Origin of the sequence: Modestobacter caceresii (assembly GCF_000761485.1) — a bacterium.
Classification (GTDB): Bacteria; Actinomycetota; Actinomycetes; order Mycobacteriales; family Geodermatophilaceae; genus Modestobacter; species Modestobacter caceresii.
In genome coordinates this window covers 65,173-121,474 of record NZ_JPMX01000075.1, presented here as the reverse complement: position 1 = coordinate 121,474, position 56,302 = coordinate 65,173, and the positions used below count along the sequence as shown (strand labels likewise).

General features: G+C 75.0%; 51 protein-coding genes and 1 riboswitch (2 of these 52 running past the window's edge). Of the genes, 26 read left to right on the top strand and 25 right to left on the bottom strand.

Going from position 1 to position 56,302, the window contains the following annotated elements; genetic code table 11:
• From IN07_RS15620 to IN07_RS26730, 5 genes are all read right to left on the bottom strand, one after another.
• A protein-coding gene (locus tag IN07_RS15620; protein ID WP_036337085.1) for a DUF4011 domain-containing protein crosses the window boundary here: on the bottom strand, window positions 1-5,442 show its 5' portion. 576 nt of this gene lie to the left of the window's left edge; 5,442 of the gene's 6,018 nt are visible here — the first part of the coding sequence; it begins with the start codon at window positions 5,440-5,442; its stop codon lies off the left edge, out of view.
• A 136-nt stretch (window positions 5,443-5,578) separates the two neighbouring features.
• Window positions 5,579-5,818, bottom strand: coding sequence for a hypothetical protein (locus tag IN07_RS15615; RefSeq protein ID WP_036337084.1), 240 nt, complete (start codon window positions 5,816-5,818; stop codon window positions 5,579-5,581).
• Between the two features lie 220 nt (window positions 5,819-6,038).
• Window positions 6,039-6,710, bottom strand: coding sequence for a hypothetical protein (locus IN07_RS15610; RefSeq protein ID WP_156119217.1), 672 nt, complete (start codon window positions 6,708-6,710; stop codon window positions 6,039-6,041).
• Between the two features lie 151 nt (window positions 6,711-6,861).
• Window positions 6,862-7,677 (bottom strand): DUF2382 domain-containing protein, encoded by an 816-nt coding sequence (locus tag IN07_RS15605; RefSeq protein WP_036337083.1) that lies wholly within the window; start codon window positions 7,675-7,677, stop codon window positions 6,862-6,864.
• 145 nt (window positions 7,678-7,822) lie between these two features.
• Window positions 7,823-8,644 (bottom strand): TetR/AcrR family transcriptional regulator, encoded by an 822-nt coding sequence (locus IN07_RS26730; protein WP_081975460.1) that lies wholly within the window; start codon window positions 8,642-8,644, stop codon window positions 7,823-7,825.
• Between the two features lie 212 nt (window positions 8,645-8,856).
• Between IN07_RS26730 and IN07_RS15595 the strand changes: the two genes are divergently transcribed.
• Together IN07_RS15595 and IN07_RS15590 are read left to right on the top strand one after the other, a co-directional pair.
• A complete protein-coding gene (locus tag IN07_RS15595) occupies window positions 8,857-9,795 on the top strand; it encodes a hypothetical protein (RefSeq protein WP_036337081.1) in 939 nt (312 codons plus the stop codon).
• 149 nt (window positions 9,796-9,944) lie between these two features.
• Entirely contained in the window at window positions 9,945-10,403 is a 459-nt protein-coding gene (locus IN07_RS15590; RefSeq protein WP_036337270.1) for a hypothetical protein, read from the top strand.
• A gap of 4 nt (window positions 10,404-10,407) precedes the next feature.
• On the opposite strand, the gene IN07_RS15585 is transcribed toward IN07_RS15590, so the two are convergent.
• Entirely contained in the window at window positions 10,408-11,385 is a 978-nt protein-coding gene (locus tag IN07_RS15585) for a phosphotriesterase family protein (protein ID WP_036337078.1), read from the bottom strand.
• A 25-nt stretch (window positions 11,386-11,410) separates the two neighbouring features.
• Window positions 11,411-11,782 carry a PaaI family thioesterase gene (locus IN07_RS15580; RefSeq protein WP_036337077.1) on the bottom strand — a complete coding sequence of 124 codons (372 nt, stop codon included), beginning with the start codon at window positions 11,780-11,782 and terminating at the stop codon, window positions 11,411-11,413.
• 96 nt (window positions 11,783-11,878) lie between these two features.
• Between IN07_RS15580 and larA the strand changes: the two genes are divergently transcribed.
• On the top strand, window positions 11,879-13,150 hold the full coding sequence (gene larA, locus IN07_RS15575) for a nickel-dependent lactate racemase (protein WP_036337076.1): 1,272 nt from the start codon (window positions 11,879-11,881) through the stop codon (window positions 13,148-13,150).
• Between the two features lie 21 nt (window positions 13,151-13,171).
• On the opposite strand, the gene IN07_RS15570 is transcribed toward larA, so the two are convergent.
• From IN07_RS15570 to IN07_RS15560, 3 genes are read right to left on the bottom strand one after another with little or no spacing between them, the layout of a single operon-like run.
• Window positions 13,172-13,459 (bottom strand): UBP-type zinc finger domain-containing protein, encoded by a 288-nt coding sequence (locus IN07_RS15570; protein ID WP_036337075.1) that lies wholly within the window; start codon window positions 13,457-13,459, stop codon window positions 13,172-13,174.
• Window positions 13,460-13,465: 6 nt separating this feature from the next.
• The gene (locus tag IN07_RS15565) at window positions 13,466-14,902 is read right to left on the bottom strand and encodes an ATP-binding protein (protein ID WP_036337074.1); all 1,437 of its coding nucleotides are present in this window, start codon (window positions 14,900-14,902) and stop codon (window positions 13,466-13,468) included.
• A gap of 1 nt (window position 14,903) precedes the next feature.
• Window positions 14,904-16,565 (bottom strand): FAD-dependent oxidoreductase, encoded by a 1,662-nt coding sequence (locus IN07_RS15560; RefSeq protein ID WP_036337073.1) that lies wholly within the window; start codon window positions 16,563-16,565, stop codon window positions 14,904-14,906.
• A gap of 188 nt (window positions 16,566-16,753) precedes the next feature.
• Here IN07_RS15560 and IN07_RS15555 point away from each other — a divergent pair, with 188 nt between their 5' ends.
• A complete protein-coding gene (locus IN07_RS15555; protein ID WP_036337072.1) occupies window positions 16,754-17,446 on the top strand; it encodes a maleylpyruvate isomerase family mycothiol-dependent enzyme in 693 nt (230 codons plus the stop codon).
• A 13-nt stretch (window positions 17,447-17,459) separates the two neighbouring features.
• On the opposite strand, the gene IN07_RS15550 is transcribed toward IN07_RS15555, so the two are convergent.
• The 3 genes from IN07_RS15550 to IN07_RS15540 all read right to left on the bottom strand — a co-directional run bounded on the left by IN07_RS15550 (window position 17,460) and on the right by IN07_RS15540 (window position 20,097).
• Window positions 17,460-18,713 (bottom strand): MFS transporter, encoded by a 1,254-nt coding sequence (locus IN07_RS15550; RefSeq protein ID WP_036337070.1) that lies wholly within the window; start codon window positions 18,711-18,713, stop codon window positions 17,460-17,462.
• Between the two features lie 44 nt (window positions 18,714-18,757).
• Window positions 18,758-19,768 (bottom strand): alcohol dehydrogenase catalytic domain-containing protein, encoded by a 1,011-nt coding sequence (locus tag IN07_RS15545; protein ID WP_036337069.1) that lies wholly within the window; start codon window positions 19,766-19,768, stop codon window positions 18,758-18,760.
• Window positions 19,759-19,868: riboswitch (TPP riboswitch) on the bottom strand. (Overlaps the previous gene by 10 nt.)
• A 4-nt stretch (window positions 19,869-19,872) precedes the next feature.
• The gene (locus IN07_RS15540) at window positions 19,873-20,097 is read right to left on the bottom strand and encodes a hypothetical protein (RefSeq protein ID WP_036337068.1); all 225 of its coding nucleotides are present in this window, start codon (window positions 20,095-20,097) and stop codon (window positions 19,873-19,875) included.
• 158 nt (window positions 20,098-20,255) lie between these two features.
• On the opposite strand from IN07_RS15540, the gene IN07_RS15535 reads away from it, so the two are divergent.
• The 3 genes from IN07_RS15535 to IN07_RS15525 all read left to right on the top strand — a co-directional run bounded on the left by IN07_RS15535 (window position 20,256) and on the right by IN07_RS15525 (window position 23,485).
• Complete coding sequence (locus IN07_RS15535; protein ID WP_036337067.1) at window positions 20,256-21,041, top strand: SDR family NAD(P)-dependent oxidoreductase; 786 nt, start codon at window positions 20,256-20,258, stop codon at window positions 21,039-21,041.
• 126 nt (window positions 21,042-21,167) lie between these two features.
• Window positions 21,168-22,385: an acetyl-CoA C-acetyltransferase gene (locus IN07_RS15530; protein ID WP_036337066.1), complete on the top strand. Its 1,218-nt coding sequence runs from the start codon at window positions 21,168-21,170 to the stop codon at window positions 22,383-22,385.
• 80 nt (window positions 22,386-22,465) lie between these two features.
• Window positions 22,466-23,485, top strand: a complete 1,020-nt coding sequence (locus IN07_RS15525; RefSeq protein WP_036337065.1) for an iron-siderophore ABC transporter substrate-binding protein — start codon at window positions 22,466-22,468, stop codon at window positions 23,483-23,485.
• Here IN07_RS15525 and IN07_RS15520 read toward each other — a convergent pair.
• A complete protein-coding gene (locus tag IN07_RS15520; RefSeq protein ID WP_052091326.1) occupies window positions 23,437-24,531 on the bottom strand; it encodes a LacI family DNA-binding transcriptional regulator in 1,095 nt (364 codons plus the stop codon). The genes IN07_RS15525 and IN07_RS15520 overlap by 49 nt on opposite strands.
• Before the next feature lie 411 nt (window positions 24,532-24,942).
• Between IN07_RS15520 and IN07_RS15515 the strand changes: the two genes are divergently transcribed.
• From IN07_RS15515 to IN07_RS15465, 11 genes are all read left to right on the top strand, one after another.
• Complete coding sequence (locus IN07_RS15515; protein ID WP_231558408.1) at window positions 24,943-26,709, top strand: PHA/PHB synthase family protein; 1,767 nt, start codon at window positions 24,943-24,945, stop codon at window positions 26,707-26,709.
• Complete coding sequence (phaZ, locus tag IN07_RS15510; RefSeq protein WP_036337064.1) at window positions 26,706-27,539, top strand: poly(3-hydroxyalkanoate) depolymerase; 834 nt, start codon at window positions 26,706-26,708, stop codon at window positions 27,537-27,539. Before IN07_RS15515 ends, phaZ begins: the two co-directional genes overlap by 4 nt.
• A gap of 104 nt (window positions 27,540-27,643) precedes the next feature.
• The gene (locus tag IN07_RS15505; RefSeq protein ID WP_052091325.1) at window positions 27,644-31,105 is read left to right on the top strand and encodes a TM0106 family RecB-like putative nuclease; all 3,462 of its coding nucleotides are present in this window, start codon (window positions 27,644-27,646) and stop codon (window positions 31,103-31,105) included.
• Between the two features lie 50 nt (window positions 31,106-31,155).
• Window positions 31,156-31,551, top strand: coding sequence for a very short patch repair endonuclease (locus IN07_RS15500; RefSeq protein WP_036337063.1), 396 nt, complete (start codon window positions 31,156-31,158; stop codon window positions 31,549-31,551).
• 112 nt (window positions 31,552-31,663) lie between these two features.
• Window positions 31,664-32,665, top strand: coding sequence for a siderophore-interacting protein (locus IN07_RS15495; protein WP_036337062.1), 1,002 nt, complete (start codon window positions 31,664-31,666; stop codon window positions 32,663-32,665).
• A 20-nt stretch (window positions 32,666-32,685) separates the two neighbouring features.
• Window positions 32,686-32,832, top strand: a complete 147-nt coding sequence (locus tag IN07_RS25340; protein ID WP_036337061.1) for a hypothetical protein — start codon at window positions 32,686-32,688, stop codon at window positions 32,830-32,832.
• Window positions 32,829-33,242: a hypothetical protein gene (locus tag IN07_RS15485; RefSeq protein WP_036337059.1), complete on the top strand. Its 414-nt coding sequence runs from the start codon at window positions 32,829-32,831 to the stop codon at window positions 33,240-33,242. The genes IN07_RS25340 and IN07_RS15485 overlap by 4 nt, the downstream gene beginning before the upstream one ends.
• A gap of 115 nt (window positions 33,243-33,357) precedes the next feature.
• Window positions 33,358-34,572: a hypothetical protein gene (locus IN07_RS15480; protein WP_052091324.1), complete on the top strand. Its 1,215-nt coding sequence runs from the start codon at window positions 33,358-33,360 to the stop codon at window positions 34,570-34,572.
• 101 nt (window positions 34,573-34,673) lie between these two features.
• A complete protein-coding gene (locus tag IN07_RS15475; RefSeq protein ID WP_036337058.1) occupies window positions 34,674-35,912 on the top strand; it encodes a sensor histidine kinase in 1,239 nt (412 codons plus the stop codon).
• Window positions 35,909-36,556 (top strand): response regulator, encoded by a 648-nt coding sequence (locus IN07_RS15470; protein ID WP_036337263.1) that lies wholly within the window; start codon window positions 35,909-35,911, stop codon window positions 36,554-36,556. Before IN07_RS15475 ends, IN07_RS15470 begins: the two co-directional genes overlap by 4 nt.
• 32 nt (window positions 36,557-36,588) lie before the next feature.
• On the top strand, window positions 36,589-37,191 hold the full coding sequence (locus tag IN07_RS15465) for a TIGR03086 family metal-binding protein (RefSeq protein ID WP_052091322.1): 603 nt from the start codon (window positions 36,589-36,591) through the stop codon (window positions 37,189-37,191).
• Between the two features lie 4 nt (window positions 37,192-37,195).
• Here IN07_RS15465 and IN07_RS15460 read toward each other — a convergent pair whose 3' ends face one another.
• On the bottom strand, window positions 37,196-38,155 hold the full coding sequence (locus tag IN07_RS15460) for a hypothetical protein (protein ID WP_036337057.1): 960 nt from the start codon (window positions 38,153-38,155) through the stop codon (window positions 37,196-37,198).
• A gap of 218 nt (window positions 38,156-38,373) precedes the next feature.
• Here IN07_RS15460 and IN07_RS15455 point away from each other — a divergent pair, with 218 nt between their 5' ends.
• The 4 genes from IN07_RS15455 to eutC all read left to right on the top strand — a co-directional run bounded on the left by IN07_RS15455 (window position 38,374) and on the right by eutC (window position 43,525).
• Window positions 38,374-39,768: an MFS transporter gene (locus tag IN07_RS15455; RefSeq protein ID WP_231558407.1), complete on the top strand. Its 1,395-nt coding sequence runs from the start codon at window positions 38,374-38,376 to the stop codon at window positions 39,766-39,768.
• Window positions 39,769-39,882: 114 nt separating this feature from the next.
• Window positions 39,883-41,346, top strand: a complete 1,464-nt coding sequence (eat, locus tag IN07_RS15450; protein WP_052091321.1) for an ethanolamine permease — start codon at window positions 39,883-39,885, stop codon at window positions 41,344-41,346.
• Window positions 41,343-42,755 (top strand): ethanolamine ammonia-lyase subunit EutB, encoded by a 1,413-nt coding sequence (locus IN07_RS15445; protein WP_036337056.1) that lies wholly within the window; start codon window positions 41,343-41,345, stop codon window positions 42,753-42,755. The genes eat and IN07_RS15445 overlap by 4 nt, the downstream gene beginning before the upstream one ends.
• Window positions 42,752-43,525, top strand: coding sequence for an ethanolamine ammonia-lyase subunit EutC (gene eutC / locus IN07_RS15440; RefSeq protein ID WP_052091320.1), 774 nt, complete (start codon window positions 42,752-42,754; stop codon window positions 43,523-43,525). The genes IN07_RS15445 and eutC overlap by 4 nt, the downstream gene beginning before the upstream one ends.
• A 54-nt stretch (window positions 43,526-43,579) precedes the next feature.
• Here the strand turns inward: eutC and IN07_RS15435 are convergent, their stop codons facing one another.
• Window positions 43,580-43,849: a hypothetical protein gene (locus IN07_RS15435; protein ID WP_036337054.1), complete on the bottom strand. Its 270-nt coding sequence runs from the start codon at window positions 43,847-43,849 to the stop codon at window positions 43,580-43,582.
• 19 nt (window positions 43,850-43,868) lie between these two features.
• On the opposite strand from IN07_RS15435, the gene IN07_RS15430 reads away from it, so the two are divergent.
• Window positions 43,869-44,543, top strand: coding sequence for a hypothetical protein (locus tag IN07_RS15430; protein ID WP_231558406.1), 675 nt, complete (start codon window positions 43,869-43,871; stop codon window positions 44,541-44,543).
• A gap of 77 nt (window positions 44,544-44,620) precedes the next feature.
• Here IN07_RS15430 and IN07_RS15425 read toward each other — a convergent pair whose 3' ends face one another.
• The 5 genes from IN07_RS15425 to IN07_RS15405 form a co-directional block, all read right to left on the bottom strand.
• The gene (locus tag IN07_RS15425; protein WP_036337053.1) at window positions 44,621-45,256 is read right to left on the bottom strand and encodes a LysE family translocator; all 636 of its coding nucleotides are present in this window, start codon (window positions 45,254-45,256) and stop codon (window positions 44,621-44,623) included.
• A 78-nt stretch (window positions 45,257-45,334) separates the two neighbouring features.
• On the bottom strand, window positions 45,335-45,712 hold the full coding sequence (locus IN07_RS15420; protein WP_036337052.1) for a DUF1801 domain-containing protein: 378 nt from the start codon (window positions 45,710-45,712) through the stop codon (window positions 45,335-45,337).
• Between the two features lie 81 nt (window positions 45,713-45,793).
• The gene (gene cydC, locus IN07_RS15415; protein WP_231558405.1) at window positions 45,794-49,153 is read right to left on the bottom strand and encodes a thiol reductant ABC exporter subunit CydC; all 3,360 of its coding nucleotides are present in this window, start codon (window positions 49,151-49,153) and stop codon (window positions 45,794-45,796) included.
• Window positions 49,154-49,230: 77 nt separating this feature from the next.
• Complete coding sequence (cydB, locus tag IN07_RS15410) at window positions 49,231-50,259, bottom strand: cytochrome d ubiquinol oxidase subunit II (protein WP_036337051.1); 1,029 nt, start codon at window positions 50,257-50,259, stop codon at window positions 49,231-49,233.
• Window positions 50,260-50,287: 28 nt separating this feature from the next.
• Window positions 50,288-51,853: a cytochrome ubiquinol oxidase subunit I gene (locus tag IN07_RS15405; protein ID WP_036337050.1), complete on the bottom strand. Its 1,566-nt coding sequence runs from the start codon at window positions 51,851-51,853 to the stop codon at window positions 50,288-50,290.
• A gap of 138 nt (window positions 51,854-51,991) precedes the next feature.
• Here IN07_RS15405 and IN07_RS15400 point away from each other — a divergent pair, with 138 nt between their 5' ends.
• Genes IN07_RS15400 through IN07_RS15390 form a run of 3 tightly spaced genes read left to right on the top strand, consistent with a single transcriptional unit; the run spans window position 51,992 to window position 54,319 of the window.
• On the top strand, window positions 51,992-52,369 hold the full coding sequence (locus IN07_RS15400) for a BlaI/MecI/CopY family transcriptional regulator (RefSeq protein WP_036337048.1): 378 nt from the start codon (window positions 51,992-51,994) through the stop codon (window positions 52,367-52,369).
• Between the two features lie 2 nt (window positions 52,370-52,371).
• A complete protein-coding gene (locus IN07_RS15395) occupies window positions 52,372-53,322 on the top strand; it encodes a M56 family metallopeptidase (protein WP_036337047.1) in 951 nt (316 codons plus the stop codon).
• Between the two features lie 58 nt (window positions 53,323-53,380).
• Complete coding sequence (locus IN07_RS15390; protein ID WP_036337046.1) at window positions 53,381-54,319, top strand: quinone oxidoreductase family protein; 939 nt, start codon at window positions 53,381-53,383, stop codon at window positions 54,317-54,319.
• Window positions 54,320-54,430: 111 nt separating this feature from the next.
• On the opposite strand, the gene IN07_RS15385 is transcribed toward IN07_RS15390, so the two are convergent.
• The 4 genes from IN07_RS15385 to IN07_RS15370 all read right to left on the bottom strand — a co-directional run.
• Entirely contained in the window at window positions 54,431-54,943 is a 513-nt protein-coding gene (locus IN07_RS15385) for a hypothetical protein (RefSeq protein WP_036337045.1), read from the bottom strand.
• A gap of 75 nt (window positions 54,944-55,018) precedes the next feature.
• Window positions 55,019-55,402: a helix-turn-helix domain-containing protein gene (locus tag IN07_RS15380; RefSeq protein ID WP_052091318.1), complete on the bottom strand. Its 384-nt coding sequence runs from the start codon at window positions 55,400-55,402 to the stop codon at window positions 55,019-55,021.
• Between the two features lie 93 nt (window positions 55,403-55,495).
• Window positions 55,496-55,978, bottom strand: coding sequence for an Hsp20/alpha crystallin family protein (locus IN07_RS15375; protein ID WP_036337251.1), 483 nt, complete (start codon window positions 55,976-55,978; stop codon window positions 55,496-55,498).
• A 160-nt stretch (window positions 55,979-56,138) separates the two neighbouring features.
• Window positions 56,139-56,302: the end of a type I glutamate--ammonia ligase gene (locus IN07_RS15370; RefSeq protein WP_036337044.1), read on the bottom strand. Its footprint extends 1,231 nt past the window's final position; 164 of the gene's 1,395 nt are visible here — the last part of the coding sequence; its start codon lies off the right edge, out of view; it ends in the stop codon at window positions 56,139-56,141.

The following is a 56,302-nucleotide window of genomic DNA, read 5'->3' as shown; positions in this document are numbered from 1 at the left end:
GGGCGCCTTCGGCGACGTCCCGGCGGCGCGCTTCGGCGGGGCCGGTGCGGGCGTCGCCGCTGGCTGCGGGGCGACCGGCTCCGGGACGGCGGCCGGCTCGGCGACGGCGACCGGCTCGGGGTCCGTCTCGGCCACGACGGGCTCGACCACGACGGGGTCGGGGTCGGGCTCGGGGGCCGGCGTGACCCGGGCCGCGAGCGGGCGGAGCGGGATGACGTCGGCCAGCGGGCCGTCGTAGGGCGGCTCCTCGACCTCGACCCGGACCTGGGGCTCGACGGCTGCCGGGGCGGGGGACGCCGCCTCCACCACCGCCTCGAGCGCGGTCAGCACGGCCTCGCGGTCGGCCAGCCAGCTCGGCAGCCACACCCGCTCCACCGCCGGCCAGCGCAGCTCCCGGAGCACCTCGACCGGGAGGCCGTCGCGGTCCCCGACCGTCTGGCGCCCCGCCCAGGCCGGGCCGTCGAGCAGCACGGCCAGCACCGGGGCGTCCGGCGCCGACTCGCGGGCGACGGTCAGGTCGAGGCGGAAGCCCGACAGGCCGACGTCGGTGCGCACCACCAGTCCCCGGGCGCGCAGCGCGGCGGCCACGTCGTCGCGGTGCCGGTCGAGCGACGTCCCGGTGCGGGGGAGTGCATCGGTGCCGCGGGCGGCGAGGTCGAGGTAGGCGCGCAGGTGCTCGACCCCCGTCGACGTGGTCTGGTCGGCGTCCAGCTGCTCGGGGGCGAAGGAGCTGACGACGACGACCTGCCGGCGGGCGCGGGTGACGGCCACGTTCAGCCGCCGCTCCCCGCCGCTGCGGCTCAGCAGCCCGAGGTCCAGGGGCAGCCGGCCGCGCGCGTCGGCGCTGAAGACGGTGGAGAGGAAGACGACGTCCCGCTCGTCACCCTGCACGTTGTCCAGGTCCTTGACGAAGAGCCCCTCGCCGTCGCTGCGGTCCAGCGCGTCGACCACCCGCTGGTCACCGGAGTCGCGCAGCAGCTCCTCGATCAGCGTCCGCTGTGGCGCGGTCGAGGCGACCACCCCGATCGACGGCACCGCCGGGGCGGCCGAGGAGAACCGGCGCACGACCTCGGCGACGACCGCGCGGGCCTCCACCGGGTTGGTGCGCAGGCCGGGGCCGGAGCGCACGAAGGTGCCCTCGACCTGAACCAGGGAGACCCCGTGGCCGTCCGGGGCAGCAGCGGCCGGCCCGTGCGCCGGCGCCGGGAAGGAGGAGAGCCGGCCGCCGTAGTACCGGGCGTTGCTGAAGGCGATCAGCGACTCGTCCTGGCTGCGGTAGTGCCAGGTCAGCCGCTGCTGGGGCACCCGTGCCTGCACGCACTCGGTGAGGATGCTCGCCTCGGTGGGGATCGCGTCGGTGTCGGCGTCGTCGTCGAGGCCGGCGGTCAGCGGGGGCAGCTGCGCACTGTCCCCGACCACCACCGCGGACCGGGCCCGGCCCAGGGCGCCGACGGCGTCGGCCACCCGGAGCTGCGAGGCCTCGTCGAACACGACCAGGTCGAACTGGTCGGCGACCGCGGGGAGGAACCGGGCCACCGACTCCGGCGTGGCCAGCACGCAGGGCAGGACGGCGGTGATCAGGTCACCGTGGGTGGCGAGCAGGCCGCGCACCCCCAACCGCTGCTCGGCCAGCTCGCGCAGCAGGGCACTGACCTGATCGCTGCTGGCGGCGTCGAACGGCCGGGCGGCCAGCACCGCGGCCGGCACGGCGTCGACCAGGTGGGACCGCACAGCGCGGGACGCTGCGCCGAAACGGGCGAGGGTGCGCTCGTGCAGCCCGGCGTCGAACGTGTCCAGCCCGGTGGCCTGCTGCCGCTCGAGGACCGAGGCCTCGGCCAGCCCCCGGTCGAAGGCACGCACCGCGTCGTCGGCGGGCACCGCGCCGTGCAGCAGCTGCAGCCGCGCCTCGGTGAGCCCAGCCAGCCGCAGCGGTTCGAGGGTGTCCAGCAGGCTGACCCACCGGCGCAGGGACATCGGGTGCACGTACTCGACGCCGCGCTCCGGCCGGGTCATCGTCCAGCGCAGCACCAGCCCGTCCTCGCCGCTCCACGCGCCCAGCTGCGCCGAGCTGCTGGCGCAGACCGTCAGCAGCTGGCGGAGCGCGTCGCGTAGCCGGGCCACGGTGCGGGCCCCGAAGGCGTCGGTCACCGGGCCGGCGGTGAGGAACCTGCGTACGGCAGCGGGGAACCCGGCGCTGCCGTCGACCGTGGCGGCGGCGCGGCGCAGCCAGCGCACCTCGGCGTCGAAGACCGACCGGCCCGGTTCGGTGAAGGGGTTCCACCCGGGCGGCACCTGCAGCCCCGGGATGCCGGCGGCGCGCGAGGCCAGGGCCCGGACGGCGGTCTGCACCCGCCGCAGCTCGGCGGTCAGCTCGGGGACGTCGCCGGGCTTGATCGAGGCGCCCGGACGCAGCGCCGGGGTGAGCTGGTCCCGGACGGCGGCCAGCTTGCCGCGCCGCGCCACCCAGCTCGCCGCGGCGGCCTCCTGGGCCTGGACGAACAGGTCGGCCAGCGGCAGGTCGAGGGCGGCCGGGGTGAGCGCCTCCAGACCGGGGTGCGGCGCGGCGGCCAGCGCGGCGATCTCGCCGAGCAGGTCGTCGGTGGCCGCCGTCCAGCGTGGGGAGCGCACCTCGTCGAGCACGGCCAGCCCGATCCGGGGGCCGCCGAGCAGGTGCACCAGGGCGTCCAGGTCCTCCGGGGTGCGGACGGCCCGCAGGACCGCGGCCAGCCCACCCTCGCCCGGCAGCTCCCGGATGGCGGCGTCGACGGCGACCGCGGCCTGCTGCACCTCGGTGATGTCGAGTTCGATGGTGTCGATGAAGGCCCACGCGTGCCCGGCCGACGGGCGGGCCAGGCCGGCGATGTCCGGCAGCAGCGCCAGCGCGCGGTGCACCTCGGTGACCACCTCGGCGGTGGCCCGAGCGGCGAAGCGGGCGGTCACCGGCAGCGGGTCGACGTCGGCGGCCGCGGCCAGCACGGCGGTGCGGGCGGAGTAGAGCGACAGGCCCGCAGGGTTGTCCGCGTGCAGCCGTTCCGCGTAGTGCTGCAGGCTGCGCCGGGCCGACCGCAGCTCCTCGGCGTCGGCCGCCAGGCCCTGGGCGTCGACGTCGACCGTGTGCTCCAGCGCGGCACGGATCTGGGCCCGGACGACGGCCGGTCGGCTGCCCTTGTCGTGCAGGTCGAGGGCGAACGGGCCCATGCCGACCGCGTCGAGACGGCGGGCGACGACGTCCAGCGCGGCGCGCTTCCCGGCGACGAACAGGACCCGCTTGCCCTCGGCGACGGCCCGGGTGAGCAGGTTGGTGATGGTCTGGGACTTGCCGGTGCCGGGCGCGCCCTCGAGCACGAACGTCCGCCCGGCGGTGGCCTCGGCGATCGCGTGCAGCTGGGCGGCGTCCGCGGGCGCCGGGCACTGCGCGGCGAGCTCGTCCAGGTCGACCGGGTCGGCGGGGGCGGGCGCCGGGTCGACGAAGGCCTCGGTCGGGGCGTGCACCAGGTGGGCGACCAGCGGGTTGGACACGAACTCGGCCCAGTGCTCGTCGAGGTCACGCCACAGCCGGTACGCCGCGACCGGCAGGACGGCCAGGTCCGCGGTCGCCTCGATCCGGTGGGGGAGCGAGGCGGCGGCCAGCGCCGCACGCAGCGCCTCCACCGCCGTGGCCGGGTCGATGTCGGCGCCGTCGTCGGCCAGGGCGCTCAGCCCGGGCACGGTGAGCCCGTGCACCCGGCGGAGCTGCTCCAGCAGGCAGCCGTTCGGCAGGCTGTTCCCGGCCTCGTCGACCGTCAGCCGGTACCCGCCGCCGTGGGCGGGTGGGGTGAGCAGGACGGGGACGAGCACCAGCGGTGACCGCAGCGGGCGGCCGTCGAGCTCCCAGACCAGGCTGCCCAGGGCGAGGTACAGGCCGTTGGCGCCGGTCTGCTCACCCACCGTGCGCACCCGGTGGGCGAGGCCGCGCAGCCGGGACGGGTAGTCGGCGTGCAGGACGTCGACGTGCACCGAGCGACGCTCGGTGAGCTGCTGCAGCAGCTGCTGGGATGGCAGGTCGCCGGCGGTCCGCACCCCGGGGTCGGCCTGCACGCCGGCGACCCGGTCACTGGGCAGGAGGGTCAGCGTGGCCCCGCCGCTGACCAGTTCCGCCAGCGTCGCCAGCGCGTCCTGCGGCACGGTGAGCGGCAGCCCGGAGCCCTCGGTGGAGTCGATCAGCCGGTTGCGCGGGCTGAGGTCGAGCAGGTCGTCCTGCCACTGCTGGACCCGGGCCGGGGGAGGCGGGCGGTGGTCGGCCCCGGGCGCCGTCGGGTCGTCGGGGAGGGCCGGGTCGTCGGGGAGGGTCGGGGCCTGGCCCGCGGTCGGGTGCGGCTCGACCACCTGGACCGAGCCGTCCGCCGAGCGGGTGTGGACGGGCAGCGGGCGGACGCCGTCGAGGCGGGCGCGGTGGACGTCGGTGACACCGAGGACCCGGGAGAGGTCACCGGACAACCAGGCGGTGTAGGCCGGGCCGTGCAGGTCGGGCGTGGTGTTGCCGCGGTCGGTGAGCAGGGTGGTCTCGACCAGGCCGATCACGCGCTGGTCGACGAGGTCCACCAGTGCTGCCACATCGGTGGTCGCAGCCGTCTCGGCGCTGCGCTCCTCCCGCCAGTAGCCCAGGAAGGCGTGCCCCTCGACCACCCACAGCAGCGGGCGGAGGCCGACGTGCTCCAGGGCGGCGGCGAGGGTGAGGACGGTGTCCAGGCAGGTGCCGGCCCGACCGTCGAGGACCTCACCGGGGTCGCGGACGTGCTGCCCGGACCCGGTCCAGTCGGCCGGCGGCTGACCGTGCCGGACCTCGCGGCGGCGCACCGCCCAGGTGATCGCCTCGACCACCTCGTCGACCCGTTCGGGCCCGTCGGCGTAGCCGGTCATGCTGCTGCTGTCGGTGCCCTCCTGGAGGAGGGTGGCGGCGTCGGCGACCAGCGCGGTGATCGCCGGGTGCTGCGGCTGCACGTGGGCGGCGAGCACCTCCAGGGCCAGCGGCAGGGGTGTGGCCAGCCACTGGGCGGCGGCCAGCACCGTCACCGGCACCCGATGCTCGGCCAGCACCTGGCCTGCGGCCGCCAGCTCCACCTGCACCCAGCCCGGACGGCGCTCCCCGCCCTGCCGGAGGGTGGCGGGGTCCAGGGTGAGGCCGACGTCGTCGATCACCGTGGTGCGGCCGGCCTCGAGGTCGACCAGCCGCTCGACGGCGGGGGCGAGCTCGCCCTGGGCGTCCTGCACGGACAGCCGGAGCGCCGCCCCGCGGACGGTCGACGTGCTGCCGGCGAGGGTGAGCCGGGAGACGACCGGCACGGCGAGGGCGGCGAGCGCGTAGCTGACCACCGGGCTGACCCTGAGCTCGACCGAGACCGACGGCGAGGACGCCGCCGCCGGGCCCTCGGAGCTCACCTGGAGGTCGGCCGCGTTGCGCATGGAGTCTGTGTACCTGGTCGGACGGACCGTTCCGCTCAGGCGAGCCGCTCGTGGGACGGGTGTGACAGCCGATGTCCGGTGAGGTCTCGGTGCGCCGATCAGCTCGCCGGCGGTGGTGGCGCCGCGGCCCGCTCGGTCAGAGCCGGGCGAGGGTGTCGCAGTCGGCGCAGAGGGCGTCGTAGAGCTCGGCCTGCGGGGGCCACGGCACCGCTTCGTCCCGGGCCACGTAGGCGCCGCAGAGAGCGGTACGGCCGCGTGCCCCGCTGAGCCCGAGGGTGGCGTGCGCCGGTCCGATGAGCCGCGCCGTCTGGCCGGCCGGGTCGTTCAGCGAGCCGACCATCATCACGGCCCGGGCCGTGCGGTAGGGGAAGGCCATGGCGCCACGATGTGAGACGCCGGCGGCTGCGACGCGCGCAACACGCAGGCCGTGTCCGGGGTGTCACCTCACCAGCCCCAGCCACCCCGGCAGGCGCCCCGTGGCCCGGCTGGACCGACCCCGGACACAGCAGTACCGCCACCGTTGGCCCTCCCCCGGGCCAACGGTGGCGGTACTGGGACTGCTGTGCGTGCGGACCAGCGGGCTGGTCCGCAGTCGGTCAGGCGGCGAAGCCGGCCCGGTCGACCTTGCGGTGGTAGCGCTCACCGAGCTTGCCGCCGAGCACGGCGCCCAGCAGCGTGACCAGCAGGACGGCGACCAGGGCGATGATGCCGGCGGTCGTGAGGGTGCCCTCGTCGATCGGGATGCGCGGCAGGTTCAGGTCGGAGAGCACGTTGAACTCCGAGCCGAGGACCGCGCCGGCGATGGCCAGGGCGAGGACGACCAGCAGGCCGACCACCCACACCGCGATGCCCTGGCGCACACCGTCGAAGCGGGCCATCCGGCCGGCGACGTAGCCACCGGCCAGGTAGGCCAGGAAGAGGACGACGAGCAGCGCGATGCCGCCGCCGATCCCGATGCCGCTGGCGTTGGACGCGGCCTCGTCGACGGAGGGGACGCCCTCGGTCAGCCCGATGGCGACCCCGGCGGCGGAGATCGCCGCGATGAGCAGGACGGCCAGGCCGTTGGCGGACAGCCAGCCGAAGAAGGCGGCACCCCACTTGATGCCACCGAAGCGGTCGTGCTGGCGGTCGACGGCGTCGTGGACGGTGCCCCGGCTGGCGCGTGCGCCGGTGCCGGGGTCCACGTCGTTGTTGCGGAAGCTGGTGGTCTTGTCGCCGACCGAGGTGCTGCGATCGGACGGGTCGGAGGGGGTGGTGCTGCCGGTCATGGTCGCTCCAGGGAAGAAGACGTCACGGTCGGCGGGCGAGCAGCCGCACGCCGACCGTGACGGGTACAGGGCGACCGGTGGGCGGGGCTGGCCGACGCGGTCGCGGGGTGGTGCGGGGTCGGCCCGCTGTGTGGCGGGCCGACCCGGTGGATCAGCGGCGGTCGGTGTCCCGGACGCCGTCGACGTCGCTCTCGATCTGCTCCTTGCGGACCGTGTCGGTCACCGTCTCCTGCTCGGTGACCGTCTCGGTGTCCAGGCGCACGCGCTCGACGGGGACGGTCTCCTTGGCGACGACCGGACGCTCGGCGTGCAGCACGACCTCGTGCTCCTCCTCGGAGATCGCCGGGCCGGCCAGCGCCTCGTCGCGGTTGGCGTCGGTGATCGGCTCGCGCTCGAGCCGGACCTCCTCGTGGGAGACCGGGACGGTGGTCGTCACGTCCTCGGTGACGACGTACTTGCGCAGGCGGGCCCGGCCGGCCTCGACCTGCTGGGTGCCGACCCGGATCTGCTCCTCGGAGCGGGTCATCGCGTCGTCGGTCGTCGGGCCGGACGTGTCGTGGCCGACGGTGCCGTGCCGGTTGGCGTCGGTCCCGACGGTGTCGGTCCGGGTGGTGTCGGTCCGGGTGGTGTCGACCCGGGCGGTCTCGGTGCCGACGCCGACGCCGTAGTAGCGGTAGAGCTCGGTCTCCTCCTCGGGGCTGAGGTGACCCTGGTCGGCGTCCACCCGGGGGGCGTCCTTGACCTTGGACTTCTGGTAGGGGACGCGGAGGGTGCCGTCCGCGACCGTGGCGTCGGTCAGCGGGACGAAGGTCTCCGAGGTGCCGAACATGCCGGTGCTGACGGTGGCCCACTCGGGGCTGCCGGTCTGGTCGTCCAGGTAGACCTGGCCGACCTTGCCGAGCTTGTCGCCGTCGGCATCCACGGCGTTGCTGCCGATGATGCTGGTGATGTCCTGCTGCGTGATCACGGGCGTTCCCTTCGGAGGATCTGGTGGACCGGTGTGCACCGTCTCGGGACGGCCGGTCGTCAGACACCTCTGTGCCCGCTCGTTTACGGCGTAAACGCCATCCTCGTCGGACTCTCCGACCCAGCGGGGGCCGGGCCGGGCGCGATCAGAGGTCGCCGACGTCGCCGCCGGAGTTCTTCGCCTCGTGCAGCAGCCGGTCCAGCCGGTCCAGCAGGTTCTCCAACGACTCCTCGAACTCCGCCGCCGACTTGTCCTGACCGAGCAGCGGCTCGGTCCGCGCCAGGTTCGGGTACTCGGCGAAGTCGGTCTCCTTCTGGGCCTGCGGGTCGCCCTCGGGCTGGTCCAGCAGGCTCACCTGCGCACCGATCTGGGTGACCTCGAGCAGCAGGTGGCCGAGCAGGAAGCTGGAGTAGGCGCGGTACGCGGCGACGGCGGCCTGGTCGGGGAAGCCGCCGTCGTGCAGCGTGCCGAGGAAGGACTCGACCAGGCGCAGGCTGCGCAGCGGTGGGCGCACCCAGGGCGCAGCCGGCGGACGGCTGGCGACCAGCGGGAAGACCGCCGGGTGGGCGAGGGCGATCCGGCGCATCCCGTGCGCCAGCCGGACCAGGTAGTCCTGCCAGCCGGAGTGGTCACCGATGTAGACGTCGTCGCCGTCCTCGTCGTCCCAGAGCGTCTCCACGACACGGTCGACGACCCCGTCGAGCAGGTCCTCCCGGCCGGGCACGTACCGGTACAACGCCATCGCCTCGACGCCCAGCGTGGAGCCCAGCCGGCGCATGGTGAGGGCGGCCAGGCCCTCCTCGTCGATGAAGTCGACGGCGGCCTGCAGGATCTTGTCCCGGTCCAGGCCGGCTGGACGGGTCAGTTCGCTGGCCGCCTCGGGGCCCTCCTGCACGGCCACCAGGTCGGGGTCGCGCACGTCGTCACTCGTCTGGTCACGCGTCTGGTCACGCGTCTGGTCACTCATCGTCGCCACCGTTCACCTCCTCGTGTCCCCCCACTGTCCACGCCCTCGCCCGTGCGCGGCACGGCTCTCCTGGCGGCTGCCCAGTGCGAGGGAGCTGCGCACGCCCGGATGTGACGACGGTCATCGCCAGCCGACCGCTTGCTGTTGTTGGCACCCGGGTCACGCTGGGCATGCAGCAGGGGTCCGGTCACACCCAACCCGTTGGAGTCCCCATGACCGACACCACCCCCCTCCTCACCCAGCTCCGCGCCCTGTTGGCGCTCACCCACACCGAGGAGCAGATCGCTCGGATCCGGGTCGCCCAGGCGCGCACCGACGCCGTCCGCCGGGAGCTGGAGCAGAACGCCCAGCACGCGGCCGAGCGCAGCACCGCCATCGCCGACCAGCTGCGCGAGCTCGGCGGGGTGACCGACGTCGTCACGCCCGTGCTCGGCCGGCTCGGCGCCCTGGTCAAGGGCACGCTGGAGCAGGCGGAGCCGATCGACGAGGCGCTGCTGCAGGACCTCCAGCTGGAGCACCAGCTCCTGGACCGCGCCACCTACCTCAGGGTGCTGGCCGACACCGCCGGGCAGGCGGAGGTGAAGGCGCTCGCCGAGCGGCTGATCAGGGCGCACTCGGCCACCGTCGAGTGGCTCACCGTCGTCCTCGCCGAGCAGGCCCTCGGTGGCCCCGCGGCGCTGGTGGCCACTCCGTTCCAGCGGGTGGCCGGTGGCGCCACCAAGCTGGCGAACCTGCCGGTCCGGTTCGCGGCCAACACGGTCAACCGGGCCGTGGACACCGCGCAGCACGCCGGTGAGCAGGCCGGTGCCCTCACCGGCGCCGTGCGGGAGACCCTCGCCGTGGGCCGGCTCGCCTCGCTCCGCCGGGCCGAGCGCATCGCCGAGCGGGAGGGCGACAGTGCCGCGGCCGAGGCGGTCGCCGCCACCCGCCGCGAGCTCGGGGACCTCACCGCCGACGAGCTGCCGATCACCGGCTACGACTCGATGTCGACCGCGCAGATCGCCACCGCGGTGGAGGAGCTCGACGACCCGCAGGAGATCGACGCGGTCATCCGCTACGAGGAGGCGCACAAGGCGCGCTCCAGCGTGGTGAGCGCGGTGCAGACCCGGCTGGCCGCCCTGGCCAAGGAGGCCGTCGGGATCCCGGACTGAGCGCCCCGGCTCCGGGCCGCCGTGCGGCGGGTCGGAGCCGGGCACGTGCCGCGTCCGGCCGACCACCGTGTGCGAGGCCACTCGGCCGTGCACGAGACGCTGGTCACGATCGGGTTACAGCGTGCTGGCTTCGGGAAATGCTCTTCCTCATGACCACTGTGCCTGAGGTCGCCACCACCCCCGAGGTGCTGGAGAGCGAGTTCTCGCTCGTGACCGCCGTGACCCGGCTGGACTTCCTGAGCCGGCGCGACAACGTCGCCGTCGACGGCCCCAACGACCGTGCGGACGACGACGACGACTGGGCCAGCTTCAAGGCCCTCGGCACCTCGCTGGACGTCGACGAGGCCCTCGAGCTGCTCGCCCTCGGTGAGGTCGTCGCCCGCAAGGCCCACGCCCACCGCCAGCTCGGCATCCGAGCGGCGCTGCGCGGCGGCGCCGACTGGCAGCAGATCGGGCGGGCGCTCGGCATCTCGCCGCGGGCCGCCTGGGAGCGGCACGTCAGCTGGCTGGACGGCCAGGCGGCAGCGCGCCGCGACGGGGACGTCGACGCGCTGGATGCCGACACCGTCGCCGCGGCCCGCCAGCTCGCCGGCCGCCGGCCCGCCTGACCCGCTACTCGAAGTACCGCCGGGGCACCTGGACCAGCATCTGGTCCAGGTGCCCTTCGCTCGCTCCGCGCTCCCGCAGCATCGGCAGCACGTCCTGCGGCACGTGGGTGAAGTTCCAGTTCGGCATCGCCTGGGTCATCGCGGTGCGCGCCTCCCCGGGGAACCAGTCGATGTAGCAGCTGGCGTCCTGGCTGAGCACCATCCGGTCGGCGTACCCCTGCTCGGCCAGCGCGACGATGGTGTCCACCCGCGCGCTGGTCGGGTTGTAGAGGTCCAGGCCGAACCGGTCCATGCCCAGGATGCAGCCGGCGTCGGCCAGCTCCTTGAGGTGGTCGAGGTCGTTGCTGTCGCCGGCGTGGCCGATGACCACCTTGGTCAGGTCGGCGCCCTCCTCGCGGAGCACCTGGACCGCCAGCCGGCCGGTCTGTGCGGCGGCCGAGGTGTGCACGGTGATCGGCACCCCGGTCTCCCGGTGGGTGGCTGCGACGGCCCGCAGGGTGCGCTCGACGCCCGGGGTGAGCCCCTTGGCCTCCACGGCGCACTTGAGGAAGGCGGCGTGCACGCCGGTGTCGGCGATGCCGGCGCGGACGTCCCGGGTGAAGTCGTCGACCATCGGGTCGGTGGGTGTCTCGATGAGGGTGCCCGGCCCGCGATGCGCGTACTGGAACGGGATCTCGTCGTAGGTGTACAGCCCGGTGGCCACGATGATGTTCAGCTCGGTCTGCGCCGCCACCCGCTGCACCCGCGGCAGGTAGCGGCCCAGCCCCCACACCGTCGGGTCGACGATCGTGTCGATCCCCAGCGCCTTGAGCTCGTTGAGCTTGGTGACGGCGTCGGCGACCCGCTCCTCCTCGTCCCACCAGTCGCCGGTGCCGTAGTTCTGCTGGTGCTCGGTGGACAGCACGAACACGTGCTCGTGCATGAGGGTGCGGCCGAGGTCGGCGGTGTCGATCGGGCCGCGGACGGTGTGCACGGTGGGCATGCGAGCTCCCTTGCTCGGGGTCAGGTCACCGGTGCAGCACCGCGAACGTGGCGACGGCGTGCACCAGGCTGCGGCCATCCTGCTCGACGTCGGCCTCGCACACCGTCAGGTGCTCGCCCTGCTTGCTGACCCGGCCGGTGACCTGGAGGGTGCCGGGACCGCCGGGCCGCAGGTAGGTGACGGTCAGCTGGCTGGTGGCCGGGACGTCGTCCTCCCCGGTGCGGCTGCGCACGGCGTGGCCCATGGCGGTGTCGACGAGGGTGGCCAGCACCCCACCGTGGAGCGTGCCCGCCTCGTTCAGGTGCTGGTCGGTGACGTCCAGCTGCAGCTGCGCCGTCCCGTCCTCCGCCGTTCGGCCGTACACGCCCAGGGTCTCCACGAAGCTCGTGTCGCTCATCCACCGCAGCTACCCGGGGCGGTCGACGGCACACGGTCGCCCGGTGGGATGCGCGGTCTGGTGGTCTGATGGGGCACCCGGCTCCTGGAGGACGACGTGCAGCAGGTGACGCTCGCCTACGGGCGCGGAGGGCTCCCCGTCGAGCTCCCGGACGACGCGGCGGTGATCACCCCCGTGCAGCACCCGGCCGCCCCGGACGTCGCCGCCGAGCTGCGCCGGGCGTTGCGCGAGCCGGTGAGCGGGTTGCCGCTGCGGGATCGGGTGCGGCCGGGGCAGACGGTGGCGATCTCCGCCTGCGACGGCACCCGCGCCCAGCCCCGGCACCTGATGATCCCGGCGGTGCTCGAGGAGCTCGACGGCGTCGTGCGTCTGGAGGACGTCGTCGTCCTGGTCGCCACCGGCACGCACCGGGCCAACACCGAGGCGGAGCTGCGGGCGATGTTCGGCGACGAGGTCGTGGACACCGTCCGGATCGTCAACCACGACTCCCGGGCGAGCGACACGCACCGCTGGATGGGCACCTTCGGCGACGGGGTGCCGGTCTGGCTCAACGAGCAGTGGGTGGACGCCGACGTCCGGATCACCACCGGCTTCGTCGAGCCGCACTTCTTCGCCGGCTTCTCCGGTGGGCCCAAGATGGTCGCCCCGGGCCTGGCCGCGCTGGACACGGTGCTGGTGCTGCACGACGCGAAGCGGATCGGCGACCCGCGGGCGACGTGGGGCGTCACCCAGGGCAACCCGGTGCACGACGACGTCCGGGCGATCACCGCGGGCACCGACGTGACGTACTCCTTCGACGTCGTGCTCAACACCCGGCAGGAGGTCATCGCCGCGTTCGGCGGGGACACGCTGGAGATGCACGCGGTGGCGATCGAGCGGGCCCGCGAGGTGGCGATGGCACCGGTGGACGCGCCGTTCGACGTCGTCGTCACCACCGGTTCGGGCTTCCCGCTGGACCAGAACCTCTACCAGTCGGTGAAGGGCATGTCGGCGGCCGCGCAGGTCACCCGGCCCGACGGGCTGATCGTCTGCGCCGCCGCCTGCGAGGACGGCTTCCCCGACCACGGCTCCTACCGCGAGGTGCTCACCTCAGCGGCGTCACCGGAGGCGCTGCTGGAGCTGATCTCCGCCCGCGAGCAGACCGTGCCCGACCAGTGGCAGGTGCAGATCCAGGCGCGGATCCAGTCGGCGCACCGGGTCGTGATGCACACCGACCACCTCACCGACGCCCAGCTGGCCGAGGCCCACCTGGGGCAGACGACCGACATCGCGGCCACCGTCGCCGAGGCGGTCGCGGCGGCGGGCCCCGGCGCGCGGGTCTGCGCGCTGCCGGAGGGCCCGCAGACGATCCCCTATGTGAAGGGCTGACGGTCCGCCCCCGGCCCGGTGTCAGCGCTGGGGGAGGAGGAGGGCCTGGTCGGGGTAGCACCAGGCCCAGTGCTCGCGCGGCTCGGCGGAGGCGACCACCGGGTGCCCGGTCGCGGTCGCGTGCGCGGTGGCGTGCCGGTGCGGTGAGGAGTCGCAGCAGGCCACGTGGTCACAGCTCAGGCAACGCCGCAGGTGCACCCACTGCCCGCCGTCCCGGAGGCAGTCCGCGCACGCCTCGGCCGGGCCGGGTGCGGCCGGCAGCCCCTCGGCATGCCGACAGACGGCCTCCCCGTCCACCCGCCAGGACATGGCCGGTCAGTGCGTCCGGCTCAGCGGCAGCCGGACGCAGAACGTCGTCCCCTCCGGACCGGTCGTGTACGTCAGCGACCCGCCGTGCCGCCGCTCGATGATCCGCCTCGCGTTGTCCAGTCCCAGCCCGCTCCCGTCGCCGGCCCGCTTGGTGGTCACGAACGGCTCGAACAGGTCCTGGCGCACCGCCTCCGGCACCCCCGGGCCGTCGTCGGTGACCTCCACGAACACCGCGTGCTGGTCGGCCCGGGTGCGCAGGGTCAGCACCCCGGACCCGTCCATCGCGTCGGCGGCGTTGTCGATCAGGTTGGTCCAGACCTGGTTCAGCTCGGCCGGGTAGCCGGGCACCGGCGGCAGGTCGGCGGCGTAGTCACGGTGCACCTCGATGCCGGTGAGCTTGCGGGCCAGCATCACCAGCGTGCTCTCCAGCCCGGGCTTGACGTCGACGTCGGAGTGCCGGGCCTGGTCCAGGTGCGAGTACTGCTTCACCGCGCCGACGAGGGAGGAGATCCGGGTGGTGGCCTCCTCGATCTCGTCTATCAGCGCCTCGGTCTCCAGGGTGTAGCGCAGCCAGCCGAACGCGGCGTCCCACTCCAGTCCGGAGTCGACCTGCTCCACGACGTCGTCCACCCACTGCGCGTCCATGCCGGAGCCGGCGAACACCGGTGCGAGCTCCAGCGCCTGCTCGACGCCGATCTCCTCCAGCCGGTCGGCGATCGCGTCCTCGAGGTCGCTCTCCTGGAGCGCGGTCAGATCGGCGTGCGGCTTGAGCGCCCGCTCGACGGACATCTCCTGCGTCTTGATCAGCCGGCCGACCAGCTCGGGGGAGAGCCCGGCCTCCGACAGCAGGCCGAGCTTCCGGCGCATGCCGGCGACCCGGGAGCGCAGCTGCTCGGTGGCTCGCACCGCGGCCGCTGCCGGGTTGTTCAGCTCGTGGGCGAGGTTGGCCGACAGCGTCCCCAGCTGCACCAGGTGCTCGCGCTGGCGCATCGTCGACTCGGTCATCCGGATGCCCTCGTACAGGCCGTCGAGCAGGTGTACCGCCATGGGGCACAGCCGGTGCACCAGCGCGGCGAAGTCCTCGGCCGGCAACCGCAGGAACCGGCTGGGCCGGGTGGTCCGCAGCGTGGTCTGGAAGTTCGGGTCGCGGCTCTGGGTGAACGCGCGGACCGCGCCGGCGTAGGCGCCGCGGTGCGTCGTGTCGTTGAGGACGACGTCCTCCCCGTCGGTGTGCTTGGACAGCAGCAGCCCACCCTCCAGCAGCACGTACAGCGCGTCGGAGGGCTGTCCCTCGGCGAAGACGACGACGTCGGCGTCGTACACCCGCACGTCGCTGTGCTCGGCCACCCAGCGCTGGTCGGCGTCCTCCAGCTCGGCGAACAGGAACAGGCTGCGCACCTCGGCGAGGTCGACCCCCGAGGAGGGCCCGTGGCTCGCGGTCATCTCAGTTCGCCTCCAGGTAGCGGTGCACGAGCGTGACGGCCATCGCGCCCTCGCCGACGGCGGAGGCGACCCGCTTCACCGACTCGGCGCGGACGTCGCCGGCCACGAACACGCCGGGCACGGAGCACTCCAGGTGGTACGGCGCCCGGGTCAGCGGCCAGTCCCGCGGCGGGCGGCCCGCCTCGTCCAGCAGCGCCGGCCCGGTGCGCAGGAAGCCGCGGTCGTCGCGCAGGAACGCCTCGCCCAGCCACTCGGTGGGCGGCGAGGCGCCGATGAACACGAAGAGCCGGGACGCCGGGACGACCTCGGTGGCACCGGTACGGGAGTCGGCGAGCACGAGTCGCTCGAGGTGGTCGGCGCCCTCCACGGCCCGCACCTGGGTGCAGGTGCGCACCTCGATCAGCGGGTCGGCCTCGATCCGGGCGACCAGGTACTCGGACATGCTCTGCCGGATGTCGGTGCCCCGGCAGAGCACCACCACCTTGCTGGCGAAGCGGGCGAAGTGCAGCGCGGCCTGGCCGGCGGAGTTGGCCGCGCCGACGACGAAGACCTCCTCGCCGGCGCAGTCGGCGGCCTCGTGCGCGACGGCGCCGTAGTAGACGCCGCGGCCGGTGAGGTCGGCGGCGCCGTCGGCCGGCAGCAGCCGCCAGGAGACGCCGGTGGCCAGCACGACGGCGTGCGCGGCGACCTGGCTGCCGTCGGCGAAGAGCAGCGCCCGGCCATCGCCCTTGGGTGCGATCTGCACGACCTCGGCGGCGGTGAGGAGTTCGACGCCGAACCGCACGGCCTGGTCGCGGGCCCGCTGGGCGAGCTCGCTGCCCGACACCCCGAGCGGGAACCCGAGGTAGTTCTCGATCCGGCTGCTCTGGCCGGCCTGCCCGCCGGTGGCCGTGCGCTCGACGAGCAGGGTGCGCAGCCCCTCGCTGGCCGCGTACACCGCCGCGCCCAGCCCGGCCGGTCCGCCGCCCACCACCACGACGTCGTAGAACGGGCTGCCGGCGGTCGTGGCCAGCCCGACCTGCTGGGCGACCTGCTGGAGGGTGGGCCGGCGGAGCACGGTTCCCTCGGGGAAGAGCAGGGCCGGCAGCGTCGCGTCGTCCGCCAGGTCGGCGGCGGTGCGGATGCCGGCGGCGTCCTCGCCCTGGAGGTGCCGGTAGGGCACCTGGTTGCGGGCCAGGAACTCCTTGAGCTGCTGGGTCTCCGCCGACCACTGGTGGCCCAGCAGCGTGATGCCCTCGAACGGCGCCCGGGCGGTGCGCGACCAGGCCTCGAGCAGCTCGTCGAGCACCGGGTAGAGCAGCTCCTCCGGCGGGTCCCAGGGCTTGAGCAGGTAGTGGTCCAGGTCGACGTCGTTGATCGCCCGGATCGCCGCGTCGGTGTCGGCGTAGGCGGTGAGCAGGACCCGCTTGGCCGTCGGCGCCAGGTCCATCGCCTGCTCCAGGAACTCCACGCCGGTCATCCCGGGCATCCGGTGGTCGGCGAGGAGCAGGGCGGCGGCCTCGCCGCGCGCGGTCAGCTCACGCAGCACGGCGAGCGCGTCGCGGCCGCTCTCGGCGCGGACGATCCGGTAGCGGTCGCCGTAGTGGCGGCGCAGGTCGCGGGCGACGGCGCGGCTGACCGCGCGGTCGTCGTCGACGGTGAGCAGGACAGGTCGCGCGGGCACGGCACCTCCGGTCGGGGCCGTCGAGGTGGACCGCCCCGGTGGGCAGGCCCCCGATGGCATCTCCATCCAACCGGGTGCAGGTGAACGGCGGTAGTCCCGATCGGCCGCGGGCCAGCTCTGGCACGTCGGCCCGCGGCGCGGCAGGGTGACGTCATGACCGCGCCCGCGCACGAGCCCGGAACCCGTCGATGACCGCGCCGGTCGAGACGCTCGGCTGGTGGGAGGACGGCGAGCGACTCCTCGGGACGGCGCTGGGCCGGCTGACCGACGAGGATCTCGACGCGCCGTCCCTGCTGACCGGCTGGTCGCGGCGGCACCTCCTGGCGCACCTGGCGGCCAACGCCGACGCGCTGGTGAACCTGCTGACCTGGGCGCGCACCGGGGTGGAGACGCCGATGTACGCCTCGATGGAGGCGCGGGACGCCCAGATCTACGAGGCGGCACAGCTGCCGGCCGCCGAGCTGCGCGCTGCCGTGGTGGCCGCGACCGGCCGGCTGGCAGCCGCGGTCCGTGGCCTGCCGGAGGAGGCGTGGGCAGCCCAGGTGCGGACCGCGCAGGGGCGCCAGGTGCCGGCCGCGGAGGTGCCCTGGATGCGCTGCCGGGAGGTGTGGGTGCACGCGGTCGACCTGGACGAGGGCGTCGCCTTCACCGACCTCCCGGACGACGTCCTGGCCGCGCTCGTCGACGACGTCTTCCGGATGTGGGACCGCCGCGACTCCGTGCCCGACGTCGCGTTGTTCGCCGGTGACCGGGAGTGGGGCACCGGCGCCCTGGCCGTCGCCGGTCCGCTGCCGGCGGTCGCGGCGTGGGTCACCGGCCGCAGTGCGGGGGAGGAGCTGGAGGCCGACGGTCCGCTGCCGACGCTGGCGCCCTGGCTCTGACCGGCCTGCCGACTCAGCCGGCGGGGCGGTCCCGCGGCATCGCCAGCGCAGCGAGCAGCGCCGCGCCCAGCACGGCGGCGCTGACGGCGAAGGCGACCTGGTAGGAGAAGGCGTCGGTGAGCCAGCCGGCGACCAGCGGCCCGGCCACCGCGCCCAGGTCGGCGACCATCTGGAAGACCGCCACCACCCGGCCGCCTCGGGCCGGGCTGACGTCACCGACCACCGCGGCCGGCACGCTGGCCAGCAGCGAGGCGCCCAGCCCGAAGGTGGCCATCGAGAGCAGGAACGCGGCGGTGGTCGGCGGCAGCACCAGGACCGCGATCGCCGCGGTGGACAGTGCCGAACCGAGCAGCAGCGAGGGGCGGCGACCCCAGCTGTCCGCCAGCCGCCCGGCGCGCAGCAGCCCGACCGCCTGCGCCACCGACCCCGCGAGCAGGCCGGCGCCGGCCCAGGCCACCGTCTTGCCCAGCTCCTCGGTCACGTACAGCGGCACGAGGGAGTTGCGGACGCCGAACAGCACCCAGCCCACGCCCAGGTTGGCCACCAGCGCCGCGACGTAGGCCCGGGACCGCAGCGCCGCGCGCAGCCCGCCACCATCGGCGCCCGCGGGGGGCACGGCCACGGCCGAGGGGCCACCGCCGCGCACCTGGTCAGCCGCGGGGTCCGGGTCGGCCGCGGCTCCCGCGACCGGGGGCAGCGCGGCCGGGCGCAGCAGGACCAGCGCGACCACCCCCGCGACCAGCAGGAAGCCGCCGTAGACGAAGAACGGCAGCCGCGGGGAGACCTCGGCGAGGAACCCGCCGGCCGCCGGGCCGGCGATGCCGCCGAGGATGAAACCGCCCTGGTAGGTGGCCGCAGCCCGGCCGCGCTGGGCCGCCGGTGCCGTGCGCAGCAGCAGCGAGAGGGCGGCCACGGTGAACATCGCGCTGCCGATCCCGCCGGCCGCGCGCAGGGCGACGAAGAGCGGGAAGTTGCCGGCCAGGGCGGCCGCGGCGGTGGCGACCGCGACGATCGCCAGCCCGGCGGCGAGCACGGCGCGCTCGCCGATCCGCTCGACGAGGGAGCCCCCGGCGAAGGCGGAGACGAACCGGAAGAAGGCGAACGCGCTGACGGCGAACCCGACGGCGGTGGTGCCGACCCCGTAGTCGCGGACGAACAGCGGGATCGCCGGGGCGACGATTCCGAAGCCGAGGGCGACGACGAAGGCGACGATCGCCAGGACGCCGACCTCGCGGGGGAGGGGGGCGTCCTTGCTGCGATGTCGCACGAGCGCCGATCCTCACACGCGGCCCGGGACACCGCTGCGGGGCGTCAGGGGGTGAGCACGAGCCGCCCTGCGACGTCCCCCTTGCGCAGCCGGTCCAGCGCCTCGTTCACCTGGGTCAGCGGCAGCGTGCCCGCCACCGGCGGCGCCAGCTGCCCGGCCGCGGCCAGCGCCACCGCCTGCTCCAGCTCGGCCAGCGTGTTGCCCACGCTGGCGATGACCCGCTGCTCGGCGACCACCATCCCCAGCGGGCTCACCGTCAGTGCGTCGGCGCTGTACCCGACCAGCACCAGCCGCCCGCGGCGACCGAGCACCGCCGTCGCCAGCTCCAGGGTCGCCGTCACCCCGGCGAGCTCCACGACGACGTCGGCGCCCTGCCCGCCGGACAGCCGGGCCACGGTGTCGGCGAGTTCGGCGGGGGAGACCGCGGCCACCGCTCCGGCGGACCGGGCAGCCGACCTACGGGCGTCGTCCCGGCTGACGGCCACGACCACGCCGCCGCGTCGTCGGGCCTCCTGCACCGCGGCCAGCCCGACCCCGCCCGCGCCGAGCACGACGACCACGTCACCGGGCTCGACCGCGGCCTCGGTGAGCGCGTGCACCGCGGTCGTGCCCGCGCAGCACAGCGGTGCGGCAGCCTCGAACGGCAGCTCGTCGGGCAGCCGGACCAGGCAGTGCGCCGGCACCACCAGCTGCTCGGCGAAGGCGCCGTCCGCGGCGAAGGCCAGCACCCCGCGCGGGGTGAGGCACAGGTTCTGCCGACCGCGCAGGCACCAGCGGCAGCTGCCGCAGAAGAGGTAGTAGTAGACGGCGACCCGGTCGCCCTCGGCCCAGCCGGTGACGGCCGACCCGACCGCGTCGACCGTGCCCGCGGCCTCGTGGCCCAGCGTCATCGGCGTCCGGGACGGCGCGTACAGGCCGTCGGTGAAGTGCAGTTCGGTGCCGCAGACCCCGGCCGCGCGCACCCGCACCCGCACCTCGTCGGGGGCGGGTTCGGGCACCGGGACGTCGTCCAGGGCCAGGGGTCGGTCAGGTGCGTGGAAACGGGCTGCGAGCATCGAGCAGCTCCCTCCGCCGGCATGAACCGGATCAGGTGTGGACGGTCGGCGGTGGTCGTCCGCCTTCTCAGCCCGCGCCCGGGCTCCCGTGTGCGCCGCTGAAGCTACCGCAGCGGGCGGACCGGCTCGACGCGGCGCAGGAACGACCGGATCGCCAGGTGGTGCGAGAGCTGCTCGCGGTGCGCCTCGCACGCCGTCCAGGTCTTCTCCCGGTCGGGGGTGTGCACCTTCGGGTTGTTCCACACCAGGACGACGGTCGCCGGCTCCCGGCAGCCCTTCGCCGAACAGATCACGCCGACGTCCCCGGCCGGCCCTGCGTCCTCGGTCATGGGCCGAGTCTGAGCCGGTGCACACGGAACCGTCAGCAGCGGGTGCGAGGGTCGGTCCGGCCGCACTCCCTGACCCCGGGTGCGGCCGCCAGCCCCCGCGGCCGGAAAGGAGGTCGCGGTGGGTGAACCAGGCCCGGGGGGCGGGTAGGGCGAGGTGCATGACCGACACCAAGCCCCTTGCCCTCGTCACCGGCGCCTCCAGCGGGATCGGGTACGAGCTCGCCAAGCAGTTCGCCCAGCACGGCTTCGACCTGGTGATCGACGCCGAGGACCCGACGATCGACACGGCGGCCGCGAAGCTGCGCGCCGAGGGCGCCGAGGTGACCGCCGTACAGGCCGACCTGCGCACCCCCGACGGGATCGAACAGCTGTGGACCCGGGTGCAGGGCCTCGGCCGCCCGCTGGACGCCGCCGCGCTCAACGCCGGCGTCGGCCGTGGCGGTGCCTTCGTCGACACCGACTGGGCCGACGACCTGGAGGTCATGCAGCTCAACGTGGTCTCCACCGCCGCGCTGCTGAAGCTGGTCCTCGTGCAGATGACCGGTCGCAACGCGGGCCGGGTGCTGGTGACCTCCTCGATCGCGGCGACCATGCCCGGCGCGTACCAGCCGGTCTACAACGCCTCGAAGTCCTTCGTCCAGTCGCTGACCGAGGCCGTGCAGCAGGAGCTCAAGGACTCCGCCGTCACGATCACCGCGCTGATGCCCGGCCCCACGGACACCGAGTTCTTCTCCCGGGCCGACCTGGAGGACACCGCCATCGGCCAGGGCCCCAAGGACGACCCGGCGGCGGTCGCCGCGCAGGGCTTCGAGGCGCTGATGGCCGGGGAGGAGAAGGTGCTCGCCGCCTCGCTGAGGACCAAGGTGCAGGGCGCGGCCAACAAGGTGCTCCCCGACTCGCTCAAGAGCTCCGCGCACGAGGCGATGGCGAAGCCGCGCGACTGACCCGCTCCGACGACGCCCCTCTCGATCCGCGGGCAGGGGCGTCGTCGGCGTCCCGGGCGACGCCGACTTCCGGTGAGTGGTCGGCTCCGCTGCACCGAGCCGGGGCAGAGCTGGCAGAGTCGGGGCATGGACGACGTCGTCATCTGTTCCCCGGTCCGCACTCCCGTCGGTCGCTTCGGCGGGGTCTTCGCCGGTCTGTCCGCCAACGAGCTCGCCGCTACCGCGCTGCGGGGCCTGGTGGAGCGGACCGGGCTGGGGGAGGGCGAGGTCGACGACGTCATCCTCGGCAACTGCAGCCCCAGCGGTGAGAACCCGGCGATCGGCCGGATCGCCGCCCTGGACGCCGGCCTGGGCGTACAGGTGCCCGGCCTGCAGATCGACCGGCGCTGCGGATCCGGCCTGCAGGCCGTCATCTACGCCGCGATGCAGGTGGCGGCCGGCGCCGGCAAGGTCGTCGTCGCCGGTGGGGTGGAGTCGATGAGCAACGTCGAGCACTACGCACTGGGGCTGCGCAGCGGGGCCAAGGGCGACGGCGTCATGCTGCACGACCGGCTGGCGCGGGCCCGGGAGACCGCCGGTGGCCTCCACCACCCCGTGCCCGGCGGCATGCTGGAGACCGCGGAGAACGTCCGTCGTGAGTACTCGGTCGACCGACTGGAGCAGGACGCCTGGGCGTTGCGCTCCCAGCAGGCCGCCGGCGCGGCCATCCGCGAGGGCCGGTTCGCCGACGAGATCATCGGCGTCGAGGTGCCCGGGACCCGCAAGACGCCGGCGCGCACGGTCACCGAGGACGAGCACCCCCGCCCGGACACGACGATGGAGGACCTGGCCGGCCTGCGCCCGGTCATGGGCCGGGTCGACCCGGAGGCGACGGTGACGGCCGGCAACGCCTCCGGCCAGAACGACGGCGCCGCCGTCTGCGTGGTGACCACCCGCGCCGAGGCCGACCGCCGTGGCTGGCAGCCCTTCGTGCGGCTGACCGGCTGGGCCGTGGCGGGCGTGCCGCCGGAGACCATGGGCATCGGCCCGGTCCCGGCGACGGCCAAGGTGCTGGAGCAGACCGGGCTGACCCTGGCCGACATGGACCTCATCGAGCTCAACGAGGCGTTCGCCAGCCAGGTGCTGGCCTGCCTGGGGGAGTGGGGCCTGGGCGCGGACGACCGCGACCGGGTCAACGTCAACGGGTCCGGCATCTCCCTGGGGCACCCGGTGGGGGCGACCGGCGCCCGGATCCTGGCCACGCTCGCCCACGAGATGCGCCGCCGCGAGGCCCGCTACGGCCTGGAGACGATGTGCATCGGCGGTGGGCAGGGGCTCGCCGCGGTGTTCGAGCGGGTCGTCTGACCCCGTCGGCAGGTATCGATCGGGCAACGAGGGAGACGACCGGTTAGTTAGGTAAGGCTGCCCTCAGGTAGAACAACACCATGTTCCTCTCCCGGTCGCTCGCGCGACGCACGTTCACCAGCTCCGTGGCCCTCCCCGTCCTCGCGGTCGCCGTCCTGGCCGGCTGCTCGTCGAAGTCCGACGAGCAGCCGGCCGAGGCCGCCGCCGGCTCGGCAGCCGAGGCCGCCTTCCCGGTCACCATCGAGCACGCCTACGGGACGACGACGATCCCGGAGGAGCCCGAGCGGGTGGTCTCCCTCGGCTACACCGAGCAGGACGCGATCCTCGCCTTCGGTGTCGTCCCGGTGGCCGTCCGCTACGCATTCGGCCCCGAGGACGACGTCTTCTTCCCCTGGGCCGACGAGGCGGCCGGCGACGCCGACCCGGAGATCCTGCCGCGGGCGGAGGTCGACCCGGAGCAGATCGCGGCGCTCGACCCGGACCTGATCATGGCGGTCACCGCCGGTCTGACGGAGGACGAGTACGAGACGCTCAGCGCGATCGCGCCGACGGTCGTGCAGCCCGAGGAGCACATCGCCTTCGGCACCCCCTGGCAGGAGCAGACCCGGATCACCGGCGAGGCGCTCGGTCAGCCCGACCGCGCGGAGGAGCTGATCGCCGACGTCGAGGAGCAGATCGCGGCGGCGCGGGCGGAGCACCCGGAGCTGGAGGGGAAGACGGTGACCCTCTCCGGCCCGGCGTACGGCGGGGAGTACCCCTTCCACACGTCCGACGACACCCGCACCCGGTTCTTCCTGGACCTGGGCATGGTCGTCGACCCGGCCCTGGACGCCGCGGCGCAGAGCGACTTCTACGGGACGGTCAGCCGCGAGGAGGCCCGGATGCTGGACGCCGACGTGCTGGTCTTCCAGTCCGGTTCCGAGGCCGAGCGGGCGGGGATCGAAGGGGACCCGGTGCTGTCCGGGCTCCCCACCGTGACCGAGGGCCGGTCGATCTTCATCGAGGGCGAGGACTACGCGGCGCTGCAGTTCGCCAGCGCCCTGAGCCTGCCCTACCTGCTGGACGGCTTCGCGCCGGAGCTGTCCGAGGTGGCCGGCTGAGCTGAGTGCGCCCCGGGGCCGCCGTGGACACCTCCGCGGCGGCCCGGCGGCCGCGCAGGTGGTGGCGCGGTCGACCCGCGCTCGACGAGCGCCGGGGTCACCAGCTCGGTGCGGCGCGACGGGAGGTCCTGCGCGCCGGACGTCAGCTGACGGAGCAGCAGGTCGGCCGCGCCCACGGCGAGCAGGGCGGCGCAGTTGTCGACGGTGGTGACCGGCGGCGACCACCACTGGTAGAACGGCTCGTCCTCCGTGCAGATCACCGACAGCTGGTCGGGCACCCGCAGCTCGCTGTCGCCGATCACCGGCAGTGCCCCGAACGACGCCTCGTGGTTGGTCACCAGCAGGGCCGTCGGTGGCTCGGACAGGCCGAGCAGCTCGGCGGCGGCCCACCGGCCGAAGTCGGGTGTGAAGGGCCCCCGGCACACCAGCTCCTCCAGGACCGGGACGCCGGCCGCCGCCATCGCGGCCTGGAAGCCGGCGTCGTGCAGTCGGCCGGAGGTCACCGACGGTGGGCCCTCGATCGCGGCGATCCGGGTGTGCCCCAGCTGGAGCAGGTGCTCGGCGGCCAGTCGGGCTGCGGTCTCGTAGGCGGACATCACCGACGGGGCCAGGGAGCCGGGCACCTCGCGGTTCATCGTCACGACCGCGTGGTCCGCCTGGACCAGGGCGTTGACCAGGTCGGTGTTCGCACCGGAGCCGGCGATCACCACGCCGTCGAAGTGGTGCTGGCGGACTGTCTGCAGGAACGAGGCCTCGCGCGCCGGGTCGCCCCCGGTGGTGCAGACCAGCAGCTGGTACTCGTGTTCAGCGGCCCAGCCCTGCAGGGTCTCCGCGATCGTGTGGGACGTCGCCGAGCGCAGGCTGTTGACGACCAGGCCGATCAGCCCGGTACGCCGGGTGCGCAGTGCGCTGGCCGTGCGGTTGGGCTCGTACTGCAGGGCCGCGGCGGCCGCCTCCACCCGGGCGCGGGTGCTGGGCAGCACCGCCGGGTGTCCGGACAGGGCGCGGCTCGCGGTACTGGTGCTGACCCCCGCGGCTGCGGCCACGGAGCTCAACGTCGTAGGCACAGCGCGCTTTCTACCGAAGTGGAGAAAGGGGGAAACCGCTGCCCCGTGGGCAGACGGCGGGTGTAGGTGTGCTGTCCGGGCAGGGCACATCCGTCGATGTGTCTTTCGATGTACAGGGCGATGTGTCCCTGGCTGTTGCCCCTGTCCGGCCCTGGTCGGCGCACGCCAGGATGTCGGCACCGGCGGCAGTGCCGCAGCAGGAACACCGCGCGGCTCGCCGCCGGGCCGCCCGGTTGCTCACCCGGCCTGCGGGCTGTGTGATGGGCATCACGTCCAGTACGCCCGGATGGACCATCGCGTGACCGCCAGCGTGTCGAGACGAGGAACCCTCGTGTGCCAGCTCCGCACCACCCCAGCACGGTCAGTCCACCTCAGCCCGAGGAGTGCGACGTGAGCGGCCCCGCGCGCTCGTCCGGGCAGGGCATCGCGCGATCCGTACCGGTGGCCGCGTCGACCACCGGCGGCGATCCCGATGCCGAGCCGGAGCGGATCGCCGAGTCGGCCACCGGGCTGGACATGATCTTGACCGACGCTGCGCTCGGGCCGCTGCGCCGGTTGGTGCCGCCGGTCAGCAGCAGCCTCCGCTTCACCGCGGCGCTGGCGCGCCGTCCGCGCACCGTGCTCGGCCACACCGGCCGGCTCGTCGGCGAGTGGGGTCGCATCGGGCTCGGCCGTTCCGAGGTGGCGCCGAACGCCAAGGACAAGCGTTACGCCGATCCGGCCTGGTCGGGCAACCCGGTGTTGAAGCGGGCCATGCAGGCACACCTGGCGACGGCGCAGACGGCGACCCGACTGGTCGACGACGCAGCCCTGCCCTATGCCCACGACGAGCGGATCCGGTTCTCCGTGACCAACATCGTCGAGGCCCTGGCACCCAGCAACAACCCGGCGCTGAACCCCTCGGCGTGGAAGACGGCGATCGACACGGGCGGGCGCAGTGCGGTGTCCGGCACCAGGCGGCTGGTCCGTGACCTGTCCTCGGCACCCCGGGTGCCCTCGATGGTCGAGCCGGACGCCTTCGAGGTGGGCAAGGACCTGGCGCGCACCCCCGGCGTCGTCGTGCTGCGGACGCCGGTCTTCGAGCTGATCCAGTACCAGCCCACCACGCCGACGGTGCACGCCGTCCCGCTGGTGATGGTGCCGCCGACGATCAACAAGTTCTACATCGCCGACCTGGCCGAGGGTCGCAGCATCGCCGAGCACATGGTCGCCGACGGGCAGCAGGTCTTCATGATGTCCTGGCGGAACCCCGACGCGCGGCACGCCGACTGGGGCCTGGACACCTACGGGCAGGCGGTGCTCGACGCGATGGCCGCGGCGGAGCGGATCACCGGCGAGCGGCAGACCAACCTGATGTCCTTCTGCTCCGGCGGGATGATCACCGCGATGGTGCTCGGGCACCTCGCCGCGATCGGCGAGCAGGAGCGGGTCGCCTCCGTGTGCTTCGCCGTGACCGTGCTCGACCAGGCCCGCGGCGGGACGGTGGGGGCGTTCCTGGACGAGAAGTCCGCCCAGTCGGCCATCCGGGCGTCGGCGAAGAAGGGGTACCTGGACGGCGCGACGCTGGCGGAGGTGTTCGCCTGGCTGCGGCCCAACGACCTGATCTGGAACTACTGGGTCAACAACTACCTGCAGGGCAAGCCCCCGCCGGCGTTCGACATCTTGTACTGGAATTCCGACACCACCCGGATGGCCGCGGCACTGCACCGGGGCTTCATGGACATGGCCGTGCACAACTCCCTGACCAAGCCGGGTGCCGCCACCATGCTCGGGTCGCCAGTGGACCTGTCCGCGGTCACGGTCGACGCCTACGTGGTCGCCGGGATCGCCGACCACATCTGCCCGTGGCAGTCCTGTTACGCGACCACCCAGCTGCTCGGTGGGGACACCCGGTTCGTGTTGTCCACCAGCGGGCACATCGCCTCGCTGGTGAACCCGCCGAGCAACCCGAAGTCGACCTGGCGGACGGGCGCGCCCAACGTCCCGGACGCCGACGAGTGGCTCGCCGCCGCACACACCGAGAAGGGGTCGTGGTGGACCGACTACGCCCGGTGGGTGGGTGAGCGGGCCGGCGACGGGGTCGACGCGCCGGCGGAGCTCGGCGGTGGCCAGCCCGCCCTGGGCGCGGCTCCTGGCACGTACGTGTTCGACAAATGAGCGTCGGGAGGGGCACCCGCCGGGACGGCGACCCCCCGCTGCGGACGGTCACCGTCGGGGGCCGGACGCTGCGCGTCTCGGTCCACCCCGGCGACGGCACGCTGCCGCCGTTGCTGTTGCTCAACGGCATCGGCGCGAGCCTGGAGGTGTTGCAGCCCTTCGTCGATGCGCTCGATCCCCGGCGTGAGGTGATCCGGTTCGACGTCCCGGGTGTGGGCGGGTCCCCGAGGCCGGTCATGCCCTACACGATGGTCACGTTCGCGCCGGTCGTCGCGGGGCTGCTCAGCAAGCTGGGCCACCGGGAGGCCGTCGACGTCCTCGGCTTCTCCTGGGGCGGCGGTCTGGCACAGCAGTTCGCCGTGCAGCACCGGCGGCGGTGTCGGCGGCTGGTGCTGGCCGCGACCGGGACGGGGTCGCTCATGGTGCCGGCGCACCCGCGGGTGCTGTCCAAGATGCTCACCCCACGGCGGCACCGCGACCCCGATTACGCCCGGACGATCGCAGGGGAGATCTACGGCGGCACGATGCGCCAGCACCCCGAGCGCGCGGCGGAGGTGCTGCACGCCGAGTCGCGGCTGGGCCCGCAGCGCGGCTACTACTACCAGCTGGCGGCCGGCGCCGGCTGGTCGAGCCTTCCGCTGCTCCGCATGATCAAGCAGCCCACCCTGGTGATCGCCGGCGACGACGACCCGATCATCCCCGCGGTGAACCCTCGCGTGATGGCCCGGCTGATCCCTGACTCGGAGCTGCACCTCTACCGCGGCGGTCACCTCGCCCTGGTCACCGAGGCGCCGGAGCTGGCGCCGGTGGTGGAACGCTTCCTCAGCTGACCGGAGCTGTCCGACGGGAGCGGTCGGCGCCTCCGCCGACGTGTCGTACCCCCGCCGTACGGTCGCTGCAGCTCCTCCACCAGGGGGAGGGGACGGGGGCAACGGTGTACGAGTCCGACGGCGCGCTGGTGGTCAGTGCCAGTGACCTGACCGGCTTCATCGAGTGCGAGCACCTCACTCGGCTCTCCCTCGAGGTCGCCCGCGGCTCCCGCAGCCGCCCGCCGGCGGTCGATCCGATGACCGAGCTGGTCGCCGCCCACGGCATGGCGCACGAGGAGCGGCACGTGCAGCGGCTGGGCGACCGGGGCCTGTCCGTCGTGGAGGTCACCGGTCCGTCGGGCAAGGACGCCGCCGGGCTGCGTCGCGCTCAGGACGAGACGCTCGCCGCGATGCGCGCCGGCGCGGACGTCGTCTACCAGGCCACCTTCTTCGACGGCACCTGGCGCGGGCACGCCGACTTCCTGCTCAAGCGCACCGATCGGGTCAGCGACCTGGGGGCCTGGGCCTACGACGTCGCCGACACCAAGCTGGCCCGCCGGATCAAGGTCCCGGCCCTGCTGCAGATGGCGCTGTACGGCGACCTCCTGGCCGGGCTGCAGGGCGTGCCGCCCGAGCTGCTCACCGTGGTCACCGGCGACCAGCAGGAACTGGTCTTCCGGTACTCCGACGCGGAGGCGTACACCAGGGCCGCCCGCACCCGGTTCCTCTCCGGGCTCGCCGACGGGGAGCTGGCGCCGCCGTACCCGAACGCGCACTGCGGCGTCTGCCCCTGGCGGGACACCTGCACGGCGCGCTGGCGCGAGGAGGACTCGCTGTCCCTCGTGGCCTTCATGCGCCGCGACCACGCGACCGCGCTGGTCGAGGCCGGTGTCCCGACCGTCACCGCGCTGGCCACCCGCGCCCCCGACGAGTTGCCCGACGCCATCGGCCGCAGCTCGCGGGAGCGGCTCACCCAGCAGGCCCGGCTGCAGGTGGCCGAGCGCGAGTCCGGGCTGCCGAGCTACGAGTTCCTGCCGCGCGAGCCGGGGCGGGGCTTCGAGCTGCTGCCGCCGCCGAGCGCCGGCGACCTGTTCTTCGACATCGAGGGCGACCCCTTCGCCGGCGATGCCGGGCTGGAGTACCTGTGGGGCGTCCTGGACACCGCCGGGGAGTTCACCGCCTTCTGGGGCTGCGACCCGGCCGCTGACGACCAGTCCGCTGCCGAGCGGCTCGCGTTCGAGGCGCTGGTCGACCACCTGACCGCGGCCCACGCCGCCGACCCGGCGATGCACGTCTTCCACTACGCGCCCTACGAGCCGACCCGGCTCAAGACGCTGTCGGCCCGGCTGCAGACGCGGGAGGTCGAGGTCGACCGGCTGCTGCGGGGCGACGTCCTCGTCGACCTCTACGCCGTGGTGCGCCAGGGACTGCGGCTGAGCAAGGAGTCGTACTCGATCAAGCAGGTGGAGGACTACTACCGCGGGCACACCCGCGCGCACGGCGCGGACGTGTCGGACGCCGGGGAGAGCATCGTCGCCTTCGAGCGCTGGCTCGCCACCCGCGACCAGGCGCTGCTCGACCAGATCGAGGCCTACAACCGCGACGACTGCGTCTCCACCCGGGAGCTGCGCGACTGGCTGGAGGCCCGGCGCACCGAGCTGCTCGCCTCGGGCGCGCGGCTGGGCCGGCCGGAGGACGGCGACCCGGACGGCTCTGCCGAGAACGCCGCGGCGCAGGAGCTGCGCGAGGAGCTGGAGCTCCGGCTGACCGCCGGGCTGCCCGACACCGACCGGACCCCGGAGCAGGAGGCCACCTGGCTGCTGGCCCAGCAGCTGGGGTGGCACGCCCGGGAGGCCCGATCGGCCTGGTGGGAGTACTTCCGGCTGCGCGACCTGGCGGCCGACGACCTGGAGCGGGAGACCCCGGCGCTGGGCCCGCTGGAGGCGCCCGAGCTGGTCGGTGCGGCCCAGCGGTCGCAGCACTGGCGCTACCGCTTTCCGCCGCAGGAGACCAAGGTGTCGGCCGGCAACCGGTACGAGCACCTGTTGCCCGACGCGGACGGGAAGCGGCTCACCAGCTCGGTCGTCGACATCGACCCGACCGCCGGCTGGGTGGTGCTGGCGCGCGGCGCCGCCGCCACGCTCGAGCACCCGACCGGGCTGCTGCCCACCTCGCCACCGAGCGACAAGCTGTTCCGGGCCGCGCTCACCGACCTCGGTGAGCAGGTCGCGGTCAGCGGCATCGACGCCCCGGGCCCTGCGCGGTCGGCCCGCGACCTGTTGCTGCGCCGACCGCCGCGGCTGCTCGCCGAGGCGCCGCAGCGCGAGCCGGGGGAGGAGTCGGCGGCCGCGGTGCGCCGGCTGGCCGGGCTGCTCGACGGCGGGGTGCTCGCGGTCCAGGGCCCGCCGGGAGCCGGCAAGACGTACACCGGGGCCCGCGCGGTCATCGACCTGGTCCGCGCCGGCAAGCGGGTGGGGGTGACCGCCTCCAGCCACAAGGTGATCGGCAACCTGCTCGACGCGGTGATGGCGGCCGCCCGCGAGGCCGGGGTGCCGGTCCGGGCGCTGCAGAAGGCCGACGAGCTGCAGCGGTGCGGCGACGCCGACGTCCAGTGCGTCGGCTCCAACGGGCAGGTCGTCGACGCACTCGACGGCGGCGACGTCGACCTGGTGGCCGGCACCTCGTGGCTGTTCGCCCGGCCGGAGCTGGCCGGTCGGCTGGACGTGCTGGTGGTCGACGAAGCCGGGCAGCTGTCCCTGGCCAACACCCTGGCGGTGAGCAGGGCCGCGGCCAGCCTGGTGCTGCTCGGCGACCCCCAGCAGCTCCGCCAGCCGGGTCGGGGGATCCACCCCGACGGCGCGGACGTCTCCGCACTGCAGCACGTGCTGGGCGAGGAGGAGGTGCTGCCCGCCGACCGGGGGGTGTTCCTGGACCGCAGCTGGCGGATGGCGCCTGCGCTGTGCCGGGTGGTCTCCGGGCTGTCCTACGGCGGGGAACTGCAGCCCGCGCCGGTCACGGCCGGCAACGAGCTCGACGCCCCGGCCCGGTGGGCGGCGCCGGCCGGGATCGGCTGGGTGCCGGTGGTGCACGAGGGCAACGGCTCCGCCTCGCCGGAGGAGGCGGCCGTCGTCGCCGAGCTCGTCGCCGGGCTGATCGGCCGGAGCTGGCGGACCGGCGGGGTCGAGCGGGTGATGGGGCCGGCCGACGTCCTGGTCGTCACCCCGTACAACGCGCAGGTCAACCAGGTGCGCAGCGCGCTCGCCGCAGTCGGGCTGGGTGGGGTGGAGGTCGGCACGGTGGACAAGTTCCAGGGCCGGGAGGCGGCGGTGGCGGTCTTCTCCCTGGCCGCCTCCAGCGGTGCCCACGTGCCCCGGCGGCTGGACTTCCTGCTCGACCGGCACCGGCTGAACGTCGCGCTGTCCCGGGCGAAGACCGTCGCCTACCTCGTGGGCAGCCCGGCGCTGCTCACCTCGCCGGTGCAGACCCCGGAGCAGCTGCGGCTGGTCAACGGCCTGTGCCGCCTGGTGGAGATCGCCACCGCGGCGGCCCGGCCCGCGCCGCCGGCCCCGGCCGTCGCCCAGGTGTGAGGACGGCGGCGGTCGACCTCCGGCGCGCCCCGGAGCCCCCGTCGGCTCCGGTGCGAGCGAGGTTCCACCGGCAGGGGAGGCGGGACACCGCGCCGGAGCTCGCCGTCCGCCGGCGGCTGCACGCCCGCGGGGTCCGCTACCCGGTCGACGTCCGGCCCTGTGCCGCGACCCGGGCCCGTGGCGACCTGGTGTGGAAGGGCCGTCGCCTCGTCGTCTTCATCGATGGCTGTTTCTGGCATGCCTGCCCGACCTGCGGCCACTGGCCGACGACGAACGCCGAGTGGTGGGACGCAAAGCTGACCGCCAACGTCGCCCGCGACCGGCGCACCGACGCGGTGCTGACCGAGCTGGGTTGGCGGGTGCTGCGCTTCTGGGAGCACGAAGACCCCGAGGTGGTCACGGACGCCATCTGTGCCGCGCTGGGGCGCGAGCCGGGCGCTCGGTGAGTCGCCGCGCGCAGTTCTTCTCGCTTCGGGCGTTCCCTCGATGCCCTGGTTAGGCTAGCCTCACCATCGTCCGGTTGCGCACGAGCCGGTCACGACGAGCGCGGGAGCAGCGATGACCACGGCGGTGACCGGACGTGCCGGAACGGCGGTTCTCGAGAACCTCACCGAGCCGCAACCGGCGGTCCCGCAGCCGGTCGCCGCACCGAGCTACCGCTTCTTCAGCGCCACCGTGGGGCGCGTCCAGCGGTTGAGCCCCACCTTCCTGCGGCTCACCCTCCGCGGCCCGGAGCTCACCGGCTTCGGCGCGGCCGGCGACGACCAGCGGATCAAGCTGGTGCTCTCCCGGGACGGCGCCCCGGTCACCGACCTGCTCACCGACGGCCCGACCTGGTACCAGGACTACTGCGCGCTCCCGGACGAGCGCCGCCCGTACCTGCGCACCTACACCGTGCGCGCCGCCCGCCCGGAGCTCGGCGAGCTGGACGTCGACGTCGTGCTGCACGGGGTCGAAGAGGGCCACTCCGGCCCGGCCGCCAGCTGGGCCGCCGCCGCCGTACCGGGCGACCCGATCGTCGTGCTGGGCCCCGACCGGCCCCGCCCCGGCCGGGCCGGGTCCGGCCGGCCCTGGGGGGTCGAGTGGGCCCCACCGGCCGACGGCCCCCTGTTCCTCGCCGGGGACGAGACCGCCGTCCCGGCGATCAGCGCGATCGTGGAGGCGCTGCCCGCCGGCCGGCGCGCCATCGCCGTGCTCGAGGTCCCCGAGGCCCGCGACGTGCTGTCGCTCGCCGTGCCGCCGGGGGTGGAGGTCCGCTGGCTCGTCCGCGGGGGTCGCGCGCCCGGCGAGGCGCTCGGCACGGCGGTGCACGCCGCTCTCTGCGAGCTCGGCGTTGCCGCCCGCACCGCTGGCCAGGAGCTCGAGGACGTCGACCTGGCGGGCGGCGTCCTCTGGGAGGTGCCCGACGAGGGCGGCGCCGACGGCTGTTACGCCTGGCTGGCCGGGGAGGCGGGCATGGTCAAGAAGCTCCGCCGCCGCCTGGTCCGCGACCTCGGTGTGCCGCGCACCTCGGTGGCCTTCATGGGCTACTGGCGGCTGGGCGCAGCCGAGGGCGGCTGACCCTCGCTACGGTCGGACCCGTGCTCCGCCTCCTGCTCCTGCTGCTCCTCGTCTGGGTCGCCGTGACCGTGGTCGGCGTCATCGTCGAGGGCCTGTTCTGGCTCGCCATCGTCGGCCTGCTCTTCTTCGTCGCCACCGCAGTGCTCGGCGCGTCCCGACGACGATGACGACCCTGCTGGTCGACGTCGCCAACACCGTGGGCGCCCGGCCCGACGGCTGGTGGCGCGACCGGGCCGGCGCCACCGCCCGGCTGCTGGAGCAGCTCGCCGCGCTGCCCGGCCGGGAGCTGGCCGGGCCCGACGGCGAGCCGGTACCGGTGACCGCACTGGTCGCGGTGGTCGAGGGACAGGCCCGGGACGTCGCGGCCCCGGCCGGCCTACGGGTGGTCCGGGCGGCCGGCAGCGGCGACGACGCGCTGGCCGCGACCGCCGCCGACCTCGCCGACGGCGACGACGACCTGCTGGTGGTCACCGCCGACCGCGGGCTGCGCGACCGGCTCCCCGCCGTCGCCCGGATCGCCGGGCCCGGCTGGCTGCTGGCCGCGGCCGACCGAGCGGCCGACCCGGCCGAGGGCTGAGCCACCCGCACGGCGGAGGCGGGTCCCCCGAGCGGGGGAGCCGGTGGTCGAGCGCGCTCACGACGCTGGACGGCGACCCCGGGACCCACCCGGGCCGCTGATCCGGAGGTCCACCGTGACCCTCGACCGTGCACCCGCCGCCCCAGCCCATGCTATCGGCCACAGCACGCCCACCGTCCGCCGGCTGCTGGCCGCCGGCGTCGGCGTCGGCGTCGGGTGGAGCGTGCTGCACGCACTGCTGGCCCTGCGCTGGCTGCTGGACCCGGGCAGCTGGCCCGGGCTGGACGCCGACGAGCGGTACGGCGTGCTCTCCCTGCTCGATCGCACGTCCACGGCGTGGACCCTGCTGGCGCTCTCCGGCGCCGGCCTGCTCCTCGCCCTGCTGACCCGCCGGCGGGGCGGGTCGTCCCTGCTGGTGGCCGCCATGGCGGTGCAGGCTGCGGTCCTCGGCGTGCTCGCCGCTGACCTCGGCTCGCTGGTGCTGCTGGGCTATCTGGCCGCGATCGTCGGCCCGGCCACCTTCCTGGTGGTCTTCACCGTCGGGGCGGCGCGGGACCGGTGCACCCGGCCGTGGCTGATCGGGGTGGCTGCGGTGGTCGCCGCCGGGATGGCCGCCGGGCTGCTGCGGCCGGGCACGGTGACCGACCTCGCCGGCGAGCTGGGCTCCGGTTTCGCCGAGCACGCGATGCCGCACCTGCACCTGGCGCTGCTGCTGGCCGGCGCCACGATCTGGGGCACCACCGCCATGCTGCTGCGACGGTCGGCGACCGGCCGGTGCGCGGTCTGCGGGCGCCCCGGTGCCGCGTGGACCGGACCCGAGGCGGCCCGGCGCTGGGGGACCGTGGCCACCTGGATCGCCGTGGCCGGTCCGCTGCCGTACGCCCTGCTGCGGATGACCTGGCTGACCCCGTGGCCGGTCGGCATGCCCACGGATGGGGTGCTGGAGCCGCAGATGCGGTTGTTCGGGCTGGGCCTCGGCTTCGCCGCGCTCGGCGGAGCGGTGCTCACGCTGGGGCTCATCCGGCCGTGGGGTGAGGTCTGGCCGGGGTGGGTGCCCGGGCTGCACGGCCGGCCGGTGCCGGTGCGGGTCCCCGTGCTGGCCGGCGGACTGGTCGCCGTGGCCCTGCTGGCAGCCAGCCCGGCGTTCCTGGCGATGGCGGTGGAGCGGCTGCTGGCCGGCGACCTGGGCGACGCCGCTCTCGTCCTGGTCTTCCCGACGCTCCCCTGGGGACTGGCGCTGGCCGCGGCGGTGACCGGCTACGCGTTCCGGCGCCGGGGCACGTGCGCCACCTGCGGGCAGGGCGAGCCGGCGCTGTCGGTGCGCGACTGACCGGGGGCCCCGATGCCCGCGCCGATCGGGTGGCGCGGGCGTCGTCCGGGTCTTGTCCGGCTGGAGAGGATGGCCTCGTGGCTCGACAGGTGGCTCGAGAGGTGGCTCGGCGGACGGCGGCCCCGGCGGTGCGCCGCTCGCTGCACCGCTGGCTCTACCTGCTGCTGGGCGGGGCCATCGGGGTGGCGGTCGGGATCGTGCTGGCCTGGCCGGTGCAGGTGATCGCCACGTCCGGCCTGCCGCCGGTGCTGATCGGGGTGCTCGTGGTGCTGCTGGTGGCCGCCCCGGTCGTGGCGGTCGGCGCGCTCGCCGAGGTCCGGCCGGTGGAGGCGGTCGCGGTCGGTGGGCTGCTGGCCCGTGGGTTCACCGACCGCCCCGGGCCGTCGACCACCGCGCCGCAGCGGGCCCGCACCGCGCTGCTGCTGGCCCTGCACGTGCTGGCCGGCACGGTCGTCGGTGCCCTGCTGGTCATCGGTGTGCCGTCCGCGGTGGTGCTGGTGGCCGTGCCGGGCGGCGCGGGGGCGGAGGACCTGCTGGGGATGGCCGTGCCCGCTGGATGGCCGGTCCGGGTCGGGCTGGCCGCCGGCCTGCTGCTGCTCGTCGTGGCCGGCGGGGAGTTCCTCGGCCGGGGCCTGGCCGCGGTCGCCCCCCGGCTGCTGGCCGGCTCCACGGCCGAGCGGCTGGCTGCGGCCGAGGCCTCGGTGTCGGTGCTGACCGGCCGGGACCGGCTGGCCCGCGAGCTGCACGACAGCGTCGGGCACGCGCTGAGCCTGGCCAGCGTGCAGGCCGGCGCCGCCCGCCGGTTGCTCACCCGTGACCCGGTGGCCGCAGAGGAGGCCATCCGGGCGACGGAGGACGCCACGCGGCGGGCACTGGTCGACCTGGACCACGTGCTCGGCCTGCTGCGCGCGGAGGAACAGGCCGCCGCCGACGTCGCCCCGGCCCCGGACCTGCGCGACCTGGCCAAGCTGGTCGGCACCGCCCGGGCGGCCGGTGCAGTGGTCTCGGTGGAGGTCCGTGGCGCGGTCGAGAGCCTGCCGGCGCTGGTCTCCCGGGAGGCCTACCGGATCGTGCAGGAAGGGCTCACCAACGTGCTGCGGTACGCCCCGGGCACCGCCTGCCGGCTGGTGGTCGACGCCGCCGCCGATGACCTCGAGCTGGTGCTGGCCAACACCGGGCCGGGCGCCGCGGCCGCCGGCGCCGGCGGTGGGCGCGGGCTGCGCGGCGTGCGGGAACGGGTGCGCGACCTCCGGGGCGAGGTGCGGGCCGGCGTCGCCGAGGACGGCCGGTGGCAGCTCGCCGTCCGGCTGCCGGTGCACGCCCGGAGCGCGGTCCGGTGACCGTCCGGGTGGCGCTGGTCGACGACGAGCCGATGATCCGTCGCGGCCTGGCCGCCGTGATCGGTGCTGAGCCGGACCTGTCGGTGGTCGGGGAGGCCGGGGACGGCGCCGACGTGCTGGACCTCGTCGGCCGCACCTCGCCGGACGTCGTCCTGATGGACGTGCGGATGCCCCGGCTGGACGGGATCGCCGCCACCCGGGCACTGGTGCGGGCCGGCTCGCCCGCCCGGGTGCTCGTGCTCACGACCTTCTCCAACGACGACCACGTCTTCGACGCACTGGCCGCCGGCGCCGACGGGTTCCTGCTCAAGCGGTCGACGCCGGAGGAGCTGCTGCACGGCATCCGGACGGTGGCCCGCGGGGAGTCCTTGCTGTTCCCCGACGCCGTCCGGGAACTGGCCCGCCGGCACGTGCGCGCCGCCGACCCGGTCGCTGCGCCGGGGCTGGCGCGGCTGACGGAGCGGGAACGCCAGGTGCTCGGGCTGATGGCCCAGGGGCTGAGCAACGCCGAGATCGCCGGAGAGCTGTTCCTCGGCGTGGAGACGGTGCGCACCCACGTCGCCGCGGTGCTCGCCAAGACCGGGGCCCGGGACCGGACGCAGGCCGTGGTGCTGGCCTACCGCTCGGGCTTCGTCCCCGGCTGAGCCACCGGGCGGGCAGGGTGCAGGCTGCCTCCATGACCTCGCCCCTCAGCCCGCCCGCCGCGGTGCGCGCCGCCTCGGACCTGGCCGCCACCGCGCTGGCCGCCGTCCGCCCCGAGCAGCTCACCGCGCCCACGCCGTGCGGCGACTACGACGTCCGCGCGCTGGTCGACCACCTGGCCTGGGCCGCCCTGCTGTCCCAGCGGTCGGCGACCGGCATGCCGCTGGAGCAGGACGGGAGCAGCCTGCGGCCGGCGCCGTTCCTGGACGGCGTGCCGGTGGAGCAGTGGGCCGCTGCCGTCCCCGTCGAGCTGGACACCGCGGCCGACGCCTGGGCCGACCGCGCCGCCTGGGAGGGCGAGACGCTGCTCGGCACCACGCCGATGCCCGCCGGGGTCGTCGGCCCGCTCATGCTCGCCGAGTTCGCCGTGCACGGCTGGGACCTGGCCCGGGCGATCGGCGCCGGCTACGACGTCCCGGCCGGGCTGGGGGAGGCGGTGCTGGCGGCGGTCGAGCCGTTGGCGCCGATGGGCCGGGACGGCGGCTGGTACGGGGCCGCGGTGCCCGTGCCGGCCGACGCCCCCGCCTTCGACCGGGCGCTCGGACTCGCCGGCCGGGACCCCGGCTGGCGGGCCTGACCGGTCAGTCGAGCATCGTGACCACGCGCAGCCGGGTCGAGCGCCGGCGGCCGGGCAGGCAGGCGGACAGCGCCAGGACGACGGCCACGCCGTCCTCGATCAGCGCGGCCTGCCAGTCCGGCATCAGGTCCGCTGCCCAGCGCCGCCAGGCCAGGCCGCCGAAGGAGCCGGCCGCGGCACCGGCGGCGCCGGCCAGCACCGGCAGCGCGGCGTTCTGCCCCTGGCGTCGGGCGAGGAGCCCGGCGCCGCCGGCCCCGCTGGCCAGGCGCGCGGGGAGGACGGCGGGGCTGGTGCGTGCCGGGATGCCCGGCTGCTTGTCGGCGTAGACCTCGCCGCCCACGGAGAGCAGGGAGCCCAGCTTCTTGACGACGCCGGTGTCGGCGGCGGTGAGCGTCGGCGCGGCGAGCCCGAGGGAGCTGCGGCACCCGGCCGCCGTGCCGAGCAGCAGCGAGCGGGCGACCAGCCCGGCCGAGGCGCGCTGCTTGACCAGGACCCGCTCCTCCCGCGTCGGCAGCGCGGAGACGACCGCCTGCACGGCCGCACCGTAGGCCAGGTGGGGCACCGCGTCGGCCGCCCAGTCCGATGACGTCCAGGTGCGCGGATCGGTCACGCCCAGCGCCGCCGTCGGCCCGTCGGTGGCCGCCATCGACGCGGCACCGACGACGACCGCACCGACCGGCCCGGGCATCCGCACCCCGCCGGCGCGGGCGAGGCTGGCCAGCAGGCCGACGCCCAGGCCGTTGCCGATCCCCAGGAGCGCACCGAGCCCGGTGGTCCGGGCCTGCCGCTCCGCACCCCTGCCCGGCACCTCCACGCCGGCGGCGTCGGCGAGCGCGGCGGCGGTCCGGTCCGGCACGGTGCTGGCCGGACGGCCGCGGCGCAGCATGTCGGCATAGGTGAGGGCGTTGAGGGCGGTGGTGCCGGCGGCGCCGGCGAGCAGCCCACGAGCGAAGGTCCCGGTCATGCCCTGACCCTCGTTCTCCCGCGCTGCTCCGGCAACCGCAGAGGCGGCCGGGACGTGGGGTGCGACACCGTGGGCGCTCTCACGCCGCGTGGACCCCGGATGGACACGCATTGCACACGTCCGAGTGGCACCGTGGGAGACAGCGCCCGAGGTCGTGTGCTCCCCGACCCCCGCCAGCCGTTCCGCGGTGCTGCGCGTCCACTCCCTGAAGGTCTCCCATGGTCATCTCTGTGCCCTCCCGTGCCCCGGGGCTGCTCCGTTCGGTGCTCGCCCGGGCCGTCCCCTCGTCCACCCCACCCTCGCTGCGCCGGCTGCGGGTGGCCGTCGCCGTCCTCTTCGGTCTCGACGGCTTCGTCTTCGGCAGCTGGGCCGCCCGGGTTCCCGACGTCAGCGCCGCCACGGGCGCCGGCCACACCGCCCTGGGCGTCGCGCTGCTGTGCCTGTCGCTCGGCGCGCTCGCCTGCATGCAGGCCACCGGTGCACTGTGCACCCGGTTCGGCACCGGGCGGGTGGCGGCGCTGGCCGGCGTCGCCGCCAGCCTCAGCGCCGTCCTGCCCGGGCTGGCCGGCACCCTCCCGGCGCTGTGCGCCGGGCTGTTCCTGTTCGGCGCCGTCACCGGTGCGGTGAACGTCGCCGCCAACAGCGTCGGGGTGCAGGTCGAGGCGCGCGCCGGGCGGCCGTTGCTGTCCGGGCTGCACGCCGCGTTCAGCGGTGGCGGTCTGGTCGGTGCCCTCGTCGGCGGACTGGCCTCGTCCGTGATGGGGGTCGCCCCGCACCTGGCCGGCGTGGCGATCGTCGGGCTGGTCGCGATGGCCTGGGCCGGGCCGGTGCTCGTCCGCGGCGACCGCCCGGAACCGGCGGCCGACCTGCGGGCGCCGGCCGCCGAGGGCACGCGCAGCGCCCGTCCCACCGGCGTCCTGGTGCTGCTCGGTGCGGTGGCCGGGGCGACCGCCTACGGCGAGGGCGCGCTCAGCGACTGGGGTGCGCTCCACCTGCGCGAGCAGCTGGCCGCCGCTCCCGCCCTGGCAGCCGCCGGGTACGCCGGCTTCTCCTCGGCGATGGCCGCCGGTCGGCTGGCCGGTGGTCGGCTGGTGCTCGCCCTGGGCGAGCGGCGGCTGCTCGTCGGCGGCTCGTTGCTGGCCGCGGCCGGCGCGCTGGCCGCGGTGACGACGACGTCGCTGCCGGTCGCCCTGGCCGGTTTCGTGCTCGTCGGGCTCGGGCTGGCCAACGTCTTCCCGCTGGCGATCGCCCGGGCCGGTGCACTCGGCGGGCCCTCGGGCGTCGCGCTGTCCACCACGGTCGGGTACACCGGCCTGCTCGGTGGCCCGCCGGTGATCGGCTTCCTCGCCGAGCACGCCGGGCTGCCCGCCGCGCTGGGCACGGTGGCCCTGATGGCGGTGCTGGCCGCGGTGCTGGTGCTCGGCATCGAGGGCGAGCAGGTGCGGCGCCCACCGCTGCCCCGGCGCGGCTGGACGCAGCCGGTGCTCTTCGGTCGGCGCCCGGTGGCGGTCGTGCTGCGCCCGGTCGGGGTGGTGCTGCGCCCCGCCGCCGCCCGCGCGCACGTCGGCGCCTGCAGCTACGTGCGCGACCTGCAGCTGCTCGAGCTCGGCTGACCGGCGTCTTGTGAACAACGTGTTCCGGGACGTCGCACCCCGTTGACCGGCGGGTGCGAGGGGAACACGCTGGCCCCCGCCTGATCCCAGGGGCCACGAGTCGGAGGACCGCAGATGACCGTCGAACCCGCACCCGCCCGAGCAGCACACGGACCGGGGCGGGGGGTCGAGGCGGAGACGGTCGACTCCGGCTACCTGGAGAAGCGGCAGCTCCGCGGGGGGACCGCCGGCTGGGTGCTGCTCGCCGGGCTCGGCGTCGCCGCGGTCATCTCCGGGGACTACGCCGGCTGGAACTTCGGGCTGGAGCAGGGCGGGTTCGGCGGGCTGCTGATCGCCGTCGTCCTGATGGCGGTCATGTACTCGGCGATGGTCTTCGGCCTGGCCGAGCTGGGCTCGGCGCTGCCGACCGCCGGCGGCGGCTACACCTTCGCCCGCCGGGCGCTGGGGCCCTGGGGTGGTTACGCGACCGGCGTCGCGGTGCTGATCGAGTACGCGATCGCCCCGGCGGCGATCGCCACCTTCATCGGTGCCTACGTCGAGTCGCTCGGGCTGTTCGGCATCACCGACGGCTGGTGGGTGTACCTCGTTGCCTACGGTCTGTTCATCGGCATCCACCTGCTGGGCGTCGGTGAGGCGCTGAAGGTGATGCTGGTGATCGCCGCGGTCGCCGTGGCCGGGCTGGTGCTCTACCTGGTCGGGGCGGTCCCGGCCTTCGACGCGGCCAACCTGACCGACATCGCGCCCACCGACGCCGCCAGCGCCTCGGAGTTCCTGCCGTTCGGGCTGATGGGCATCTGGGCGGCCTTCCCCTTCGCCATCTGGTTCTTCCTGGCCGTGGAGTGCGTGCCGCTGGCCTCGGAGGAGGCCCGCGACCCGGCCCGCTCCCTGCCCCGCGGCATCGTCGCCGCGATGGGCCTGCTGCTGGTGCTGGCGGTGCTGATGCTGGTGTTCACCGCCGGTGCCGGGGGCGCGGAGGCGATGTCGACGAGTGGCAACCCCCCGGTGGAGGCGCTCGAGGTCGCCGGGGCCGCCAGCGGGCTCACCACGGTGATCAACTACGCCGGGCTGGTCGGCCTGGTCGCCAGCTTCTTCTCGATCATCTACGCCTACTCCCGGCAGACCTTCGCGCTCTCCCGCGCCGGCTACCTGCCCCGGGCCCTGTCGGTGACCAACTCCCGCAAGGCGCCGGTGCTGGCCCTGCTGGTCCCCGGTGCCATCGGCTTCGCGCTCTCGCTGACCGGGCAGGGCGCGATGCTGCTCAACATGGCCGTCTTCGGGGCGACGGTCTCCTACGTGCTGATGATGGTCAGCCACATCGTGCTGCGCCGGCGGGAGCCGGACCTGCCCCGGCCCTACCGGACACCCGGCGGGACGGTCACCACCGGCGTGGCCCTGGTGCTCGCGGCGGCCGCCGTGCTCGCGACCTTCCTGGTCGACCCCGTCGCCGCGGCCTGGACGCTGGTCGCCTACGCCGTCTTCATCGGCTACTTCGCCCTCTACAGCCGCCACCACCTGGTCGCCTCCGCGCCGGAGGAGGAGTTCGCGCTGCTGGCCGCCGCCGAGGAGGACGTGCGATGACGGTCCGCCGGACGACGCTGGGCGGGCACACCCACGAGTTCCGCTCGCTGACCGACGTGCTGGCGAAGGCGACGCCGGCCCGCTCCGGCGACGTGCTCGCCGGGGTCGCCGCGGAGTCGCAGGCCCAGCGGGTCGCCGCGCAGCACGTGCTCGCCGACGTCCCGCTGGCCACCTTCCTCACCGAACCGGTGGTCGGCTACGACGAGGACGACGTCACCCGGCTGATCCTGGACACCCACGACCCGGCTGCCTTCGCCCCGGTCTCCGCACTGACGGTGGGGGAGTTCCGCGACTGGCTGCTGGCCCGCGCCGCCGAGCGGGACGAGGCGGCGATCTCCGGCCTGGCCCGCGGGCTCACCCCGGAGATGGCCGCCGCCGTCTCCAAGGTGATGCGCAACGCCGACCTGGTCGCGGTCGCCCGCCGGACCCGGGTGGTCACCGGCCTGCGCAGCACGCTCGGGCTGCCCGGCCGGCTGGCGTCCCGGCTGCAGCCCAACCACCCCACCGACGACGCCGTCGGGGTGACCGCGGCAATCCTGGACGGGCTGCTGCACGGCAGCGGCGACGCCGTCATCGGGATCAACCCGGCCACCGACTCCCCGGCGCAGACGATCGCGCTGCTGGAGCTGGTCGACGCGGTGATCAGCCGGTACGAGATCCCCACCCAGTCCTGCGTGCTGGCGCACGTGACCACGACGCTGCGGGCGCTGGAGGCAGGTGCGCCGGTCGACCTGGTCTTCCAGTCCGTCGCCGGCACCCAGGCCGGCAACCGCGGCTTCGGCGTCACCCTCGACCTGCTCGCCGAGGCGCGCGCCGGTGCGCTGGAGCTGGGCCGCGGGACGGTGGGGGCCAACGTCACCTACTTCGAGACCGGGCAGGGTTCGGCGCTGTCGGCCGACGCGCACCACGGCGTCGACGGCCCGGTCGACCAGCAGACGCTGGAGTGCCGCGCCTACGCCGTCGCCCGGCACTTCGACCCGCTGCTGGTGAACACGGTCGTCGGGTTCATCGGGCCGGAGTACCTCTACGACGGCAAGCAGGTGATCCGGGCCGGGCTGGAGGACCACTTCTGCGGCAAGCTGCTGGGCCTGCCGATGGGCGTGGACGTCTGCTACACGAACCACACCGACGTCGACGGCGACGACACCGACACCCTGACGCTGCTGCTCGGCGCGGCGGGCTGCTCGTTCGTCATCGCCGTCCCCGGCTCGGACGACGTGATGCTGCACTACCAGTCGCTGTCGTTCACCGACGTCCTCACCGCCCGCTCGGTGCTGGACCTGCGGCCGGCGCCGGAGTTCGAGGCATGGCTGGCGATGATGGACCTGCTCGACGACGCCGGCCACGTGCGCGAGCTGACCCCCGAGGCGCCCGCGGCCCGCGCCCTGCTCGCCGCCGCCCGCTCATGACCACCCCCGACCACCAAAATGGCCATTGTGGTGGGGAGCCGGACCCGTGGGCGGTGTTGCGGGACGCCACCCGGGCGCGGGTCGCGCTGGGCCGGGCCGGTGACGGGCTGCCGACGTCCCGGGAGCTGGAGTTCCGCGCCGCGCACGCGGCCGCCCGCGACGCGGTGCACACCGCCCTGGACGCCGACCGGGTGCGGACGGCGCTGACCGAGGCCGGGGTCGGGCTGGACGTGCTGGAGGTGCACAGCCAGGCACCGGACCGGACCACCTACCTGCAGCGTCCGGACCTGGGCCGGCGGCTCGCCCCGGACACCGAGCTGCCCGGCGGTACGTACGACCTGGCGCTGGTGCTCGCCGACGGGCTGTCCCCGCGGGCCGTGCACGAACACGCGGCCGGCACCGTGGCCGCCCTGCTGGCCCGGCTGCCCGGCTGGTCGGTCGCCCCGCTGGTCCTCGCCCACCAGGCACGGGTGGCCCTCGGCGACCCGGTGGGCGAGGCGCTGGGCGCGGGGATCGTCGTGGTCCTGGTGGGGGAGCGGCCGGGGCTGAGCTCAGCCGACAGCCTCGGCCTGTACCTGACCCACGGCCCGCGACCGGGCCGGGCGGACTCCGAACGGAACTGCATCTCCAACGTGCGGCCACCGCACGGCCTCGGCTACGCCCAGGCCGCCGACACCCTCGCCGGGCTGCTCCAGGCGTCCCGCCAGCTGGGGGCCTCCGGGGTCGTGCTCAAGGACGAGGGGACGACGCTCCCGCCGGGCGCGGGCTGAAGGACCCTCTCTCCCCCCACCCCTCGCAAGCTGGGGGCGGGGGGAGAGAGGCCGTCAGAAGCGGCGGAGGGGCCCGACCCGCATCACCGTGCTGAGCAGCGCCTCCATCGGGTGGCGCTGCGGCCGCTCGACCTCGGCCGGCCAGTCGGGGACGAGGTCCGGGTCGGCGTCGGCGGTCGCCACCTCCGCGACCCGGCCCTGCAGCCGGGCGCGCACCTCCTCCGGTGAATAGGCCCGGCGGTGGCGTTCGTGGCGGAGGAGGACGGTGCCGGTCGCGGCAACGCCGACGATCCCGGCGACTCCGAGCAGCTTCGAGAGGCGCATGAGCCGTTACGGTAGTGGTGTGGCTCACTCTCGTGCCCTGTCCCGCACCTCGTCCGCCCGTGTCCTGCCGTTGCACGACGCCGTCGAGCTCACCCGGACCGGCGACGTCTGGGTCTTCCGTGGTGGGTCGGTGGCCGACCGGGCCATCCAGACCGTCACCAACGCCCCGGTCAACCACGTCGGCATGGCCGTCGTGATCGAGGACCTGCCGCCGCTGCTCTGGCACGCCGAGCTGGGGCACTCCCTGGCCGACGTGTGGTCCGGCCGCCATCAGCGCGGCGTCCAGCTGCACGACCTGTCCGATGCGGTCTGCGTCTGGAAGAAGCGCTACGGCCAGCAGGCCTGGCTGCGCCAGCTGGTCGGCCCGGCCGACGACGGCGGGGTGCCCCGGGAGATGGAGGACGCCGTGCTGCGCACCATCGCCCGGCTCGACGGCAAGCCGTTCCCCACCACCCGGCACCTGGCGCACGGCTGGGTCAACGGAAAGCTGCGCCGACACCAGACGAACGACACGATCTTCTGCGCCGAGCTGGTCGCCACCACCTACACGGCGATGGGCCTGCTGCCGAAGAACCGGCCGCTCAACGCCTACGACCCGGGCAGCTTCTGGTCCGGTGACGACCTGCCGCTGGTCGACGCGGAGCTGGGCCCGGAGATCCAGGTCGACGTCCCGGCGGGGCCGCCCTGCGACTGAGCCGGCTCCTCCCGTACGGCTGAGGTGGGGCGGGCAGCGGCTGGACCATCCTCGGGGTCACCGTCGACGGGCGCTTCTCAGCGATCGGCGAGTGCCACGCGCAGGCCGAGTGCCACCAGGACCGTGCCGGTGACCCGCTCGAACACGGTGCGCACCCGTTCCCGGGACAGCACCCGGCCGAGCGGTGCGACGGCGAGGGAGAACAGTCGCCACCACAGCACAGCCAGGCCGAGGAACACGGCCGCCAGTACGGCGGTGGTGGCCAGGGCCGGCTCCCCCGGGGAGACGAACTGCGGGAGCAGGGTCAGGAAGAGCAGTGCGATCTTCGGGTTGAGCAGGTCGGTCACCAGGCCCTGTCGGAAGGCCGTCCCTCGCTCCGCCACCGCCACCGCCGGTGCCGCCGCCGGCTGGGCCGTGCCGGGCTCCCCCCGCCGGGAGTGCCACAGCGCGGCGAGGCCCAGGTAGACGAGGTAGGCCGCGCCGGCGAGCTTGACCACGGTGAAGGCGGTGGCCGACGCGGCGAGGACCGCCGACAGGCCGATCACGGCGGCGGTCGCGTGCACCGCGATCCCCGTGCAGCAGCCCAGCCCGGTCCACCAGGCCGCCGGGACGCCGCCGCGCACGCCGTTGCGCAGCACGAGGGCCATGTCGGGACCAGGGGTGAGGGTCAGGACCGCGACGACGAGCAGGAAGGGCACGATCTCCACCGGCACCCGCCCACCGTAGGCAGAGCACGAGCGGCAGGGATAGCCCGACCAGCAAGTCGCACCGCCGTCCTCGGCGAACCGTGCTCAGACCCGGACCCAGCGCTCCACGAGCGCCACGATCGCGTCCTGTTTGGCGGCCACGTCGGCGGAGTCGCCCAGCGTCAGCACGGCGCGATCGGTGTCGGCCCAGCGCAGCAGCCCGGTGTCGTCACCGAACGCGAAGCCCGCGGTCTCCTGCGGCTTCGCGCCGCGGTGGAAGACCAGTTGCAGGTGGTCTTCGGGGAACAGCCGGAAGGTGACGCGGTCGACCCCTCGGGCGCAGAAGCTCGGCGCCTTCCACTTCACGTGCTCGGTGAGGTCGGCGTTCGAGGCCATGATCGCCGCGCGCAGCCGGCGGACGTCGTCCGCGCGCGGGTGGTCCAGGGTGGCGAGGAACTCCTCGACCGTCGGGTTCTGCGCCATGGGCCCAGCCTCCCCCATGCCCGCCCGCGGCACGGCTCGCCGCGCGGCCGGTCCCGTCGCCGCCCAGTGGCGGAGGCCGGGTCAGCGGCGCGCCGGTGCCGGGGTGGACTCGGCGGGTGCGCCGTCCAGCTGCAGGAGGCTGTCGTGGTCCTCGGCCACCGCCGGGTCGTGGGTCACGCAGACGACCAGCCGGCCCGCCAGCGCCCGGCGCAGGTCGGCCACCAGGGCGGCAGCCGTCGGCGGGTCCAGGTGGGCGGTCGGCTCGTCCAGCAGCACGACGTCCCGGTCGGCCAGCAGCGCCCGCGCCACCGCCAGCCGCCGCCGCTCGCCACCGGACAACGAGGTGCCGCCGGCCCCGACCGGGGTGTCCAGCCCCGCCGGCAGGGCGGTCAGCAGCGCACCGAGCCCGGCGTCGGTCAGGGCCCGGCGCATCGCCTCCTCGCCGTCGGCACCGGCCAGCTCGCCGCGGGGGCGGGCCAGCGCGAGGTTGGCCCGGAGCGTCGCGTCGAAGACGTGTGCGTCCTGCGGGCACCAGGCGATGGTGCCCTGCACGTCGGCCCGGGTCAGCCGGTCGGCCGGCACCGGGCGGCGCCCGTCGCCCAGGACGTAGGCGCCGGTCGTGGGGCGCAGCGAGGCCATCAGCACCGACAGCAGCGTCGACTTGCCCGATCCGGACGGGCCGGTGACCACCAGCCAGTCGGACCCGGCGGTGGCGACGGCGTCCAGGTCGCGCAGCACCGCCGGGCGTCCGGGCCAGCCGGCGGTGACGTGCTCCAGCGCCAGCTCGCGCACCGGCCGCGGCGGGGCCACCTGCTCGGCCGGCGTCGGGTCGGCGGCCACCGGCTCGGCGAGCACGGACTCGACCCGGGCGCGCGCGTCGTGCCAGGCCAGCCGGTGCCGCTGCGCGGCGCCGAGTGCGGTGAGCGGCTCGAGCAGCGCCAGGGGCGCCAGCGCCAGGACGGCGGCGGTGGGTGCGGAGAGCTCCCCGGCGCGGACGCTGACGGCCGCGACGGCCAGCGCACCGACGGCGGCGGCACCGGTGGCCAGCACCGCGAGCGCGTCGCCCAGGGCCGTGGCGATGGCCCCTGTCCGGGCCGCGCGGCCCTGCCGGCGGCCCAGCTGGTCGAGCCGGTCGACGGCCTCGCCGGTGAGGCCGTGCGCCCGCAGGTCGCCGGCGGCCTCGAGGGCTGCGCTGGCCTCCCGCAGGGTCACCGTGCGCAGCTCGGCAGCGTGCCGGGCGCCGCCCCGGTCGGCCCAGCGGTGCACGCCGAGCACGCCCAGCACCGCGATCCCGACGAGCGCGGCGACCAGTGCGCCGGCCCGCGGGTCGAGCAGGGCCAGCACCGCCGTCGTCCCGGCCAGCACGATGCCGGAGACCAGGGGCGGGGTGACCACCCGGACGGAGAGGTCCTGCAGCAGGCCGACGTCCCCGACGACCCGGGCCAGGGCCCGCCCGGGGGTGCGGTCGGCGGCCGGGCCCTGCGCGACCAGCGCGCGCCACACCTGCAGCCGGGTGCTCGACGCCAGCCGGAAGGCGGCGTCGTGGCCGGTGAGCCGCTCCAGCCAGCGCAGCCCGGCGCGGGCCAGCCCGAAGCCGCGCACCCCGGCCGTGGCGACCAGCAGGGTGAGGATCGGCGGCTGCTCGGCGGCCCGGACGATCAGCCAGCCCGAGACCGCGGTCAGCGCCACGGCCGACGCCGCCGAGGCAGAGCCGGCGGCGACCGCCCGCACCACCGCCCGCCGTGGCCAGCTGAGGCCGGCGGTGGTGCGGTCCGCCTCGGGAGCGGCGTCGGGCTCGGCGGCGGGGAGCGGGGCACCGGCGTCCTCGGCGCTGCCGGTGCGCTCGGGCGCCGGGACGCTGGTGAGCGGCGGCAGGGCGTCGGGGCCGGTGAGGTCGACGGCGCGGTCGGCGAGCGCGGCCAGCGCGGGGGAGTGGGTGACCAGCACCGTGCAGAGCGAGCCGCGCAGCCGGACCAGCAGCTCGGCGACCTGCGCGGTGCTCGCCGCGTCCAGGGACGCCGTCGGCTCGTCCAGCAGCAGCACCCGGGCCCCCCGCTGCACCCGGACCAGCGCCCGGGCCAGCGCGACGCGCTGCAGCTCGCCGGGGGAGAGGGTGCGGCAGGCGCGTTCGCGCAGGTGCCCGGCGTCGAGCCAGGCCAGCGCGGTGTCGGCCAGGTCGGTGGCCCACTCGTCGGGGACGTCGCCGGCGTGCCGGCGCAGCTCGTCGAGCACGGTGTCGGCGACGGTGTGCGGGAACTGCGGGACGACGGCGACGTCGGCCGGTGCCAGCACCACGCCGTCGACCTGCGCGGTCGCCCCGTCGAGGAGCTGGCCGGCCAGGACGGCGAGCACGGTGGACTTGCCCGATCCGCTCGGCCCGCGCAGGGCCACCAGCTCGCCCGGCGCCACCTCGAACGAGGCGCCGTCGACGGCCGGCCGGCCGCGGCCGGGGAAGGAGACGGTGAGGCCGTCGACGGTGATCCCGCGCAGCTGCCCGGCGGGCGGAGCGGCCAGCACCGGCCGGGGAGCGGGGGCGGCGAGCACGGCGCGGGCGGCGGCGGCGGCCTCGGCGGCGTCCTCGGAGGCGTGGTGCGCCGCGCCCAGTGCCCGCAGCGGCGCGAACGCCTCGGGGGCGAGCAGCAGGGCGAGCAGGCCGCCGTCCAGGCCCATGTCCCCGTGCACCAACCGCACGCCGACGGTCACCGCGACCAGCGCGACCGACAGGGTGGCGAGCACCTCGAGCACCAGCGAGGAGAGGAAGGCGATCCGCAGGGTGGCCAGCGTGCGCCGGCGGTGGGTCTCGCCGAGGTCGGCCAGCGCGGACAGTTGGTCGGCGGCGCGGCCCAGTCCGACCAGCACCGGCAGGCCGCGGACCAGTTCGGCGACGTGCCCGGCGATCCGGTCCAGCGCCCGGGCCGCCTCGACCGTCCGGTCCCGGGTGTGCAGCCCGACCAGCGCCATGAACAGCGGCACCAGCGGCAGGGTGAGCGCCACCAGCAGCGCGGAGAGCCAGTCGGTCAGGCCCAGCACCACCAGCAGCACCGGCGGGACGACGATCGTCTGCGCGAGCGCCGGCAGGTAGGTGGCCAGCGCCGGGCCCAGGTCGTGCAGCCGGGTGCTGGCCAGCACCGCCGCCGGCCCGGTGCCGCCGGCGGCCGCAACCGCCTCGCCCTCGCCGGCCAGCAGCCGGGTGAGCAGCCGGCGGCGCAGGGCGTCCTCGGCCCGCCGGGCGTCCCGGGTGGCCAGCACGCTGCCCAGCCCGCCGGCGGCGGCCCGGATCCCGACGCCGAGCAGCGCCACGAGCAGCGACGTCCCCGGGGTGACGCCGGCGGCGACGTCCGCCACCGCCCGGGCGAGCCCGGCGGCGAGCAGGACGACGCCGACGGTCTGCCCGAGCGCGGCGACCGCGGCCCGCACCAGCGCCCCGGTCAGCCCGGGCACCCCAGCGAGCGCCCCCAGCGGCCCCCGCCGATCCGAGGGGCCAAAATCGCGATTTTGGCCCCTCCTGGGACGCGGGGTCATGCGCGCACCGGCTCCTCGGTGGCGTCGGCGTGCGGGGTCTCCGGGTCGGCGGTGAGCCGCTTGCGGAACACCCAGTAGGTCCAGGCCTGGTAGCCCAGCACGACCGGGAGCCCGAAGCCGGCCGCCCAGGTCATCACGGTCAACGTGTAGTCGCTGACCGAGGCCTCGGCGATGGTGACGTCGAAGGCCGGGTCGATGAAGGAGACGACGACCACCGGGTGGACGGCGCCGAAGATCGTCGCCGCCGAGGCGAGCATGACGACGGCCCAGGCGGTGAAGGCCGGTCCCTCGCGGTCCACTCGGATGCTCGCCCAGGTGACCAGCACCGCGAGTGCGGCGACCAGCCACAGCACCGCGGTGACGGCGGTGCCCTCGCGCAGCTGCACCAGCCCGGCCCAGGCCAGCAGCGGCACCGCCGCGACCAGCGACCAGCGGCGGGCGAAGGCACGGGCGGCCAGCCGCACCGGGCCCTCGGTCTTCAGCGCGAGGAAGACCGCGCCGTGCACCATCGAGTAGGCGAGCACCGCGACCCCGCCGAGCACCGCCGACCAGGTCACGCCGGCGAAGGCGCCGCCGACCCGGGTGCCGTCGCCGTCGATCGGCAGACCCAGCGTGGTGCCGCCCAGCGCCGCCCCGACCCCCAGGGCGGCGATCAGCGATCCGGTGACGATGACGTTGGTCCAGGTGCTGTCCCACTGCGCGGTGTGGTGCGAGTGCCGCCACTCGAAGGCCACGGCCCGGATGATCAGGCCGAAGAGCACCAGCACGAACGGCAGGTAGAGCGCCGGCAGCCAGGTGGCGTACCAGCCGGGGAAGGCGGCGAAGACCGCGCCGACGGCGGTGATCAGCCACACCTCGTTGCCGTCCCAGAGCGGGCCGATCGACCGGAGCATCAGGTGCCGGTCGGCCGGGCGGCGCCCGATCACCGGCAGCAGGGCGGCGACGCCGAAGTCGAAGCCCTCCAGGAGCAGGAAGCCGGTCCAGAGGACGGCGACCGCGGCGAACCAGAGTGTCTGCAGGTCCATGGGAGTGTCTCTCTCGGTCTCAGGCCGGTCAGTAGGCGAAGGAGAGGACGTCGTCGTCGTCGGCCCGCCGGGTGCTCGCGCTGCCCGGGGTGACGTCGTCGTCGGGGTCGCCCTCGGGGGTGTGGCCCGGGGTCGGGGCGCCGTCGCTGGTGGTGACCCCGCGGCGGACGAAGTTCACGATCAGCCAGAGCTCGACCACGGCCAGGGCGCCGTAGACCAGCGTCAGGGCGATCAGCGAGGTCCAGACCTCGGCCGCGCTGACTCCGGGGGAGACGGCCTGCGCGGTGAAGAAGTAGACCTGGTCCTCGCGCGGCACGTCGGGGTTCGGGTGCACGACGAAGGGCTGGCGCCCCATCTCGGTGAAGATCCACCCCGTGGCGTTGGCGACGAACGGCGCACCCACCGCGAGCAGCGAGCCGTAGACGCCGATCTTCGACGTCGGCACCCGTCCCCGGCGGGTCGACCAGAGTGCGTAGGCCGCCACCCCGGCCGAGAGCATGCCCATGCCGATCATCAGCCGGAAGTTCCAGTAGGTGACCGCGAGCAGCGGGGTGTAGTCGATCGGCTCGCCGGCCTTGTCGCCGAAGGACGGGTCGTCGGGGTAGGTCGCCCCGTAGGCCTCCGCGTACGCCTCCTGTAGGTCGTTGACCCCGGGCACCGCGGTGGTGAAGTCGCCGTGGGCCAGGTAGGAGAGCAGCGCCGGGACGGTCCAGGAGTGCACGTCGTCGCACTCGTTGCTGCCGAGCTTGCCGAAGGCGAAGACCGAGAACGGCGCCGGCGCCTCGGTCTCGCAGAGCGCCTCGGCCGAGGACATCTTGAGCGGCTGCTGCTGGTACATGAGCTTGGCCTGGTAGTCGCCGGTGATCGCCACCAGCACGAACGCGATGAGGGAGGCCCAGCCACCGATCCGCACCGAGCGCCGCCACACCGCGTGGTCGACGTCCTCGGGGGAGAGCCCGGCCAGCCGGCGCTTGCGCAGGTGCCACAGTCCGATGCCCACGAGCAGGGCGGCGGCGACCATCAGCGCGCCCACGATGGCGTGGCTGAACGCGGCCAGCGCGGTGTTGTTGGTCAGGACGGCGAGGAAGTCGACCTGCTCCGGCCGCCCGGTGGCGTCGTTGGTCACGACCCCGACCGGGTGCTGCATCCACGAGTTGGCCGCGATGATGAAGTACGCGCTGACGATCGAGCCGATCACCGCCGCCCAGAGCGCGGCGAGGTGCACCTTCTTGGGGATCCGCCCCCAGCCGAAGATCCACAGGCCGAGGAAGGTCGACTCGAGGAAGAAGGCCAGCAGGGCCTCGAGTGCGAGCAGCGACCCGAAGACGTCGCCCACGAACCGGCTGTACTCGCTCCAGGCGAGCCCGAACTGGAACTCCTGGACCAGCCCGGTGGCCACCCCGAGGACGAAGTTGATCAGGTAGATCCGGCCCCAGAACCGGGTCATCCGCAGCCACTCGGGCTTGTTGGTGCGCACCCACATCGTGTGCATGACCACGAGCAGGATCCCGAGCCCGATGGTCAGCGGGACCATCATGAAGTGGTAGACGGTGGTGATCCCGAACTGCCAGCGCGCTACGTCCAGGACGTCCACGGCTGCTGCCTCCCTGTCTCCTACGACCGGCGCGTAGTCTTCTACCTGCTGTAGAACTCATTTCTACGCCTCGTAGAACTTCTCGTCCACGACCCGCAGTGACCATCGGGTGTGAGACGCCGGACAGGGGAGGGACCAATGGCCTCACTCGGTGAGTTGGAGCGCACGCTCATGGACCGGCTCTGGGCGGCGCCCGGTCCGGTGAGCGCCACCGAGCTCCAGCAGCAGCTCGCCGACCGCGGGCTCGCGCTGACCACGGTGCACACCGTGCTCAGCCGGCTGGAGCAGAAGGGGTTCCTCGTCCACGACGAGCGGCGCCCCCGGCGCTTCACCCCCCGGGCCACGCGCGAGGCGCACGCGGCGGAGCTCATGCACGAGGTGCTCGGCCAGGCGGGTGACCGGCAGGCGGCGCTCGCCCGGTTCGTCGGCAGCGTCGACGCCGAGGACGCCGCGATGCTGCGGGCACTGCTGGCCGGTGGGGACGGGGCCGGCTCGGACGCCGCCGGCGCTCGCTGAGCGTGCTCCCGGCCACCGCTCTGGCCCTCGGCGTCCTCGCCGCACTCCTGGCCTGGCCGGTGCCCGCGGCGCTGGCCCGGGCGCGCTGGCCGCGGCGCGACCCGCTCGCGGCCCTGGTCTGCTGGCAGGCGATCGGCCTCGCCGGGGGCCTGGCGATCATCGGTGCCCTGCTGGTGCACGGGCTCGCGCCCTGGGGGCACTCGCTGCCCGAGGCGTGGTGGCACTGGGTGACCAGGCAGCCCAGCGCCGAGCCGGTGCGCGGTGACCACTGGGTCGCTCAGACCCTCGCTGCGGTGCTGGCGCTGGAGCTGCTGGGGGTGCTGGCGCTCTCCGGCGTCCGCACCGCGCGCACCCGGCGGCGGCACCGCGCGCTGCTGGAGCTGCTCGTCCGGCCCGACAGCGTCTCGGCGGACCGGACGTCGGTGGGGGAGACGCTGCTGCTCGACCACCCCGCGCCGGTGGCGTTCTGCATCCCCGGGGCGCGGCCGTTGTTGGTGCTCTCCTCCGGGATGGTGGCCGAGCTGGACGGCGCCCAGCTGGACGCCGTCGTCGCCCACGAACGGGCGCACCTGCGCGAGCACCACCACCTGCTGCTGCTGCCCTTCGTCGCCTGGCGGGCGGCGCTGCCGGTGCTGCCGGCGGCCGGACGGGCGCACGACGGGGTGCGCGACCTGGTCGAGATGCGCGCCGACGACGTCGCCCTGCGGTCGCTCACCGGGCCGGACCCGCGGCGGACCCTCGCCGTCGCGATCGTGGCCGCCGCCGGTGGGGCAGGGGGCCAGGTGCCGGAGGGGGCGCTCGCGGTCACCGGGGGACCGGTCGCCGTCCGGGTCCGCCGGCTGCTCGCTCCGCCGGACCCGCTGCCCGCCCGGGCCCGCTGGGCCGCACTCACCAGCGCGGTCGCGCTGCTCCTCGTGCCCACCCTGCTGTTGCTGCTCCCCGCTCTGCTCTGAGCCGGAGCGCCTCTGAGCTGGAGCGCGCAGCGGCCTCCGCTCGCCTAGCGTCAGCCCGATGGACGCAGCAGTGCTCACCGAGCCCGGCACTCCCACCTTCGCCTCTTTCGACGAGCCCGCCGCCGGCCCCGGGCAGGTCGTGGTGGACGTCTGGGTCGCCGGGGTCAACCCGGTCGACGTCGCCATCGCCGCCGGCGCCTTCGTCACCAAGCCGCCGTTCCCGTCGGTCGCCGGGCGCGAGGGCGTCGGCACGGTCGAGGGCCGGCGGGTGTACTTCAACGGCTGCGTCGCGCCGTTCGGCTCGATGGCGCAGCGCACGCTGGTGCCGGCCGACTCGCTGTTCGACGTGCCCGAGGGGCTCGACGACGGGCTCGCGGTCGCTCTCGGCATCGCCGGGCTGGCGGCCTGGCTGCCGCTGCAGTGGCGGGCCAGGCTGCAGCCCGGGGAGACGGTGCTCGTGCTGGGGGCCAGCGGGGTGCTCGGCACGATCGCCGTCCAGGCGGCGAAGGTGCTCGGTGCCGGCCGGGTGGTCGCGGCTGCCCGGGACGCCGAGTCGCTCCGGCGGCTGACCGACCTGGGTGCGGACGCCACCGTCGAGCTCACCGGCGAGGAGTCCACCGCCGCGCTCGGCGAGCGGATCCGGGACGCGGCCGGCGGTGGGGTCGACGTGACCATCGACCCGGTGTGGGGTCAGCCGGCGCTGGCCGCCATGGCGGCTGCCCGGATGGGGATGCGGCACGTGCAGATCGGGCACTCGGCGGCGCCGGCGGCTGAGGTGGTCGCGGGGGGCTTCCGGGAGGCGATGGTCGACCTGCTCGGCTACACGACCCGGCACGTGCCGCAGGACGTCGTCGCCCGGGGCTGGGCCGAGCTCACCGGGCACGCCGCCGACGGGCGGATCGCCGTGGAGGTCGAGCGGGCACCGTTGGCCGACGTGGCCGAGGTCTGGCAGCGGCAGACCTCGTTCGCCCACCGCAAGCTGGTGCTCGAACTCTGACGCGGGTGGTGCCCGGAGACGCCGAACGGGCACTCGTTCGCAGGCAGTGTGCCTGGGAACGGGTGCCCGTCGGGGACCACGTGCGCGGCCGGTCGGGCCGCACGGGGTGGGTCAGCGAGCGGAGCGCGCCCCGGTGGTGACGGCGTCGTCCCAGTCGTCGTCGCCCTCGGGCTCCTTGGCCAGCAGGCCGGCACCGATGGACCAGACGATGCCACCGAGCAGGCCGATCCAGGCACCGAGCTCGGTGGAGAGGTCACCGCCGCGCTCGAAGGCGCCCGGTGCGTCGATGATGTAGCTCAGCGACAGCAGGACGGCGGTGATGCCGACGGCCATGGCGGTCAGCGACAGGCCCCGGTGCTGGCGACCGCGGGCGCGGGAGGCGGCGTACTGCAGTCCGACGACCAGGCCGATGCCCAGGAACGCGACGAGCGGGATCGTGGTGTCGGTCTCGTAGCCGGACCCGGAGGTGCTCTGGTCGCCCTCGGTGGACACCCAGTCCAGGAACGTGGCGATCAGGAAGACGACGACGCCGGCGGTGGCGACGTGCGCGCCCGTGGTGTTCGCCCGACGGGTCTGCTCGAGCGTGCGGCCATGGGCAGAGTTGTTCGAATCAGTTGTTGCCATGACGTTCCGTTACCCCGCACCCCATGATCGACACGGAACGTGACGAGTCTGACAGTCGGCTGTGTGCTCGATCGGTCAGCGTGCGCCAGTCGTCGGCGGCTGCGCAGTCGGTGCTCGTCCGCGGGCGGCGTCCCGCTCGACCCGGGCGGCGTCCCGTTCGTCGCGGGCGTGCGCGGCGTCGGCCACGGCCTCGGCCAGGTCGTCCTGCAGCTGCACGATGACCTGGGCCGAGCCGAGCAGGTGGCCGTCGTCCAGCAGCACCCGCACCCGGGCGGCCAGCCGGAGTTGGTGTCGGGAGTAGCGGCGGTGCCCGCCGGGGGAGCGGTGCGGGTGCAGCACGCCGGAGGAGTCCAGGCTGCGCAGGAAGGCCGCCTGGACGCCGAGCAGGTCGGCCGCCTGGCTCATGGTGAGCACCGGGTGGTCGGGGTCGTCCAGGGGCTGGAGCGGGTCGGTGCTCATACGTCCTCCGGAAGACGACGGAGGGGCGGGACCGCTGGGTCCCGCCCCTCCCGGGTTGCTGTCGATCAGCTGTCGACGTGGGCGGAGTGTCGATCAGCTCTCGACGGCGGGCTGTTCGCCCTCGATGGTGTGGCCCTGCACCGCGGCCGGGGTGTCCGCCCGGGTCACAGTGATCTTGCGGGCCTTGGCCCGCTCGGCGACCGGGATGCTCACCGTCAGCACGCCGTCGTGGTAGCTCGCCTGGAGCCGGTCGGTGTCCAGGCTGCGGCCGAGCACCAGCTGCCGGGTGTAGCTGCCGAACGGACGCTCGGCCACCTGCCACTGGGCGCCCTCGATCTGCGGCACCGAGCGCTCGGCGCTGATCGTCAGGGTGGTGCCCTCGACCGACAGGTCGATCGAGCCGGGGTCCACGCCGGGCAGGTCGAGGTGGGCGACGAAGTTGTCGCCCACCCGGTAGGCGTCCATCGGCATGCCGGCCAGCGGGCGGGCGGTGGTCGTGCCGGATCGGCCGGTCAGCTGGTCCAGCGCGCGGACGGCGGCGGACGTCGCGGCGAAGGGGTCGTAGGAAGTCAGCATCATGGCTGCGTACCTCCGGATGTCGTGCAGATCCGATGTTCTGATGTCGTGGCCGCGGGGTGGATTTCCAGCGACGACTGGAGATTACCTCCGTCGCGCATGGAAGTAAACACCGCCAGGGCAGAAATCTTATAGTGGGCGATGCAGGATCGTCCCCGGCTCAGTACCGCCAGCGGACCGCTGCCGTGAGCTCCTCCGGTGACGTCCCCTCGAACAGGGTGATCTCCCCTCGCCGGACCTCGGCGATCGTGGTCGCCACCTCCGGCCCGAAGGCGGTGAGGAGCACGTCGTCCCGCTCGAACGCGGTCACCGCCTCCTCCAGCG

Excerpts from the sequence above, each read along its gene's own strand:
- IN07_RS15545 (WP_036337069.1), bottom strand. The coding sequence starts at position 19,768 with ATGCTCGCAGCCCGTTTCCACGCACCTGACCGACCCCTGGCCCTGGAC.
- IN07_RS15460 (WP_036337057.1), bottom strand. The coding sequence starts at position 38,155 with ATGACCGGGACCTTCGCTCGTGGGCTGCTCGCCGGCGCCGCCGGCACC.
- IN07_RS15465 (WP_052091322.1), top strand. The coding sequence starts at position 36,589 with ATGACCTCGCCCCTCAGCCCGCCCGCCGCGGTGCGCGCCGCCTCGGAC.
- phaZ (WP_036337064.1), top strand. The coding sequence starts at position 26,706 with ATGAGCGTCGGGAGGGGCACCCGCCGGGACGGCGACCCCCCGCTGCGG.
- IN07_RS15380 (WP_052091318.1), bottom strand. The coding sequence starts at position 55,402 with ATGAGCACCGACCCGCTCCAGCCCCTGGACGACCCCGACCACCCGGTG.
- IN07_RS15535 (WP_036337067.1), top strand. The coding sequence starts at position 20,256 with ATGACCGACACCAAGCCCCTTGCCCTCGTCACCGGCGCCTCCAGCGGG.
- IN07_RS15570 (WP_036337075.1), bottom strand. The coding sequence starts at position 13,459 with ATGTCCTGGCGGGTGGACGGGGAGGCCGTCTGTCGGCATGCCGAGGGG.
- IN07_RS15585 (WP_036337078.1), bottom strand. The coding sequence starts at position 11,385 with ATGCCCACCGTGCACACCGTCCGCGGCCCGATCGACACCGCCGACCTC.
- IN07_RS15385 (WP_036337045.1), bottom strand. The coding sequence starts at position 54,943 with ATGGCAACAACTGATTCGAACAACTCTGCCCATGGCCGCACGCTCGAG.
- IN07_RS15590 (WP_036337270.1), top strand. The coding sequence starts at position 9,945 with ATGACCACTGTGCCTGAGGTCGCCACCACCCCCGAGGTGCTGGAGAGC.
- IN07_RS15565 (WP_036337074.1), bottom strand. The coding sequence starts at position 14,902 with ATGACCGCGAGCCACGGGCCCTCCTCGGGGGTCGACCTCGCCGAGGTG.
- eutC (WP_052091320.1), top strand. The coding sequence starts at position 42,752 with ATGACCACCCCCGACCACCAAAATGGCCATTGTGGTGGGGAGCCGGAC.
- IN07_RS15495 (WP_036337062.1), top strand. The coding sequence starts at position 31,664 with ATGACCACGGCGGTGACCGGACGTGCCGGAACGGCGGTTCTCGAGAAC.
- IN07_RS15455 (WP_231558407.1), top strand. The coding sequence starts at position 38,374 with ATGGTCATCTCTGTGCCCTCCCGTGCCCCGGGGCTGCTCCGTTCGGTG.
- IN07_RS15420 (WP_036337052.1), bottom strand. The coding sequence starts at position 45,712 with ATGGCGCAGAACCCGACGGTCGAGGAGTTCCTCGCCACCCTGGACCAC.
- IN07_RS15610 (WP_156119217.1), bottom strand. The coding sequence starts at position 6,710 with ATGACCGGCAGCACCACCCCCTCCGACCCGTCCGATCGCAGCACCTCG.
- IN07_RS15555 (WP_036337072.1), top strand. The coding sequence starts at position 16,754 with ATGACCGCGCCGGTCGAGACGCTCGGCTGGTGGGAGGACGGCGAGCGA.
- IN07_RS15615 (WP_036337084.1), bottom strand. The coding sequence starts at position 5,818 with ATGGCCTTCCCCTACCGCACGGCCCGGGCCGTGATGATGGTCGGCTCG.
- eat (WP_052091321.1), top strand. The coding sequence starts at position 39,883 with ATGACCGTCGAACCCGCACCCGCCCGAGCAGCACACGGACCGGGGCGG.
- IN07_RS15525 (WP_036337065.1), top strand. The coding sequence starts at position 22,466 with ATGTTCCTCTCCCGGTCGCTCGCGCGACGCACGTTCACCAGCTCCGTG.
- IN07_RS15580 (WP_036337077.1), bottom strand. The coding sequence starts at position 11,782 with ATGAGCGACACGAGCTTCGTGGAGACCCTGGGCGTGTACGGCCGAACG.
- IN07_RS15485 (WP_036337059.1), top strand. The coding sequence starts at position 32,829 with ATGACGACCCTGCTGGTCGACGTCGCCAACACCGTGGGCGCCCGGCCC.
- IN07_RS15435 (WP_036337054.1), bottom strand. The coding sequence starts at position 43,849 with ATGCGCCTCTCGAAGCTGCTCGGAGTCGCCGGGATCGTCGGCGTTGCC.
- IN07_RS15595 (WP_036337081.1), top strand. The coding sequence starts at position 8,857 with ATGACCGACACCACCCCCCTCCTCACCCAGCTCCGCGCCCTGTTGGCG.
- IN07_RS15390 (WP_036337046.1), top strand. The coding sequence starts at position 53,381 with ATGGACGCAGCAGTGCTCACCGAGCCCGGCACTCCCACCTTCGCCTCT.
- IN07_RS15540 (WP_036337068.1), bottom strand. The coding sequence starts at position 20,097 with ATGACCGAGGACGCAGGGCCGGCCGGGGACGTCGGCGTGATCTGTTCG.
- IN07_RS15530 (WP_036337066.1), top strand. The coding sequence starts at position 21,168 with ATGGACGACGTCGTCATCTGTTCCCCGGTCCGCACTCCCGTCGGTCGC.
- IN07_RS26730 (WP_081975460.1), bottom strand. The coding sequence starts at position 8,644 with ATGAGTGACCAGACGCGTGACCAGACGCGTGACCAGACGAGTGACGAC.
- IN07_RS15400 (WP_036337048.1), top strand. The coding sequence starts at position 51,992 with ATGGCCTCACTCGGTGAGTTGGAGCGCACGCTCATGGACCGGCTCTGG.
- cydB (WP_036337051.1), bottom strand. The coding sequence starts at position 50,259 with ATGGACCTGCAGACACTCTGGTTCGCCGCGGTCGCCGTCCTCTGGACC.
- IN07_RS15375 (WP_036337251.1), bottom strand. The coding sequence starts at position 55,978 with ATGCTGACTTCCTACGACCCCTTCGCCGCGACGTCCGCCGCCGTCCGC.
- IN07_RS15445 (WP_036337056.1), top strand. The coding sequence starts at position 41,343 with ATGACGGTCCGCCGGACGACGCTGGGCGGGCACACCCACGAGTTCCGC.